At 61.1% G+C, this 57,671-nt stretch carries 50 protein-coding genes (2 of these 50 only partly in view); 32 read left to right on the top strand and 18 right to left on the bottom strand.

All coding sequences use genetic code 11. From position 1 onward, the window contains the following. From BUB78_RS01655 to BUB78_RS01635, 5 genes are all read right to left on the bottom strand, one after another. Positions 1-1,599: the 5' portion of an autotransporter assembly complex protein TamA gene (locus BUB78_RS01655; protein ID WP_073194626.1), read on the bottom strand. It extends 210 nt beyond the left edge of the window; the window shows 1,599 of its 1,809 coding nt (coding positions 1-1,599); it begins with the start codon at positions 1,597-1,599; its stop codon lies beyond the left edge, outside the window. A 90-nt stretch (positions 1,600-1,689) separates the two neighbouring features. Then, complete coding sequence (locus tag BUB78_RS01650) at positions 1,690-4,788, bottom strand: efflux RND transporter permease subunit (RefSeq protein ID WP_073194258.1); 3,099 nt, start codon at positions 4,786-4,788, stop codon at positions 1,690-1,692. Then, positions 4,785-5,897 (bottom strand): efflux RND transporter periplasmic adaptor subunit, encoded by a 1,113-nt coding sequence (locus BUB78_RS01645; protein WP_073194623.1) that lies wholly within the window; start codon positions 5,895-5,897, stop codon positions 4,785-4,787. Before BUB78_RS01645 ends, BUB78_RS01650 begins: the two co-directional genes overlap by 4 nt. A gap of 133 nt (positions 5,898-6,030) precedes the next feature. Further along, entirely contained in the window at positions 6,031-8,577 is a 2,547-nt protein-coding gene (locus BUB78_RS01640; protein ID WP_073194256.1) for an ATP-binding protein, read from the bottom strand. A 50-nt stretch (positions 8,578-8,627) separates the two neighbouring features. Then, positions 8,628-9,137, bottom strand: coding sequence for a putative pterin-binding protein (locus tag BUB78_RS01635; protein WP_084732717.1), 510 nt, complete (start codon positions 9,135-9,137; stop codon positions 8,628-8,630). Between the two features lie 195 nt (positions 9,138-9,332). Between BUB78_RS01635 and BUB78_RS01630 the strand changes: the two genes are divergently transcribed. Next, complete coding sequence (locus BUB78_RS01630; protein ID WP_073194255.1) at positions 9,333-9,938, top strand: response regulator transcription factor; 606 nt, start codon at positions 9,333-9,335, stop codon at positions 9,936-9,938. 183 nt (positions 9,939-10,121) lie between these two features. Here BUB78_RS01630 and guaA read toward each other — a convergent pair whose 3' ends face one another. Both guaA and BUB78_RS01620 read right to left on the bottom strand, forming a co-directional pair. After that, a complete protein-coding gene (guaA, locus tag BUB78_RS01625; protein ID WP_073194253.1) occupies positions 10,122-11,684 on the bottom strand; it encodes a glutamine-hydrolyzing GMP synthase in 1,563 nt (520 codons plus the stop codon). 49 nt (positions 11,685-11,733) lie between these two features. Further along, positions 11,734-12,999: an OmpP1/FadL family transporter gene (locus BUB78_RS01620; RefSeq protein WP_220083970.1), complete on the bottom strand. Its 1,266-nt coding sequence runs from the start codon at positions 12,997-12,999 to the stop codon at positions 11,734-11,736. A 289-nt stretch (positions 13,000-13,288) separates the two neighbouring features. On the opposite strand from BUB78_RS01620, the gene BUB78_RS01615 reads away from it, so the two are divergent. Continuing rightward, complete coding sequence (locus BUB78_RS01615; protein ID WP_073194251.1) at positions 13,289-14,836, top strand: trimethylamine methyltransferase family protein; 1,548 nt, start codon at positions 13,289-13,291, stop codon at positions 14,834-14,836. Here BUB78_RS01615 and BUB78_RS01610 read toward each other — a convergent pair. Beyond that, positions 14,833-15,132 carry a DUF6477 family protein gene (locus BUB78_RS01610; RefSeq protein ID WP_073194249.1) on the bottom strand — a complete coding sequence of 100 codons (300 nt, stop codon included), beginning with the start codon at positions 15,130-15,132 and terminating at the stop codon, positions 14,833-14,835. The genes BUB78_RS01615 and BUB78_RS01610 overlap by 4 nt on opposite strands. A 241-nt stretch (positions 15,133-15,373) precedes the next feature. On the opposite strand from BUB78_RS01610, the gene BUB78_RS01605 reads away from it, so the two are divergent. Beyond that, positions 15,374-16,489, top strand: coding sequence for a DUF6456 domain-containing protein (locus BUB78_RS01605; RefSeq protein ID WP_073194247.1), 1,116 nt, complete (start codon positions 15,374-15,376; stop codon positions 16,487-16,489). Here the strand turns inward: BUB78_RS01605 and BUB78_RS01600 are convergent. Next, positions 16,486-17,211, bottom strand: coding sequence for a VIT1/CCC1 transporter family protein (locus BUB78_RS01600; RefSeq protein WP_073194615.1), 726 nt, complete (start codon positions 17,209-17,211; stop codon positions 16,486-16,488). The two genes, BUB78_RS01605 and BUB78_RS01600, sit on opposite strands and share 4 nt — an antisense overlap. A gap of 156 nt (positions 17,212-17,367) precedes the next feature. On the opposite strand from BUB78_RS01600, the gene BUB78_RS01595 reads away from it, so the two are divergent. Both BUB78_RS01595 and lipA read left to right on the top strand, forming a co-directional pair. Further along, positions 17,368-18,294: a hydrogen peroxide-inducible genes activator gene (locus BUB78_RS01595; protein WP_073194245.1), complete on the top strand. Its 927-nt coding sequence runs from the start codon at positions 17,368-17,370 to the stop codon at positions 18,292-18,294. A gap of 199 nt (positions 18,295-18,493) precedes the next feature. Next, complete coding sequence (gene lipA / locus BUB78_RS01590; RefSeq protein WP_073194244.1) at positions 18,494-19,441, top strand: lipoyl synthase; 948 nt, start codon at positions 18,494-18,496, stop codon at positions 19,439-19,441. Positions 19,442-19,522: 81 nt separating this feature from the next. Here the strand turns inward: lipA and mepK are convergent, their stop codons facing one another. After that, positions 19,523-20,083, bottom strand: a complete 561-nt coding sequence (gene mepK, locus BUB78_RS01585) for a peptidoglycan L,D-endopeptidase MepK (RefSeq protein ID WP_245813324.1) — start codon at positions 20,081-20,083, stop codon at positions 19,523-19,525. A gap of 341 nt (positions 20,084-20,424) precedes the next feature. Between mepK and BUB78_RS01580 the strand changes: the two genes are divergently transcribed. The 5 genes from BUB78_RS01580 to BUB78_RS01560 are packed head-to-tail and all read left to right on the top strand — an operon-like array spanning position 20,425 to position 25,054. Next, positions 20,425-22,038 (top strand): L,D-transpeptidase family protein, encoded by a 1,614-nt coding sequence (locus BUB78_RS01580; protein WP_073194241.1) that lies wholly within the window; start codon positions 20,425-20,427, stop codon positions 22,036-22,038. Between the two features lie 27 nt (positions 22,039-22,065). Continuing rightward, positions 22,066-23,157 carry a UDP-3-O-(3-hydroxymyristoyl)glucosamine N-acyltransferase gene (gene lpxD / locus BUB78_RS01575; protein ID WP_073194240.1) on the top strand — a complete coding sequence of 364 codons (1,092 nt, stop codon included), beginning with the start codon at positions 22,066-22,068 and terminating at the stop codon, positions 23,155-23,157. 41 nt (positions 23,158-23,198) lie between these two features. Continuing rightward, the gene (locus BUB78_RS01570; RefSeq protein WP_073194239.1) at positions 23,199-23,456 is read left to right on the top strand and encodes an acyl carrier protein; all 258 of its coding nucleotides are present in this window, start codon (positions 23,199-23,201) and stop codon (positions 23,454-23,456) included. Further along, positions 23,453-24,664 carry a beta-ketoacyl-[acyl-carrier-protein] synthase family protein gene (locus BUB78_RS01565; protein ID WP_073194238.1) on the top strand — a complete coding sequence of 404 codons (1,212 nt, stop codon included), beginning with the start codon at positions 23,453-23,455 and terminating at the stop codon, positions 24,662-24,664. Before BUB78_RS01570 ends, BUB78_RS01565 begins: the two co-directional genes overlap by 4 nt. Before the next feature lie 18 nt (positions 24,665-24,682). Then, on the top strand, positions 24,683-25,054 hold the full coding sequence (locus BUB78_RS01560; RefSeq protein ID WP_084732715.1) for a cupin domain-containing protein: 372 nt from the start codon (positions 24,683-24,685) through the stop codon (positions 25,052-25,054). Positions 25,055-25,326: 272 nt separating this feature from the next. Here the strand turns inward: BUB78_RS01560 and BUB78_RS01555 are convergent, their stop codons facing one another. Then, entirely contained in the window at positions 25,327-25,971 is a 645-nt protein-coding gene (locus tag BUB78_RS01555) for an invasion associated locus B family protein (protein WP_073194612.1), read from the bottom strand. A 402-nt stretch (positions 25,972-26,373) separates the two neighbouring features. On the opposite strand from BUB78_RS01555, the gene BUB78_RS01550 reads away from it, so the two are divergent. Next, the gene (locus BUB78_RS01550; RefSeq protein WP_073194236.1) at positions 26,374-27,942 is read left to right on the top strand and encodes a helicase HerA-like domain-containing protein; all 1,569 of its coding nucleotides are present in this window, start codon (positions 26,374-26,376) and stop codon (positions 27,940-27,942) included. Here BUB78_RS01550 and BUB78_RS01545 read toward each other — a convergent pair. Beyond that, complete coding sequence (locus tag BUB78_RS01545) at positions 27,929-28,915, bottom strand: phosphotransferase family protein (RefSeq protein WP_073194235.1); 987 nt, start codon at positions 28,913-28,915, stop codon at positions 27,929-27,931. The genes BUB78_RS01550 and BUB78_RS01545 overlap by 14 nt on opposite strands. Positions 28,916-29,017: 102 nt before the next feature. On the opposite strand from BUB78_RS01545, the gene BUB78_RS01540 reads away from it, so the two are divergent. The 4 genes from BUB78_RS01540 to BUB78_RS01525 are packed head-to-tail and all read left to right on the top strand — an operon-like array spanning position 29,018 to position 33,235. After that, a complete protein-coding gene (locus BUB78_RS01540) occupies positions 29,018-29,260 on the top strand; it encodes an exodeoxyribonuclease VII small subunit (RefSeq protein ID WP_073194609.1) in 243 nt (80 codons plus the stop codon). 5 nt (positions 29,261-29,265) lie between these two features. Then, entirely contained in the window at positions 29,266-30,132 is an 867-nt protein-coding gene (locus tag BUB78_RS01535) for a polyprenyl synthetase family protein (RefSeq protein WP_073194233.1), read from the top strand. A gap of 26 nt (positions 30,133-30,158) precedes the next feature. Then, positions 30,159-32,087: a 1-deoxy-D-xylulose-5-phosphate synthase gene (gene dxs / locus BUB78_RS01530; RefSeq protein ID WP_073194231.1), complete on the top strand. Its 1,929-nt coding sequence runs from the start codon at positions 30,159-30,161 to the stop codon at positions 32,085-32,087. Between the two features lie 56 nt (positions 32,088-32,143). Then, positions 32,144-33,235 carry a PQQ-dependent sugar dehydrogenase gene (locus BUB78_RS01525; protein ID WP_073194229.1) on the top strand — a complete coding sequence of 364 codons (1,092 nt, stop codon included), beginning with the start codon at positions 32,144-32,146 and terminating at the stop codon, positions 33,233-33,235. A 78-nt stretch (positions 33,236-33,313) separates the two neighbouring features. Here BUB78_RS01525 and BUB78_RS01520 read toward each other — a convergent pair whose 3' ends face one another. Beyond that, complete coding sequence (locus tag BUB78_RS01520) at positions 33,314-34,333, bottom strand: GlxA family transcriptional regulator (RefSeq protein ID WP_073194227.1); 1,020 nt, start codon at positions 34,331-34,333, stop codon at positions 33,314-33,316. A gap of 171 nt (positions 34,334-34,504) precedes the next feature. On the opposite strand from BUB78_RS01520, the gene BUB78_RS01515 reads away from it, so the two are divergent. Then, positions 34,505-35,875 (top strand): class II 3-deoxy-7-phosphoheptulonate synthase, encoded by a 1,371-nt coding sequence (locus tag BUB78_RS01515; RefSeq protein WP_073194224.1) that lies wholly within the window; start codon positions 34,505-34,507, stop codon positions 35,873-35,875. A gap of 102 nt (positions 35,876-35,977) precedes the next feature. Here the strand turns inward: BUB78_RS01515 and BUB78_RS01510 are convergent, their stop codons facing one another. After that, a complete protein-coding gene (locus BUB78_RS01510) occupies positions 35,978-36,637 on the bottom strand; it encodes a PAS domain-containing protein (RefSeq protein ID WP_073194222.1) in 660 nt (219 codons plus the stop codon). Between the two features lie 237 nt (positions 36,638-36,874). Here BUB78_RS01510 and BUB78_RS01505 point away from each other — a divergent pair, with 237 nt between their 5' ends. The 10 genes from BUB78_RS01505 (at position 36,875) to phoB (ending at position 46,262) form a co-directional block, all read left to right on the top strand. Beyond that, positions 36,875-37,765 carry a YicC/YloC family endoribonuclease gene (locus BUB78_RS01505; protein ID WP_073194221.1) on the top strand — a complete coding sequence of 297 codons (891 nt, stop codon included), beginning with the start codon at positions 36,875-36,877 and terminating at the stop codon, positions 37,763-37,765. 102 nt (positions 37,766-37,867) lie between these two features. Continuing rightward, positions 37,868-38,509 (top strand): guanylate kinase, encoded by a 642-nt coding sequence (gmk, locus tag BUB78_RS01500; RefSeq protein WP_073194219.1) that lies wholly within the window; start codon positions 37,868-37,870, stop codon positions 38,507-38,509. Beyond that, complete coding sequence (locus BUB78_RS01495; RefSeq protein WP_073194217.1) at positions 38,506-39,033, top strand: gamma carbonic anhydrase family protein; 528 nt, start codon at positions 38,506-38,508, stop codon at positions 39,031-39,033. Before gmk ends, BUB78_RS01495 begins: the two co-directional genes overlap by 4 nt. A gap of 5 nt (positions 39,034-39,038) precedes the next feature. Further along, positions 39,039-40,088, top strand: a complete 1,050-nt coding sequence (locus BUB78_RS01490; protein ID WP_073194606.1) for a sensor histidine kinase — start codon at positions 39,039-39,041, stop codon at positions 40,086-40,088. A gap of 155 nt (positions 40,089-40,243) precedes the next feature. After that, complete coding sequence (locus tag BUB78_RS01485; protein WP_073194214.1) at positions 40,244-41,296, top strand: substrate-binding domain-containing protein; 1,053 nt, start codon at positions 40,244-40,246, stop codon at positions 41,294-41,296. 69 nt (positions 41,297-41,365) lie between these two features. Next, positions 41,366-42,739 carry a phosphate ABC transporter permease subunit PstC gene (pstC, locus tag BUB78_RS01480; RefSeq protein ID WP_073194212.1) on the top strand — a complete coding sequence of 458 codons (1,374 nt, stop codon included), beginning with the start codon at positions 41,366-41,368 and terminating at the stop codon, positions 42,737-42,739. 10 nt (positions 42,740-42,749) lie between these two features. Continuing rightward, positions 42,750-44,012, top strand: coding sequence for a phosphate ABC transporter permease PstA (gene pstA / locus BUB78_RS01475; RefSeq protein ID WP_084732713.1), 1,263 nt, complete (start codon positions 42,750-42,752; stop codon positions 44,010-44,012). 14 nt (positions 44,013-44,026) lie between these two features. Continuing rightward, positions 44,027-44,824, top strand: a complete 798-nt coding sequence (pstB, locus tag BUB78_RS01470; protein WP_073194603.1) for a phosphate ABC transporter ATP-binding protein PstB — start codon at positions 44,027-44,029, stop codon at positions 44,822-44,824. An 11-nt stretch (positions 44,825-44,835) separates the two neighbouring features. Next, the gene (gene phoU / locus BUB78_RS01465; RefSeq protein ID WP_073194208.1) at positions 44,836-45,555 is read left to right on the top strand and encodes a phosphate signaling complex protein PhoU; all 720 of its coding nucleotides are present in this window, start codon (positions 44,836-44,838) and stop codon (positions 45,553-45,555) included. Between the two features lie 17 nt (positions 45,556-45,572). Beyond that, positions 45,573-46,262 (top strand): phosphate regulon transcriptional regulator PhoB, encoded by a 690-nt coding sequence (gene phoB, locus BUB78_RS01460; protein ID WP_073194207.1) that lies wholly within the window; start codon positions 45,573-45,575, stop codon positions 46,260-46,262. Positions 46,263-46,271: 9 nt separating this feature from the next. On the opposite strand, the gene BUB78_RS01455 is transcribed toward phoB, so the two are convergent. Further along, a complete protein-coding gene (locus tag BUB78_RS01455) occupies positions 46,272-47,183 on the bottom strand; it encodes a LysR substrate-binding domain-containing protein (protein ID WP_073194205.1) in 912 nt (303 codons plus the stop codon). A 103-nt stretch (positions 47,184-47,286) separates the two neighbouring features. On the opposite strand from BUB78_RS01455, the gene BUB78_RS01450 reads away from it, so the two are divergent. From BUB78_RS01450 to BUB78_RS01435, 4 genes are all read left to right on the top strand, one after another. Beyond that, entirely contained in the window at positions 47,287-48,510 is a 1,224-nt protein-coding gene (locus tag BUB78_RS01450) for an acyl-CoA dehydrogenase (RefSeq protein WP_073194203.1), read from the top strand. A 39-nt stretch (positions 48,511-48,549) separates the two neighbouring features. After that, entirely contained in the window at positions 48,550-50,736 is a 2,187-nt protein-coding gene (locus BUB78_RS01445; protein WP_073194202.1) for a dehydrogenase E1 component subunit alpha/beta, read from the top strand. Continuing rightward, a complete protein-coding gene (locus BUB78_RS01440; protein WP_073194200.1) occupies positions 50,733-51,992 on the top strand; it encodes an NAD(P)/FAD-dependent oxidoreductase in 1,260 nt (419 codons plus the stop codon). Before BUB78_RS01445 ends, BUB78_RS01440 begins: the two co-directional genes overlap by 4 nt. Positions 51,993-52,089: 97 nt before the next feature. Then, positions 52,090-53,493 carry an MATE family efflux transporter gene (locus tag BUB78_RS01435; RefSeq protein WP_073194198.1) on the top strand — a complete coding sequence of 468 codons (1,404 nt, stop codon included), beginning with the start codon at positions 52,090-52,092 and terminating at the stop codon, positions 53,491-53,493. Positions 53,494-53,570: 77 nt separating this feature from the next. Here BUB78_RS01435 and BUB78_RS01430 read toward each other — a convergent pair whose 3' ends face one another. Continuing rightward, positions 53,571-54,269, bottom strand: coding sequence for a DUF502 domain-containing protein (locus BUB78_RS01430; RefSeq protein ID WP_073194197.1), 699 nt, complete (start codon positions 54,267-54,269; stop codon positions 53,571-53,573). Positions 54,270-54,528: 259 nt separating this feature from the next. On the opposite strand from BUB78_RS01430, the gene rpsB reads away from it, so the two are divergent. Both rpsB and tsf read left to right on the top strand, forming a co-directional pair. Next, positions 54,529-55,317, top strand: a complete 789-nt coding sequence (gene rpsB / locus BUB78_RS01425) for a 30S ribosomal protein S2 (protein ID WP_073194195.1) — start codon at positions 54,529-54,531, stop codon at positions 55,315-55,317. Between the two features lie 75 nt (positions 55,318-55,392). After that, on the top strand, positions 55,393-56,265 hold the full coding sequence (tsf, locus tag BUB78_RS01420; protein WP_073194194.1) for a translation elongation factor Ts: 873 nt from the start codon (positions 55,393-55,395) through the stop codon (positions 56,263-56,265). A 365-nt stretch (positions 56,266-56,630) separates the two neighbouring features. On the opposite strand, the gene BUB78_RS01415 is transcribed toward tsf, so the two are convergent. Both BUB78_RS01415 and aroQ read right to left on the bottom strand, forming a co-directional pair. Beyond that, a complete protein-coding gene (locus tag BUB78_RS01415; RefSeq protein ID WP_073194191.1) occupies positions 56,631-57,386 on the bottom strand; it encodes a LuxR family transcriptional regulator in 756 nt (251 codons plus the stop codon). Further along, positions 57,383-57,671, bottom strand: the 3' portion of a protein-coding gene (gene aroQ / locus BUB78_RS01410; RefSeq protein ID WP_073194189.1) for a type II 3-dehydroquinate dehydratase. It continues 155 nt past the right edge of the window; the window shows 289 of its 444 coding nt (coding positions 156-444); its start codon lies beyond the right edge, outside the window; its stop codon occupies positions 57,383-57,385. The genes BUB78_RS01415 and aroQ overlap by 4 nt, the downstream gene beginning before the upstream one ends.

Below are 57,671 nucleotides of genomic sequence, written 5' to 3'. Positions count from 1 at the left end.
CGTCACATCCGTGCGCAGCTCGCCGGAAAATGCCATGAAGGCACGCCCCCCGACGGTCACGCCGGGTGACAGGTCCACACCAAGGGATTGATAGGCTTGCCCGCGCACCGTGCCTGCGCCCCCGGAATAAAACAGCATATCGGCGGGCACATCGCTTATCGTTGCCCCGGCTACCGAGCCTAGTTGAGCGCGCGCGGCCACGGTCACGCCATCCGCCGCGCCAAAGCTGTGGTAGGTGCGCGCATCAGCGAACAGGCGTGTGCCGGTTCCGCTGTCCTCTTCCAGCCCAACGAAAGGCGTCAGCGTAAGGTCGATGAACTGGCCGGATTTGGCATCCAGAGCATTGTCGCGGCGATCCAATGTGGCGCGCAGCGGCAAGAGCAGATGTTGCAGGCTGCGCGCGCCAAGATCGTCGTCAATCTCGGAATAGCGATAGGTGATGCCGGCCTCGGCGGTGAGCTGCTTGGAGAAAATATGACGAAAGCCACCGCCGATTTCGACGCTGCGCTCGCGATAATCGGGTTCGTTTCTGTCCTCGATACTGGCCAGCAAGAACAGGCTTGTGTCGGGAGTAATGGTGGCAGGGCGTTCAAAGCGGCCAGACAGGCGAACATCCTCGCCGCCCGAATTGCCGCCGAGGCCACCGATCATCGCGTCAAAACGCAACCGTTCGGCCCCGCCCAGAAGGTTGCGATGCATCCAGAATCCACTCAATGTCAGCCCTTCAAGCGAAGACAGCTCGGCGCCGGCCCCCAGACGGCGGGGTTTGGCATCTACCACGCGGGTGCTGATATCAAGCGTGCCGTCGGGATTTGGTGTCTCGGCCTCGGTTACCACCACCGAGCGAAACGCACCGGTGCGCCGCAAACGCGTGGCCGATTGGGCAAGCGCCTCTGGCGAAAAGGTTTTTCCTGTGGGCAGGCCGGCAATGGCGCGAATACGCGACGCGCGAACCCGGCTTGGCGGGTCAGAGGCGGCAACCTCAAACGTGCCGAAGCGCAGGCGCGGGCCGGGCGTAAGCGAGATATCGGCATCAAGGGTCTTGCGGGCATGATCGGCGGTAATCGACTCGCGCGAGATATCTGCCTTGGCATGGCCCGCATCGCGCCAGGCATTCACACCGCTGCGCGCGGCCTCGCCAATCAGGTCACCGCGGGCCCGCTTGCCGGTGGCAAACCCTTCGGGCAGGTCCGCATTGGCCGGCACGGGCGCCACACGGGCGATGCCAAAGGCAAATCTGCTACGCCGCTCCACAGTGATATCAATCCGGTGAATGTCGCCGGGCGCGCGCAGCGGCGGGATGCTTGCGGCTTCTTTGCCATCGACGCGAATGGTGATCACGCCGCCATAATAGCCTTCGGCGTAAAGCACCCCGATCAGGCGGGCATAATCCGATTGCGCGGCGGCCAGAAGATCCTGCGCGGTGGCATCCTCGCGTGCGGCGGTGGTCAGGCTGAGCGATGCGCTGCGCAATTTGTCGGTAAACTTTTCCGACGCTTGGGGGGCGTTGAATGTGACCTCTGCAGCCTGCGCGCCAAAGGTCAGCAGGGTACCGAAGAGAGCGGCGAAAAGCGAGTGTTTCAAATATGATTCTGCCACGTCAAAGGATCCGCTGAACATAAGGAATGATCGCATCTTGCACAGGAGAATACCACCCGGCGCAACCAACTAAGGCGAATAGGCGGAAAGTCACTCAGCTGGTTGATAACTGGCGGCAAGCTCGGCCTCAAGCGACTTTTCCACGGCGCCGCGCGGCTTGGTGAACCGCGCCAGAAGGTCATAAAGCACCGGCGTGACGAACAGCATGAGCACCGTCGCCATGCTCAGGCCCGCAACGATCACCGTGCCCACGGCAATCCGGCTTTCAGCGCCCGCACCGCTGGCCAGCACCAGCGGAAGCGCGCCCAGAACCGTTGAAATCGCCGTCATCACGATCGGGCGCAGCCGCAGGACCGAGGCCTCGATCACCGCGTCGCGCACAGCGTAGCCTTCATCGCGCAATTGATTTGCAAACTCGACAATCAGGATGCCGTTCTTGGATATCAGCCCGATCAGCAGGATGATCCCGATCTGGCTATAGACGTTGAGCGACAGCCCCCCAAGGGCCATGGCATAAATCGCGCCGGCCACGCCCACCGGCACGGTGAGCATGATCACCAGCGGGTGAATGAAGCTTTCAAATTGCGCTGCCAGCACAAGGTAAACGATCAACAGGGCCAAGAGAAACACCACGCCAACCCCGCCAGAGGTGTCCTTGTAGGTGCGCGATTGCCCGTCATAGCCAAGCTTGGCCTCGGGCGGCAGGATTTCGGCGGCAATGGTTTCAAGCTGGGTCAGAACCCCGCCAAGATCGGCGCCCGGCGCAAGCGCGCCCGACAATTGGATCGAGGGCAGGCGGTCAAACCGGCGAAGCGACGGCGCGGCGGCGTTTTCATTGAGCGTCACAAGCGCGCCAAGCGGCACAAGGGTTTCGCCGTCGCCCGCGCGCAGGAAGATGTTCGAGATATCCGAAGGCGTGCGCCGGTCGGCCTCTTCGGCCTGCACCAGCACCGGGTACTCGCGGCCCCGGCTGACGAAAGTGGTCACCTCGCGCGAGGCCAGCATGGTCTGGAGCGTGGCGGCGATCACATCGGCCGAAATGCCAAGGTCATCGGCGCGCGCGCGATCAATGCTGACGTCCAGTTGCGGCAGGTTCTGTTCAAAGTTGATCTCGGGGTTGACCAGCCCCTCGACGTTTTCGGCGCGCGCCAGAAGCTCGATGGCCCAGTCCTTGACGCTGTCAAAATCCGGGCCGCCAATCACCACCCGCACCGGGGTGGAATTGCCGCGCAAGCCAAGCCCGGCCGGCGTGACCGGAAAGCCGCGCGCAACCGTGACGTTGCCCATTTGCGGGGCAATCTCGCCGACGAGGGCCGAAATCGGGCGATCCCGCTCTTCCCAGGGGGCAAGGCGATAGACCACAAACGACCGCCAGGCGCGACCGCCCCAGCCGGTGAAGGTAAAGACGGTTTCGATCTCGCCCGATTGGCGCATCGGTTCAAGGATTTCCTCGACCTGACGCGCGGCCATGTCGGAATGGGCGACGGTGCTGCCTTGCGGCGCGGTAAGCGGCACAAAGCCAACGCCGCGATCTTCGCGCGGTGCCAATTCGCGGGGCAAGCCGTCATAAAACAATGCCGCCCCGGCGGTCAGCACAAAGGTCACCGCCAGCACCACCAGCGGCATGCCGATGGCCCGCACCAACAGCCCGCGATAGATGCGAAGCACGACAGGCGCACGCTCTGGCGTGTCGGCGGCCGCCTTGCGGATCTTGCGCGCGCTCAGAATCCTGGCGGCAAGGGCGGGGCAGGCGGTCAGCGCCACAAAGGTCGAAATCCCCACCGTGCCCGCCATGACCCAGCCGAATTCGACGAAAAGCCGCCCGACCTGTCCGGGCATGAACGACAGCGGCACAAACACCGCCACCAGCGTCAGAGAGGTGGCGATCACCGCAAAGGTCACCTGTCGCGCGCCCTTGAGGCTTGCCACAAGAGGGGATTCCCCAAGCTCGATCCGGCGCTGGATGTTCTCCAACACAACGATCGCGTCATCGACCACCAATCCGATCGCCAGCAGCAAGGCCAGAAGCGTCAGCGTGTTGAGTGAAAACCCCCAGAGACCGATCAGCATAAAGCACCCGATCAACGAAACCGGAATGGTGATCGCCGGGATGAGCGTGGCGCGAATACTGCGCAGAAACAAGAGGATCACCGCAATCACCAGGGACAGCGAGATGAACAAAGCGATCACCACCTCGCGGATCGAGGCCCCGACAAAAAGCGCATCATCCGAGCCGACGATGATCTCCATGCCCTCGGGCAGGCTCGCGTTCAGCAATTTGATCTCGGCGCGCACGGCCTTGGAAATGGCCAGCGTGTTCGACTGGCTCTGGCGCAGAACGGCAACGCCGACGGCATCCTTGCCGTTGGTGCGCACGATGGTGCTGTCATCGGCGACGCCGGGCGCGATGCGCGCCACATCGCCAAGGCGCACCGGGTATCCGGCGACGCGATCAAGCACGATATCGCGGAAATCCTCAATGCTGCTCATCCGGCTGTTGAGGCGCACGGAAAGCTGGCGATTATAGGATTCGACCTCGCCGGCGGGCAGCTCGATATTGTTGCGCCTGAGCGCGGCCTCGACATCCGACACCGCCAGATTGCGCGCGGCAAGGGCGCGCCGGTCGATCCAGATCCGCACCGCAAAGGGACGCGCGCCGTAAATGTCGACATTGGCCACACCTTCAAGCGTGGCAATGCGATCGACTACGAAACGGTCGATGTAATCGGTGATCTCGGCGGTGGTCATCCGGTCAGAGGTGATGGCAAGGCGCATCACCGGGTCGGCATCGGCGTCGCTTTTGACGACCTGCGGCTCGTCGGCCTCTTCGGGGATATCGCCGCGCACCCGGCCAACCGCATCGCGCACATCATTGGCGGCCACGTCGATATCGGTGCCGCTGTCAAATTCGATGGTAACGCGCGAGCGGCCCTGACGGCTCTCGGAGCTGATCGAGCGGATGCCCGAGATCGAGGCAATCGCGCCCTCGATGGTTTCGGTCAGGTCGGTGTCGATCACCTCGGGTGCGGCGCCGCGATAGGTGGTGGTGACGGTGACAACCGCATTGTCCACATCCGGCAATTCGCGCACCGGCACCGAGCGCAGCGCGGCAAGGCCGAAAATCACGATCAAAAGGCTGACGACAGCGGCCAGAACCGGGCGGCGGATCGAGATGTCCGAGAGGGTCATGTCGCTTTTTCCGGCGTTCCGGCGCTGGATTTGGCGGTGGCGCCTTCATCCTCGCCCTTGATTTTAAGGTCGCTGCCGGGGCGCACCCGTTGCAAGCCGCGCGTGATCACCTCTTCGCCGGGACCAAGCCCCGAGGTGATCGCGATCATGCCGTCAAGCCGCTGGCCGGTGACCACAACACGGCGCGCTGCCTTGCCACCCTCGTTGACGAAAACATAGGTTTCGGCCGCCTGAAAGATGATCGCCTCTTCGGGCACGACCAGTTCTTCGCTTTGTGACAGGATCAGCTTGAGCGACAGGAACATGCCCGCAGGCAGGGTGCTGTCGGGGTTGGGAATAAGGGCGCGGGTGCGAAAGGCGCGGCTGACCGGATCGATCCGGTTGTCGACCGCATCAATCGTGCCGGTAAACTCACGGCCCGGAAAGGCGGCGCTTACCGCGCTCAGGGGTTGACCGCGCGACACCTGCGCAAAGAGTGTTTCCGGCAGTGAAAATTCAACCTCGATTTCACTCAGGTCGTCCAGCCGGGTCAGAACCTGCCCTTCCGAGACCCTCGCGCCGACATCGTAATTTGTCAGACCGACAACACCGGCAAAGGGGGCCGTGATCACACGGTCTTTGAGGCGGCGGCGGGCGCGTTCGACCTCGGCGGTGGCCTCGGCAAGGCGGGCGGTCGCCTCTTCCTGGCTGGCTTGGGACACGGCATTGGTCAGGCGCAATTGGCGGATACGCTCGACGCTCTGGCGCTGTTCGGTCAGCACGGCCTCGGCCTCGGCCAGATCGGCGCGCTCGATGGTATCGTCAAGCCGGGCGAGGATATCGCCCTTCTCCACACGCGCTCCGGGGGTGATCGCAAGTTCGACCAGGCGGCCATCGACCTCGGGCACAATATCAATGGATTGCAACGCGCGGGTGGTGCCGACCGCCTCGATGGTTTGCTGCAAAAGCCGGGTTTTGGCGGTGGCCAGCTCTACGGTCACCGGGCGCGGGCCGCCGGATGAGGCCTCGGCCACGGCATCGGGGGCAAGGTAGGTCTTATAGGCTTTGAACCCGCCATAGGCGGTTGCCCCGAGCAGACAAAGGAGCAAGAGTTGTTTCCAGATTGACATGGATATCGCGGCCCCGTTCAGGAAAAACAGGCCCAATTACCATGGGGCGCTGTTGAAACAGTATAATTTAACAGGAATCTAAAGTAAGTCCGGCGAAAGGCAACTCTTTGTGATCGGCTTCGCCCGACTGCGATCAGGCGGCCCGGTGACGCGCAGACAGATGCGCCATCGTGTCGGTCCAAATCTTTGGCAATTCTTTCAACAGATGCGCTGCCGTATCTTTGTCGCCCTGCCGAAGCGCGGTTTCGGCCTGTTCCAGAATCGCCTGCAACGCAACGGCGCCGGTGGTGGCGGCAGAGCCGGAAAAGCCATGCAAGCGGTCGGCAAGCACCTCGGGGGGCATGGCGTGCAGGGTGTCGAGATCCGCGATGATCTGCGTGCCTTCGGCCTGAAACCTGTCGAGCAGGCCGATGATGCTTGCCATTGAAAGAGAGGTGCCAAGTTGCGACAGCATGCTGTTATCGACGACAATCGAAGGATTGTGGGCCTGCATCGTCGTGGCAATGCCCGCCAGAATATCCCGCAAGGTCGCGCGCCGCAGGGGCTTGGTTTCCACCGCATCCATCCCCGCCGCGCGCAGTTCGGTGGCCTTGTCCGAGCTGAAATGCGCGGTGAGGGCCACGATCCGGGTGCTTGACGAGGCGCCATTGTCGGCGCGAATGCGGCGCGTGGCCTCAATTCCGTCCATGCGGGGCATGTTGATGTCCATCAGGATCAGGTCATATAGCGTCTCAGCAGCAAATGCGACACCCTCAACGCCGTCACAGGCCAGCGTGACGCGGTGGCCGTCGTTCTTCAGCATCGCCTCGATCACCAGCCGGTTATTGGCATTGTCCTCAACCACCAGCACATCAAGCGGCGCGATGACGGCCGGGGCCGTTTCGGCGCGCGGGGCAGGGGGGGCGCGGTTTTTCACCGGCAGTGGAATGCGGGTCCAGAACAGGCTGCCTTCGCCGGGCAGGCTTTCGGCCCCGATTTCACCGCCCATCAGGGTCACGAGATGGCGCGCGATGCCAAGGCCAAGGCCGGTGCCCTCGGGCTGATTGGCATCAGACGACCCGACGCGCACGAAATCATCGAAAACGCGGGCCAGGTTCTCTTCGCTGATCCCGACGCCGGTATCGCTGATCTGGAATTCTACGATCGGGTCCACATCGGGCGAGGATGCGGCGCGCGCCGCCTCGATGGTGATCTGGCCGTTTTGGGTGTATTTGATTGCGTTTGACACCACATTGAGCAAGACCTGATAGATCCGGCCACGGTCACCCTCGACGCGGCCAAGGCCATCTTTTGCGATCAAAAGCTCAAGCTTGTTGTTTTGAGCCCGCGCAAGGGCCTGTTGGTTTTCGACCAGCTCCTGAAGCATCCCGTCAAGATCGAACACGTCCCTCCGCAGAACCATCTTGCCGGCGCCGACCTGGGTCATGTCAAGCGCGTCGCTGATCTGGGTTAACAACATCTGCCCCGAGGATTTCATCACCTTGGCATAGCGTTCCTGTTCACTTGTGAGACCCGTGTCATGCAACAGATCAAGCGCGCCCAGAATGCCGTGCAGCGGCGTGCGCATCTCGTGGCTGATCATTCCCAGAAAGCGCGCCTTTGCCCGTTCGCCCGACAGGGCGCGATCGCGCGCTGACACAATCTCGGCCTCGGCGGCAAGGCGTTCGGAGAGATCGCGCACAAAGCAGATGCAAACCGACATTTCACCGCGACGGGCGATATCTGCCGAAATCTCCGCCGGAAATTCGCGGCCATCCAGACTTCGCACGACAAGGTCGTCAAAGCGTTTCGAACCCTGTTCGCACTCCGCCAGAAGCCTCCGCCCGGTCAGCGGTGTGAGGCCGCCATCGGGGTCGGTGCGAAACAGAAAATTACTGATCGGAACAGACGATTTGTCAGCCTGAGGCAGCGCGAACATACGATCGGCCGCGCCGTTGGTGTCCTGCACTTCGCCAGAGGGGCCCACCACCAAAATGCCGTCTTGCGAGGTGTTGAGAATTGTCGTGAGGCGGTTGGTGGTGTTGCGGCTTTGTTCGGCCTGCCGCTGCGAATCTTCATAAAGCCGCCATACAAGCAGAAGCGCAAGGAAGAGGGCGCTCAACATCATGATCGTCAGCACGGTCAGAGTTATGATCTGCTGGGTGAGCACATTGCGCTCGCCATCAGCACGCGCCGCGCCGACGCTGATTCCGGCAATCGCGATGTCGCGGATCGGCGTGGTCATGCTGGTCACCAGCGACAGAATCCTGTCGCGCGACCCGAGCAAGCTTTGGTCATCGCCATCGATCATCACCACCATCTCATCCAACCGGGTGAATATGGCCTGAACATCTGCCGCGACATCCGTTCCGTCCAGAATACTGCGGTAAACCGCGGCATTTCTCAGCGTCATCACACGGCTGTAAAACAAATCAAACCGTTGGCGCAGCTGGGCGAAATCCGGGTTTTGGGCGACCTTCATGCGTTCAAGCTCGACGATCAGCTTGAGTTGGTCGACTTCGATCTGGGACATCGTCCAATAAACGCCGTCCTGACTTGCGGTGCTGTATCGATCAAGCTTTTCAAAAACTGCATTGATGAGGACCGAGGCGGCAAGCAGGCACAGCGCGACAACCGCACTTAGCGCGGCCAATTGCAAGCGACGGCTTGCGACGAAGCTCAGCACCTTATCGGTCGGCATTGCGATTTTCCCCTCCGGGTGTCGGGCCCTCTCGGGTGTCAGGGAGATTACTACCGGACCGCGGTCATCCGGTCGAGTTGCCAGATGCTGCGTGAATAGATTGTTTCCGTGCGGTAATCGGGATTGGCATCATAGTTATAGAGCACCCACAATGGCCCGTTATCGCGCAATTTCATAGGCTTTCCATTCCGCTCGTAGGCAATGATAGGGGCATCTTCGGTCAGCTCCGCTACAGGCAAGGTGATCGCATAGTCATTCACGGCTTTCAGTTCGAGGTCTTTTGCCTCAATGCCAAAATGCTCAATCAGGACCAGGAGTGGCACGCCGGTGAAACGCTGCTCGCCGCTGGTCCAGATTGTCGTGGTCTGATAGGTCATTGCAGGAAGTGCGCGCAAATCCTGTTCGCTCAGGGTTATTTGATGCGGGTCACCATCCTGCGCCTGAGGCACCGAAATTGTCAGGATCACAGGTGATTTTTCTCCGGCAAACGCAAAGTTTTGCACGGCGATAAGTCCGATGCAAACTGCGGCCAGGCCGGATAAGAATAAACGCATTTTCATGTCACCCCTCTTTGCGTAAGCCTACCCAAGTTTGTTGGCTATTGATTTCAAATCCATGCCCCTATGCACTTGGGTAGGGTGAGTATATAACCATGAAAGTATTTCTGGGGTTAACGCCAAAAACATTTTGGGCGATTATCCTTTTTCGTGTCTTGACGGAGTTCAATAATGCCGAAGCTTTCTAGGGTTGAATAAATGAAGAAACTGTTGCTGGCCGATGATCATGATCTGGTCCGTGAAACCATTGCGGAATTTCTGCGCGGTCAGAACAAGTTCGACGTCTGTGTTGCGGATTCGCTTGGTGCAGCGCTTGATAGGTGTGGCACGGATGGGCCGTTTGACCTTGTGCTGCTCGATTTCATGATGCCGGGTATGGATGCGCTTTCGGGGCTTGCCCGGATGAAGGCACGGGCAAGCTGTCCGGTGGCTATTATATCGGGAACAGCCCCGCCGGATGTGGCGCGGCGTGCCTTACGGTCGGGGGCGGCGGGGTTTCTGCCCAAAACGCTTGATCCGCAATCTCTGGTTGCGGCAGTGCACCATATGCTTTTGGGCGAAACCTATAAGCCGATGGATTTTCTGAGCCTTGAGGACAGTGACCTTAATCAAATCAATCTGACTCCGCGTGAAACGGATGTTCTGGTGGGGGTCTCCAAGGGTAAGTCCAACAAGGAAATCGCCCGCGATCTGGATATTCAGGAGGTGACGGTCAAGCTCCACCTCAAGACGATGTCACGTAAACTGAACGCCAGGAATCGCACCCACGCGGCAATGCTGGGACGGGATATGGGTCTGGCTTGACTTGCAGCGATGCATTAAGTTCGCATTATATAGCATTGTTTTAAAACCACAAAAACACTCAATAGCTGGCGCTAAACTAACGCGTGACAGGCCCAGTCCAGTGGGGTCAATCTCTGCTTCGGGCACTCCAACCGGGAGGTGAAGTGATTGAGTGGCAATTTTATAACGGTGGCGTCGGGGAAATCATTCCCATTCTATTGTGCCCGGCGGCTTGCTGGTCACGTCATAGGTGACGCGGTTGATGCCCTTGACCTCGTTGATGATCCGGGTGGCGGTCTCACCGAGGAACTCGTGGCTGAATGGATAGTAATCCGCCGTCATGCCATCGACCGAATTCACCGCACGCAGCGCGCAGGCAAAATCATAGGTCCGCCCGTCGCCCATCACGCCGACGGTGCGCACCGGCAAGATGGCGACAAAGGCCTGCCAGATGTCATCATAAAGCCCATGCCTGCGGATCTGGTCGATATAGACCGCATCCGCCTTGCGCAGGATTTCAAGCTTTTCGCGGGTGATTTCACCGGGACAGCGAATGGCAAGACCCGGCCCCGGAAAGGGATGGCGGCCGATAAAGCTGGCGGGCAGGCCAAGCTCGTGGCCAAGCGCGCGCACCTCGTCCTTGAACAGCTCGCGCAGCGGCTCGACAAGCTTGAGGCCCATCTTTTCCGGCAGGCCGCCGACATTATGGTGCGACTTGATGGTGACGCTCGGACCGCCCGAAAAGCTGACCGATTCGATCACGTCGGGGTAAAGCGTGCCCTGAGCCAGAAACTCTGCGCCCTCGATCTGATTGGCGTATCTCTGGAACACGTCAATGAACAGGCGGCCAATGATTTTTCTCTTGGTTTCCGGGTCACTTACGCCGTCAAGCTCACCCAGGAAAAGCTCTGACTCATCGGCATGGATCAGCGGGATATTATAGTTGTCGCGGAACATCGTGACGACTTCGTCGGCCTCGTTGAGGCGTAGCAAGCCGTGATCGACAAAGACGCAGGTGAGCTGATCACCGATCGCCTCGTGGATCAGAACCGCCGCCACAGAGCTATCGACACCACCGGACAGGCCACAGATCACCTGTTTGTCGCCAACCTGTTCGCGGATGATGCGAATGGCCTCTTCCTTATAGGCGCCCATGGTCCAGTCGCCGGTAAACCCGGCCAGACGGATAAAGTTCTCATAAAGCGTCTTGCCGTTCGGGGTGTGATGCACCTCGGGGTGGAACTGGACAGCAAAGAAATTGCGATTGAGATCGGCGGTGACGGCAAAGGGCGCATTCGGCGAGGTGCCATAGACGGCAAAGCCGGGGGCGATCTTGCTCACGTGGTCGCCGTGGCTCATCCAGACCTGTTCGCGGGTCTCAAGGAACCAGCCGTTGAGCAACGGGATACGATCTTCGGTCGGGGTGACATAGGCGCGACCGAATTCCGCGGTGCCATCGCCACGCTCGACCTTGCCGCCCAGCATCTGCATCATCACCTGTTGGCCATAGCAGATCCCGAGGATCGGCACGCCAAGGTCGAACACGCTTGCGGGCGGGCGGGGCGAGCCCTCGTCGATCACGCTGCACGGACCACCCGACAGGATCACGGCCTTGGGCGCAAACTCTGTCAGGAACGCATCGGTGACGTTCTGATAGGGGTGGATTTCACAATAAACGTTCAGCTCTCGCAGGCGACGCGCGATCAGCTGCGTTACCTGGCTGCCAAAGTCTATAATCAAAAGGCGGTCATGGGATATCTGGCTCATGACCGCCTCGTATATTGCACCTGCGTTTTGCGCAAGAGAAAGCCGCGTCTTACCAGCTATAGCTGAGGCCGGTCGCGATCTCGTGCTGGTGCATTCTGAGGCGCACGGGCTGTGCCACGCCGGTCAGCGCCGGGTTGGAACCGGTAATGCTGTTGGAAAACGCATGGGTGTAGGCAAAGGTAAAACCCCAGCGGTCGTTGATCTTGTAGCTGCCGCCAAAAGAGGCATGCCATTGCGGGGTGGCGGGGGCGAGGGTGTTGATCACCGCCTCGGGGCTAGTGGTGAATTTGGTCGAATAGCTGATCCCGCTGCGCAGGGTCAGACGCTCGCTCTGGCGATAGATCGCGGCGAGGCGCACGACATCGACATCCTTCCAGCCAAAGCCGACGCCATTGCTTGCGCCAAGCGGGCCGCCCGGAGGGGCGCTTGTATTGGCGATGGCGTTCACATCTCCATAATGAATCCGCTGGAATTCGCCAGTGATCGTCAATTTCGGCTGATATGCGGGCGTATAGGCCGCCCCGAGCGTCAGCATGGCCGGCACGTCGAAATCACCGCCGCCCGCAAACAGCCCGCTGTATTTGTCAAACGAGGACATCTGGATGCGGCTTCGATAGGCCGCGCCAAAGGTCCATTGCGGGCTTGCCTCGTACAAAAGACCAAGGTTGAAGCCGAGGCCCGTGGACCAGTCATGGCCGCGATTGGTGACATTGCCGGGCGAAAGTGAAAGGCCTGAAAACGCCTCAAGCCCGGTGGCCTTGAACCGTTGCACCGCAAGGATCGGCGAGACCCCGAAGGTCAGCCGGTCACTGACCTTGCGGGCATAGTTCACCGTGACAAAGGCCTGTTCAAGATTGACACCCAAGGGCGCCGACCCGGCGCCCAGACCGGAAAAGAAGTTGGTCTTGTATTCGGTATTCATCCCGCCGTTGGCAAAGACGAACACCCCAAGCGAGGAGCGATCATCAAGCGTCCAGTTGGCCCCGCCGCAGGGAATGAAAAAGACGTCGTTTTCGCTTTTGTGGGTGCCCGGCGTCAGCGGCCCGCCGGGGGCAACGCGCACGCTGCGATCGGGGGCAAATGTGGTCAGGCAGAACCCTGCCGCATTGCCGACCTTGACCCCGGTTGCGGGGTTCTGCGCCATGCCGAGAACGCCGGTGGAGACCGCGACACCGGCCCCGGCCATGCTCTTGGACTGGCCGCCATAGCCATTGGCAAAATATCCGTTGGTCGCAAATGCAGGGATCGCAGACAGGCAAAGCCCGAGCAAAGCGCAGGCTTTTGCCCCCTTGTTGATCATCGCCTTCATCGTCATTTTTCCCTTGGCCGAGTTATTTTGTTGCGCATAGCGCAAATTATTGGTCCGCCAACCAGCCCCTTTCGACATAAAGCGGCAAAGAAACCCACATAGCTGCGTAAACAGCACATTGCGGGGCGGGACTTGGGGCAGATTACCTGTGATCAAGGCCGCAGGAATGTCGCTTTTCCCCCGCATTCGCCGGAATCCTCTCGTACCACGGCAAAGCGGCGCGGTATTACCATGAAAACCCCGCCGATCCGGCGGGCGACTGGCGACAGCAATTGATCATATAAAGGGTGCAATCATGGCAGAAGCAGAAGCACGTGGCAGACGAGCACGCGGCGGCGGCGGGGCCGCGCGTCGTGCGGAACGCACCGCCGTAAGCGTCGAGACCGCGCGCTATATCGAGCGCAACATTCCCAACTTCGAGGTTCTGACCGAAGAGGCGCTCGAGATCATCGAGGCCAACGCCGATACCATCCTTGAAGAGGTCGGCGTCAATTTCGTCGACAATCCGGCCGCTCTTGAACGCTGGCGCAATGCCGGCGCGGATGTCACCGGCGAGCGTGTCCGTATCCCGCGTGGCCTTGCCCGCAAGCTCTGCGCGACCGCGCCGTCGCGCATCATCCAGCGCGCCCGCAACCCCGAGCGCACCGTCGAAATCGGTGGCAAGTCGCTTGTGCTGGCGCCGGTCTATGGCCCGCCGTTCGTGCGCGACATGGAAGGTGGCCGCCGCTATGCCACGATGGACGATTTCCGCAAATTCGTGAAACTCGGCTATATGTCGAAGTGGCTTCACCATTCCGGCGGCACCGTCTGCGAGCCGACCGATGTGCCGGTGAACAAGCGCCACCTTGATATGCTGCATGCGCATATGACCCTGTCGGACAAGCCGTTCATGGGCTCGGTCACCGAACCAAGCCGCGCGCAGGACAGCGTCGACATGTGCGGCATCCTGTTCGGCAAGGACTTCGTGCAGGACAACACGGTCATGACCAGCCTGATCAACGTCAACTCGCCGATGACCTTTGACGACGTGATGATGGGCTCGCTCGAGGTTTACGCGCAGAACAACCAGGCCTGCATTCTGTCGCCCTTTATCGTCGGCGGCGCAATGGCGCCGGTCTCGGTGATGGGCACGCTGACGCAGGTTCTGGCCGAGGCCCTGGCCGGTATCGCCTATAGCCAGCTTGTGCGCCCCGGTGCGCCGATGATCATGGGTGCCTTTGTGACCTCGATCGACATGAACTCGGGCGCGCCGACCTTTGGCACCCCCGAGGCCGCGCATATCACCTATGGCGCCGGTCAGCTTGCACGCCGCCTTGGCTTGCCGTTCCGTTCGTCGGGATCGTTCAACGGCTCGAAACTGCCGGATGCGCAGGCCGCCTATGAAACCTCCAACAGCCTGAATGTCGGGCTGCTGGCGGGCGTCAACTTCATGCTGCATGCCTGTGGCTGGCTTGAGGGCGGGCTTGTGTCCAGCTTTGAAAAATTCGTCATGGACGCCGATCAGCTTGGCACCCTGCACCACCTGGCGCGCGGCATCGAGATTGATGAAAACGCCCAGGCGATGGATGCAATCCGCGAAGTCGGCCCCGGCGGGCATTATCTTGGTTGCGCCCATACCCAGGCGAACTTCAAGAATGCCTTCTGGCGCAGCGATCTGTTTGACTACAAACCCTTCGAAACCTGGTCCGAAGAGGGCGAGCGAGACACGATGGTTCTGGCCAATGCGCGGGTCAAGAAAATGCTCGGGGATTACACGCAACCGCCGCTTGATCCGGCGATCACCGAAGCTCTGGAGGCCTTTGTGGCCACCAGAAAAGAATCGATGCCCGACGCCTTTAGCTAACCTACGCTTTCAAGACGGGTGGCGCGCAACAGGCGCGCTTCGCCCATCATCGCGATCAGAACATCCACATGGCGCGCGGCAGAATACCCTGCCGCGCGCTTTTTTCTGTCGTGCTCAAGCTCTGCCTCGACCTCGACAAGCTGTACAAGCGCCTGAGCATTGCGCGGCAGGGCGCCATAACCGAGATGGCGGCGCAGATGCGGCGCGCGGCGATACTCGGACGCCCCGATTCTGGCGGCACGGATCAAAAGGGGCGGGCGGCGCAGGCGGTCAAGCGTGGTGAGAATATCGTTCATGTGGCAGACTCCCAAAGGTTGAATTCACCCTTAGTGGCACGACATGACCTGCTGTTGCGTGTTGCCCCCTGAGTCCGCTCGGAGGGCTTTGAGATTGTTTACGATTTATAAACAATGGTTGATTTTCTGGAAACAATTAACGAACCGGTAATCTTTTGCACGTTTAAGTTGTGGATAAATCTGTGGATAAATCCCGGGCGTTTACCCGGGCATGTCGTGACTGACGATTAGGGGTACGAATATGCGCGAGGGATGTGCACCAAAACCAAGTTTGCAACAGATCCCAACCTGGGTGCCTGAGGCAGCATTGCACTATCTTGCGCATACAGAAACCGGCACCCCGATCCGTGCACTTGCGCGGCGGGCGGGGCGTCATGCCTCGACCGTGTTGCGCCAGATCCGGATGTTCGAAACCCGTCGCGACGATTTATTGGTCGATGAGGCGCTGCGCCGACTTGGTCAACAGGTTCTGCACTTAAAGACTGCCGGTTCTCCTGCCAAGGAGGCCAAAATGACAAGCCATATCAGGGAATTGCCCGAAGACGACACCGCGCTGAGCGAGACTCGCCTCAAATCCGAAGCGCGCCGTGTCCTGCGCCGACTCTGCGAGGCCGGTGCGGTTCTTGCGGTCTCGGTGGGGATGGATAAGGCCGTGGTGGTGCGCGACACCGGCACTGGCCACCCCTCGCGCACGGCGGTGGTTGACCGTGAGGTCGCCGAGGCGATGGCCCTCAAGCATTGGATCACCTGCGAAAGCCCCGGGCGAATCGCGCGCTATCATGTCACCGCCGCCGGGCGCACCGCCCTTGGGACTATGCTGGCCGAGGCGGAAAACCAGGCCTCTGGCTTTGGCGAGGCAAAGGGCGAGCCGGAACCCGACGAGGCGAATGACGGCACCGGACAGACCAGCAAGCGCATACGCTATGGGATGTCGGAAACGCCGCTTCTTGCCCTTGCGCGGCGGCGCGACAAGGACGGAAGCCCGTTTCTGAGCGATGATCTTGTGCGCACGGGAGAGCGGCTGCGCGAGGATTTCGAGCTGTCGCATATGGCGCCGCGAACGACCCAGAACTGGGATCGTTTTCTGACCTGCGTCGATGATCAGGGCGGCGGCCCGGCCCCTTCGGGCTATGGCGCGGATGCGGCGCGTGCCCGTATTGCCAGTGCGCTGAGCGATCTTGGGCCGGGGCTTGGCGATGTGGTGCTGCGCTGCTGTTGCTACCTGGAAGGGCTGGAACGGGCCGAAAAGAAAATGGGCTGGTCGGCGCGCTCGGGCAAAATCGTGCTGCGGATCGCCTTGCAGCGGCTCAAACGCCATTACGCCAGCCTTGGCGATGCGGGCGGGATGATCGGCTAACCGCCGACCAGGGCCCCCACCACAAAGGCCACAAGCGCGCAGACCGTGCCCACAAGAACGGTCTCGCCAAGGGTGCGCAACAGGCGCTCGCCGGTCGCAGTCCAGCGCAGAAAGCCAAGCAGCAAAAGTGACACGAGCGTCGCCGCCACCGACCATCGCGTGGTCTGCGCCGTGGCATCGAACAGAAGATAGGGCACCAGCGGCACGACACCAAAGGTCACAAAAGCCGAAAACGTGAAAAGCCCGTTCAACACAGGGCTTTCCACCTCGGGGTCACGCAGGCCCATCTCGTAGTTCAGGATCAGCTCGGCCATCGCCCCGGGATGGCGCGACAGGATCGTGGCGGTGGTCTGCGCCTCGCTTTGCGACAGGCCTCGCGCACTCAGAAGGTCGGTCATCACGGCGGTCTGGCCATCGGGGTTTTGCACCAGGGCGCGCAGGCTCGCGGCGTGGCGCGAGCGGTAAAGATCGTGTTGCGCGCGCAGCGACAGGAATTCTCCCAACCCCATGCTGACCGCATCGGCAAAAAGATTGGCCAAGCCGAACACCAGAACCGCCAACCCGCCGATCTGGGCCACGCCCTCGGCCTGCGCCCCGGCAAAGCCCGCCACGATCGCGAAGGTGGTGACAATGCCGTCGGTGCCGCCGAAAACGATCTGCTTGAGATATTCCTGTGTGCGCCCAAGGGTCTGGCCGTCGCGCCCGTCTGCCTGCCTGTCCATGATCACGCCTTAGCCTGTGTGTGGTAACCGGTGTCGGTCAAGCATAGGCCGCCGCTCGCGGCCCGCAAGCGGTAAGGCGGAGCCAAAGGCCCGGGCAGAGGGCGGAGTGCGATAATCCGGACTTGTGGTTTTGCGTGATTTGCATAACTTCAGCATATGAACATCACCCTGCGCCAACTCAGCTATTTCAAAGCCCTCTCAGAACAGCGCAATTTCGGCCGCGCCGCCGAGGTGGTCAGCATTTCGCAACCCGCCCTTTCAGTGCAGATTCGCGAGATGGAGGCGGCGCTTGGTGAAAAACTTGTCGAGCGGCGCGCGCGCGATGTGGTGCTGACGCCCTTTGGCCGCCTGATTCTCACCCATGCCACGAGGGTTCTGGGCGAGATGCAGGCCCTGACAGAGGCCGCCCGCTGGCAAGGTGGGCTCACGGGGCGGCTGTCGCTGGGGATCATCCCGACCATCGCGCCCTATATCCTGCCCGCCGCGCTTGAGGCGCTGCGCAGTCGCGACATCTCGCTTGATGTGCAGGTGCGCGAGGCGAAGACAGACCAGCTTATCCAGGAGGTGCAGACCGGCCAGCTTGACGCGGCCATCGTCGCCCTTCCGGTCGCCGCCGAGGGGTTGAACGAATGGCTCTTGTTTGAGGATCGCTTTCTTTTGGCCGGCAGCGCGGCGCGCCTTGCCGCCCTTGGTCCCACCGCCGAAACCCTGCGCCCCGCGGCGCTTGATCAAAGCCCGCTTCTGCTCCTGGAGGATGGCCATTGCCTGACTGATCAGGCGCTGGAGGTCTGCGGGCGCGGACGTGGACATGCACAGATCGACATGGGCGCCTCGTCGCTGGCCACGCTGTCGCGGCTGGTCGAGGCCGGGTTTGGTCTTACCTTGATGCCGGAAATAGCGGCCAGTATCGAACAAAGGGCGGCGCCTGGCATGCATCTGCGGCGGTTTTGTGCGCCCGAACCGGCCCGCCGGATTGCCCTTGTGCGGCGGCAAAGCTCGCAGAATGAGGCGTGGTTTGCCAAGCTTGCCGAGGTCCTGCAATCGGTGGGTCAATCGCTGATCGACACGGCGCGCGCTGCCTGAAACCCCCGGCCGGTCCAACGCAAAACGCGGCCCGCACCCAATCGGGCACGGGCCGGTAACACTTGAATCACTCGGTAAGTGCGATGGACACTCTTTACGCATATGCGGCCACCGGGTAACGGCGTTGCATCACTGGCACTTCCCATCGCCATGTTTTATAGTAGGTGAGTGTTACCAAACTATTCGCGGGGAAAATTTCGTGCGTGATCTCAAAGTACCCGGACAACGCCACCCCGAAAAGGCGCATCGTCCCGACAATGTTCAGCCCAAAAAGCCGGATTGGATTCGCGTCAAGGCGCCGACCAGCAAGGGCTATTTCGAAACCCACAAGATCATGCGCGAGCACAAACTTGTGACGGTCTGCGAAGAGGCCGGATGCCCCAATGCGGGCGAATGCTGGAGCCAGGGCCACGCCACCATGATGATCATGGGCGAGGTCTGTACCCGTGCCTGTAGCTTTTGCAACATCGCCACCGGCAAGCCGCCCGAAGATCTTGATGCCTTCGAGCCGGGCCGCGTCGCCGATGCGGTACAGAAACTTGGCCTTAAGCATGTGGTCATCACCAGCGTCGACCGCGACGACATCAAGGATGGAGGGGCCGAGCATTTTGCCCAGACCATCCGCGCCATCCGCCATCGCAGCCCCGGCACCACGATCGAAATCCTGACGCCGGATTTCCTGCATTGCGACCCCGAGGTTCTAGAGGTCGTGGTCAAGGCCAAGCCGGATGTGTTCAACCACAACCTTGAAACCGTGCCCGGCCTTTACCCCGAGGTACGCGCCGGTGCCCGCTATTTCCACAGTCTGCGGCTGTTGCAGCGGGTCAAGGACCTTGACCCGAGCATGTTCACCAAATCGGGAATCATGGTCGGCTTGGGCGAAGATCGCCAGGCGGTGCACCAGGTGATGGATGACATGCGCGCAGCGGGAATCGACTTTCTGACCATCGGTCAGTACCTGCAACCGACGCCGAAACACCATGCTGTGGATCGCTTTGTTCACCCCGATGAGTTTGCCGCTTATGAACGCGCGGCCTATGGCAAGGGGTTCCTGATGGTATCGGCCTCGCCGCTGACCCGCTCAAGCTATCATGCGGGCGATGATTTTGCCCGGCTTCAGGCGGCGCGCAACGCCAAGTTTGCCTGAACAAAGGGCCCTGCGGTACAAAATACATAGGCCGGTCAAAAAGACCGGCCTTTTGTGTATTTCATATTTGAAAAGAGGGGCTTACCGGCCCCAGCTGCGCACCGGACCGCAATCCATATGCACGAAATTGCTGCTGGAATAGCGACCGACGCCACCACCGCCACAGGCAACGCCTGCGCGATAAATCTGGCTGACTGATCGGCTTCCAAGACGCAGATCCGCCGCCTGACCGATCATGTGGCGCGAATTCTTGGCAACCCCGCGCGAGCGGCTGCGGAGCATGGCGTTGGTCTTTGGGCTGCGATAGCCACTCAAAAGGGTATAGGGTTCGCTTGCGTCCAGAAGATTGTGACTTGCGGCGAGGATATCAATCGTGCGGGTGTCGATATCCTTGACGCCATCGGTGCGCCAGTCGCGCATGAAAAGCGAGATTTCGCGGACCGCTTCGGGGATATATTCGCCCTCGATCCAATAGATCGTATCCATCTTTTCCCCGGTGCGCGGCGATGTCATGCGGATGCGGCGTACATCGCCAGCGCCTCGCAGAAAGCCTGCTGCATTGGAAAAGGTCGGTGCGGCCACAAGGGCGGTTGCTGCGAATGCACCCAGTATCCCACGCCGCGTCATGCTCTGAGAGCTCATAAGCTTCGTCATTGTGTTAAACGCCTGTCCCGTCGCCTACCTAAAGTGCCACTGTGCCGTGGCTTTGCCGTATCATCCCCAGATGTGCAGACTTTATTGCATATGAAGAATCATCCACCAAGTCCTGATTTGGCGGCCGGCGCCAGCATCAAGGGTTTTCGGCAGGTTTTCGCGCAAAATTTCGACGCTGTGTCCGAATTGCGCAAGCCACGCTGTATTTTGGCCGCAGTCACGACCCTGCGCATAAAGTTGACAGCAAAGTGTTAGGAAAAAATTGAGAGGCCCTTAAGTGGAGGGTTATAATATCAACATTGTGTAACGCGCGACTTAAGGGGAATTCTATGACGTTGGCAAAGACGCGCCGTGATTTTGGCCTGCTGATGGCCGCCGCCGCTGTAACCTTGACCACTGTATTTACCAGCCATCCCGCCGTGGCACAGGTCACCGCCTTCCGCCAAGCTCTGGCGGAATCCGTGGCAAGCGACCGGGATCTTGCGGCATTTTACCGCGAGACCGGCTTTGCTCCGATCTGGACCGGCGATGGCGCCGAGGATCGCGCCCGGCGCAAGGCGCTTGTGCGCACGCTGAGCGAGGTTGACCTGCATGGATTGCCGAACGCGCGCTATGATCTGGCCGATCTAATGAAGCGGATGGCCGCCGCGCGCTCAAGCCGTGATCTGGGCCTGATCGAGGGCGAGCTGAGCCGCACATTCCTGCGGCTTGCGCGCGACATGCAAAGCGGTGTTCTGGTGCCCTCAAAGGTAGACGATGGCATCAAACGCGAGGTGCTTTATGTCGACCCGATCACCAATCTGACCGGACTTACAACCACAGAGCCGCGCGCGTTCTTCCGCTCGCTTGCGCCGCAGGGCAATGATTACGCCCGCCTGATGAAGGAAAAGCTGCGGCTTGAGCATCTGATGGCGCAGGGCGGATGGGGCGCGACCGTGCCCGCGAGCGCCCTCAGGCCCGGCGAGGCGGGGGCGCCGGTTGTGGCGCTGCGCAATCGGCTGGTCAGCATGGGATATTTGCCGCGCAGCGCGAGCCAGACCTATGACGCCGCGCTTCAATCCGCCGTGCAGGCCTTTCAGGGCGATCACGGGCTCGAACAGGACGGTGTGGCCGGGGGAAGCACGATTGCCGCGCTCAATGTGCCGGTGGAACAGCGCCTGAAATCCGTGATCGTCGCGATGGAGCGGGAACGCTGGCTGACACCCGAGCGGGGCAAGCGGCATATTCTGGTCAATCTCACCGATTTCAGCGCCCGCATCATGGATGATGACCACCTCACTTTCGAGACACGCGCGGTGGTCGGCAAGAACGAAAGCGACCGGCGCAGCCCCGAGTTTTCTGACATGATGGAGCATATGGTGATCAACCCCACCTGGCATGTGCCACGCTCGATCGCCGTCAACGAATACCTGCCGCAGATGAAGCGCAATCCCAACGCGGCCTCGCATTTGCGTCTCTATGACAGCCGTGGACGCGAGGTAAGCCGCGGCGCGGTAAATTTTGGCGCCTATAACGCGCGCAACTTCCCGTTTGCGATCAAACAGCCGCCCTCGACACGCAATGCGCTTGGCCTGGTCAAGTTCATTTTCCCCAATAAATACAACATCTACCTGCATGATACGCCGCAAAAGGCGCTGTTTGGCCGGGAAAGACGCGACTTCAGCCATGGCTGCATTCGCCTTCAGCAGCCGTTTGAATTTGCCTATGCGCTTTTGGCCAGGCAAGAGGACGATCCCAAGGCCTATTTCCACTCGGTCCTGAACACCGGGCGCGAGTCAATTGTCCCGCTCAAGACCCAGGTGCCGGTGCACATCATCTATCGCACCGCCTTTACCAAGGCACAGGGGCGCACCCAATATCGCGGCGATGTCTATGGGCGGGACGCGAAAGTGTGGGACGCGCTTGAAAAGGCAGGGGTTTCACTGGGCGCGGTTCAGGGCTAAATACTCCTTCAGGCGAAGGGGGCATTTATGGCCTATACCATTCAACAGATTGCAACGGCGCTTGGGGCACAGGCCCTGGGCGCCGCTGATTTGGAGGTGGATAGCGTTGCCGAGCCCGCCGAGGCCGGCCCGCGCCACCTGGCGCTTGCGATGACGCCGGACTATGCCGAGACCCTGGGGCAGGGGCGCGCGCTTGCGGCTGTGATCTGGCCGGGGGCCGACTGGCAGGCACTTGGCCTGAGGGCGGCGATCGTCGCGCCGCGCCCGCGCTATGTGATGTCGGGCCTGACCGCGCTGCTCGATCCCGGTCAGGGCTGGGACACGGGGCGTCACCCCTCTGCGGTGATTGATCCCGATGCCGAGCTTGGTGAGGGCGTGAGTGTCGGTCCGCTGGCGGTGATCGGCAAGGGCGCAAAGATCGGCAAGGACTCGATCATCGGCCCGCAAACCTATGTCGGCAATGACGCAGAAATCGGCGCCGGTGCCTATCTGCGCGAGGGCGTGCGGATCGGCGCGCGCGTCGTGATTGGCGCGCGCTTTATCGCACAGCCGGGCGCGGTGATCGGTGGCGACGGGTTTTCCTTTGTCACGCCCGAACTCTCGACAGTTGAAACAGCCCGCGCCACGCTTGGCGATCCGGGCACTGGCGGCGCGCAAAGCTGGGCCCGCATCCATAGTCTTGGTGGCGTCACCATCGGCGATGATGTCGAGATCGGCGCCAACAGCACGATTGATCGCGGCACCATCCGCAACACCACCATCGGCAATGGCACAAAGATCGACAACCTCGTGATGATCGGCCACAACGTAAGCATCGGCAATGATTGCCTGCTCTGTGGTCACGTCGGCATCGCCGGCTCGACCCGGATTGGCAATAACGTGGTGCTGGCAGGCAAAACCGGCGTCAGCGACAATGTCTTTATCGGCGACAATGTGATCACCGGCGGCGGCACGATTGTTCTGGCCAATATTCCTGCGGGCCAGGTGATGCTTGGCTATCCGGCGATGAAGATGGAGACCACGATGGAGGTGTTCAAAGGACTTCGCCGGTTGCGGCGGTTGTTCGATGATGTATCGCACCTTAAGAAAACTGTTTCAAAGCCGCCCCATAATACCTAAATCCGGGGTCAGCCACCGGGTCACAGCGGAAAGACATAACCATGAGCATCAAAGATCGCGTCATCGCCATCATCGCCGAACAAGCAGTTCTGGAGCCCTCCGATATTGCCCTTGAGAACACGCTTGAGGATCTTGGCATTGACAGCCTTGGACTTGTCGAAAGCATTTTCGCCATCGAGGAAGAATTCGATATTTCCGTGCCCTTCAACGCCAATGAACCAAGCGAAAGCGATTTTGATATCTCATCGGTCCGCACGATCATCGCGGGCATCGAGCGGCTGGTGAAAGAGCAGTCTTGAAACGCGTTGTCATCACCGGCGCGGGCACGATCAACGCCCTTGGCGCGACGGTGCCGCAAACCCTCGAGGCCATGCGCGAGGGTCGTTGCGGGATTTCCGAGCTTGAGTTTCGCGATGTCGAGCGCCTGTCGATCCGCATCGGCGGGCAGGTCAAGAATTACGACCCCGAGACCCGGTTCAACCGCCAGCAGCTTGCCCTGTTTGACCGCTTTACCCAGTTCACCATGATCGCCGCGCGCGAGGCGATCGCGCAGGCCGGCCTTACGTTTACGGGCGAGCTGGCGGCGCGCGCCGGGGTGATCCTTGGCAATTCGGGGGGCGGCATGACCACCCTCGACGAGAATTACCGCTCGGTCTACGAGGACGGCAAGAACCGGGTGCATCCTTTCGTTGTGCCCAAGCTGATGAACAACGCCGCCGCCAGCCACCTGTCGATGGAATATAACCTGAAGGGGCCAAGTTTTACCGTCTCGACCGCGTGCGCCTCGTCCAATCACGCCATGGCACAGGCGTTTCAGATGGTGCATGGCGGCATCACCCCGGTGATGGTCACCGGCGGGTCGGAATCGATGCTGTGCTTTGGCGGGGTCAAGGCCTGGGAAGGTCTGCGCGTCATGAGCCGTGACGCCTGCCGCCCGTTTTCGGCCAATCGCAACGGCATGGTGCAGGGCGAGGGCGCGGCGATTTTTGTGTTCGAGGAATACGAGCACGCGCGCAAACGCGGCGCTGAAATCCTGGCCGAGGTGGCGGGTTTTGCCATGACCTCGGATGCCTCGGATATCGTGATGCCCTCAAAGCAAGGCGCGGCGCGCGCCATTCAGGGCGCCCTTCGAGATGCGCGGGTCAATCGCGACGAGGTCGGTTATATCAACGCCCATGGCACCGGCACCGCCGCCAATGACAAGACCGAAAGCGCCGCCGTGGCGGATGTGTTCGGGGGCCATGCCGACAAGCTTATGATTTCCTCGACGAAATCCATGCACGCCCATCTTATCGGCGGCACCGGGGCGGTCGAACTCTTGGCCTGTATCATGGCTCTGCGCGACGGGATCATTGCGCCCACCATCGGCTATGAAGAGCCGGACCCGGAATGCGCGCTTGATGTGGTGCCCAATATCGCGCGCGACGCCCGGGTCGATGTGGCGCTGAGCAATGCCTTTGCCTTTGGCGGGCTGAACGCTGTTCTGGCGCTGCGCCGGTTCAGCTAGGGAAATCGGAGCCCGCCGATGCAGATGTACACACCCGGCGATGATGTCGGTCCGCTTGAAGACTGGCCGTTTGACAATCCCGCCAGCGATTACCGTATCCTTGAGGGCGCGCCGCGCGCCTCTGGCCGGCTTGATGCGGGCGGGCCGGGGCAGGACACCCGGCTTGGCATCTGGCGCTGTACTGTGGGCACGTTTGAATGCACCGAGCAGGGCGACGAACTTATGACGATCCTCGCAGGGGCGTGCCGCGTGACGGATCATGCCAGCGGCGAGACGCGGGTGCTTGGGGTGAATGACACTATGGTCATGCGCGACGGCGCGCGGGTCACCTGGCATATCACGCAAGATGTGACCAAGGTGTTTTTCGGCCACAAGCCCGGCGGCTTCTAACCCTGTTCAGCGTCGTCCAATAGGTGGCGCCGCCAAGGAGGATCAGCCCCAGACCAAGCAATAGTTCCTTCATCATGCATCCTCTTTGCCACGACACCCGTCGCGGCAAGGGTGACCGCCCATCGTCAGACGTGCAACGATAGCCTGCCGGAATGCGGGAGGCCTCACCGGGATGTGATGGACAAAGGGTAGGGGCATCTAAAAAGGCCGCCGGATGTGACACCGGCGGCCTTTCAGATTCCCTTGACAAGGGCAGGCAGCCCGGCGTGGGCTTATTGCTCAAGCACCGAGGCGTTGTCAAAGGCGGCCGTAAAGCCATTGAGCGAAACGCTGATTTTGACCTTCTGGTCGGGCGCCTGTGCAGGCACGATTTCCAGCGTGGCCATCACGCCGCGCTTGAGCGCATCAACATCCGCCTGCGCAAGACCGATCCGCGCGAAACAGCCCCCCATGGTGCAGAACGAATAGGCATAGCTCTTGGCTTTGCCACCGTCGATCGCAATCTTGATTTCCTCGTTCAGAAGTGTGCCAAGCGGCACGGCAATCGTCGCGCCCGCCACGACCGGCGCGCTCTTGGGAAGGCGATAAAGGCTGAATTCGGCAACCGGATTTCCGGCCTCTTCGGTCAGAAGCTGGTACATCTGGCAGAGGTCTTCCGCGGTCCCGGTGCGAAAACACTTCATCTGCCAGTCGCCATAGGTGGCCTTGATGTAGGACGGATCCTCATCGACCTCGCGGCCCTGATCCAGGCCTTGGGCGGCTGTTGCCGCATCCGCCGGGGCCGCGCCTTCGACGGCCTCTGTCGGGGTTTCGACGGCCTGTGCGGCTTCGGCTTCGGTGGTCGCCTCTTGCGCGCTCAGCGATGTCCCCATTGCCAGAATGGCGATCAGTGAAAGGTTCGAAAGAATTCTAGGCATCATTTCCCCATAAAAAACTGGACTGTTTTATGCGCAGTATCATGACCGGGACCAAGAGTCAGGATCAAATTGCAGGAATTCAGGCGCTCTCTGGCAGGTTTCTGCTGGCTGTTTTGGCACCAAAAATAAAGAAAGAGGCCTTGCGGCCTCTTTCCTGTCTCTCCCCGTCGGACTGGCCGACTTAGTTATTGATGCGGACGCTAGGACAGATGGCCGCACCCGTCAACAGGGGAGTTCGCAAATTGGCAAAAAAAGGCCGCACCCGAAGGCGCGGCCAGTCTGACAGGGAGGAAGTCACCCGGATCCAGAGGACAATCGGGTCCGGGAATGAATTCATACTGGCATGAAAACCTTAACTTTGTATGTTCAGACCGTGACCATTTTGGGACGAGGGGTATCAGGGTGCAGAAAACGCTTTTCGTGGGCGGCGGCGGGCCGGACTATTCAGAGCCGCAGGATCTGCTGCTGAAATACGGCAACCGGCACGGGCTTATCGCGGGGGCCACGGGCACCGGCAAGACCGTCACCCTGCAAATCCTCGCCGAGGGGTTTTCCGATGCCGGGGTGCCGGTAATCCTGTCGGATATCAAGGGCGATGTCTCGGGCATGGCGGTGGCCGGTGATCCGGCGGGCAAGCTTCACACCCCCTTTACCGAACGCGCCGAAAAGATCGGCTTTGTCGATTTCCGCTATGACAGCTATCCGGTGATTTTCTGGGATCTCTTCGGCGAACAGGGCCACCCGGTGCGCACCACCATGTCAGAGATGGGGCCGCTTTTGCTGTCGCGGCTGATGGGGCTTTCGGATGCTCAGGAAGGCGTATTGAACATCGCCTTTCGGGTGGCGGATGAGGAAGGCATGCCGCTTCTGGATATGAAGGACCTTCAGGCGCTGCTGACCTGGGTCGGACAGAACGCCGATGATCTGTCGCTGCGTTATGGCAATGTCGGCGCCTCATCTGTCGGGGCGATTCAACGCTCGCTTCTGGTGCTTGAAAATCAGGGCGGGACGCATTTCTTTGGCGAACCGGCGCTCGCGCTGGAAGACCTGATGCGGGTCACGCCGGATGGGCGCGGCTATATCAACATCCTTGCGGCGGACAAATTGATCGCCTCGCCAAGGCTTTACGCGACCTTCCTGCTCTGGCTTCTGAGCGAGCTGTTCGAGACCCTGCCCGAGGTGGGGGATGTCGACAAACCCAAGCTGGTGTTCTTCTTTGACGAGGCGCACCTTTTGTTCGATGACGCCCCCAAGGCGCTTGTCGACAAGGTTGAACAGGTGGCGCGGCTGATCCGCTCCAAGGGGGTGGGGATTTATTTCATCACCCAGAACCCCGACGATGTGCCCGAGGATATTCTCGGGCAGCTTGGCAACCGCTTTCAGCATGCCCTGCGCGCCTTTACCGCGCGCGATCAAAAGGCGCTCAGGCGGGCGGCGGAAACCTATCGCCCCAATCCGCGCTTTGACACGGTCGAGGCCATTCGCGATGTCGGCGTCGGCGAGGCGGTGACCTCGATGTTGCAAAACAAGGGCGTGCCGGGCGTGGTGGAGCGCACCCTGATCCGCCCGCCAGCCACCCAGCTTGGCCCCTGTGATGCAGCCACCCGGCGACGGGTGATCGAGACATCGCCGGTGATGGGCAGATATGAAACCGTCTTTGACCGCCACTCGGCGCATGAGATGTTGCTGGCGCGGGCCGAGGCCGCCGCGAAAGAGGCGGAAGAGGCCGAGGCCCGTGAGGCCGCCGAAGAGGCGCGCGAGGCGCAGGCCGCCGAGAAAGAGCGCGAGTTCAAGACGGCGCGGCGCTATTCCGGCGGCGAAAGCGAAAGCCGCACGAGCCGGTCGCGCAAATCCACCTCTTCGGGCGGCTTTGGCAAGGCGCTGACCGATGTCGTACTCAAAGAGCTCAAGGGCACAACCGGTCGCCGCCTTGTGCGCGGCATCCTCGGCAGCCTGTTCAAGGGGCGTTAAATCCAGCATGGCGCGCGGCGATCAGATCATCGCGCAGCACCGCATACATCTCTTCGGCGCGCGTAATCCGGCCCTTTTTCAGGCTCTTGCTTTCAACCCGGATCAGCGCCTCGCAGCCGATGAAAAACGGCAGCCAAAGCCCACGCTCGACACTGGTCAGTGCAAAGGCCTCTGCGAAGGCCGCTAGACCCTGTTGATCAACCCCAAGACGGCGCGCGCCCGACGGGATCATGCCCCGCCGTCCCATATGGACCAGAAAGCGCGCGATATCCTTGCAGACCGGCATGCGGGCAGAGCCGCCGATATCAATGCCCGTCAGACGATCCTCGTTTGAAATCAGATTGTTGGGGTGGAAATCCCCATGGCAGATGGCAACCCGCCATTCTTGCGTGGCAAGCGTGGCCGCCATCCGGCGCAGCTCGTCCAGAATCCCGGTCTCGATCTTGCGCAGGCTGGCAAAGGGCTGTGTTGCCGCCGCCCGCTCGGTGCGCGCCAGCCACCCCGCCGCATTGCCCGCCCGCCAGCTTTCGCTGCCTTCGGTATAGTGGCGCAACCACTCGGCTGCCGGGCGCAGGTGATGGTCGCGGGTCTCGGGCGCGCTCTGCCAGAAATGTTCGAGCAGAGGCTGGCCGCTCACATGCTCGATCACCAGAAGACCATGCTCGGGCACGTGCAAAAGCGGCTCGGGCACGCGATAGGCCCCGCTGTTCATGAAAGGCCAGATTCGTGTCATCTCGCGCCATTCGCGCGTTGTCATATCGCCCTGATTGGGCTCAAACATGCGAAACACCGCCCCGCGTCCGTCAAGCGTTCCGGCCATGATCGCGCGTTTGCCCGGCACGACACGCAGCACCTCGTTCACCTCCGCGCCCGCAAGCTCGGGACAGGCGGCGCGCGCGGCTTCAAAGCGCTCTTGCAAGGCCAAAAGCGTCTCGGGATCAGGCAGAGGGGCAGGGGGTGGATGGTCGTTCATGCCGCCACTGTCCCGCAGCCGCAAAGGGCCGTCAACCGAATTGCACCCCCGCGCCGACACGGCTATGGTGCTGCGTGAAAAACAAGCAACAGGATGCCCGCAATGCCCGATACTGCCGTATCAGAAATGTCGTTTGAACAGGCGATGAAAGAGCTGGAACAGGTTGTCGGGCGGCTGGAGCGTGGCGATGTGGCGCTTGAGGAATCGATCGCGCTTTACGGGCGCGGCGCAGAGCTCAAGAAGCGCTGCGAGGCCAAGTTGAAAGAGGCCGAAGAAAAAGTCGCCGCGATCACGCTTGACGGCGACGGCCAGCCGACCGGCACCACTCCGGTCGAGGGCCTTTGAAGGCGATGAAAACCGGCCTTTCCCAGGATGCAGCCCGCATTCAGGCGCATTTGGATCAGGTGCTACACGCGTTCGGAACCGGCCCCGTGGCGCAGGCCATGGGCTATGCCACGCGCGGCGGCAAACGGATTCGCGGCTTTATGGTGATGGAAACCGCGCGCCTGCACGATGTTGACGGCGCGCGCGCGCTCTGGCCCGCCTGTGGCATCGAGGCGCTGCATGCCTATAGCCTTGTGCATGACGACCTGCCGGCGATGGATGACGACGATCTGCGCCGGGGCCAGCCGACGGTGCATGTGAAATGGGACGAGGCGACGGCGGTTCTTGTCGGCGATGCGCTGCATTCGCTGGCGTTCGAGCTTGTCACTCACCCCGAGGGCGCAGAGGCCGCCGAGATCCGCGCCGATCTTGCACTTAGCCTTGCGCGTGCGGCTGGTGGTCAGGGGATGGTGCTTGGCCAGGCGCTTGATATTGCGGCAGAAACTGCGCCAATCCCGCTATCGCTTGAGGAGATCACCACCCTTCAGGCGGGCAAGACCGGCGCTCTTATCACCTGGGCCGCCACCGCTGGCGTGCGCATGGGCGCGGGCGATCTTGAGCCGCTGACGCGCTATTCAAAGGCGCTTGGGCTGGCCTTTCAAATCCAGGACGATGTGATCGACGTCACCGGCGATGCCGCCAAGGTGGGCAAGGCGGTGGGCAAGGATGCCGCGGCCGGCAAGGCCACCTTTGTGTCGCTTCTCGGGCTTGATGGCGCGCGCGCCGAGGCACGCTCGCTTGTTGACGCGGCCTGTGATGCGCTATCTTGCTATGGTGACAAGGCCGACACCTTGCAGCAGCTTGCGCGCTTCGTTATCTCGCGCCAGACTTGATCTTTACCCCGCCAGGAGGGGCCGCAATGCCGAACCGCCCAGACACACCGCTGCTTGATCAGGTCTCCACGCCGGCCGATCTCAAGCGGTTCTCCGATGCCCAGCTGACGCAGGTTGCGCATGAGTTGCGCAGCGAGACGATTTCGGCGGTCTCGGAAACCGGCGGCCATCTTGGCGCGGGGCTTGGCGTAGTTGAGTTGACCGTGGCGCTGCATGCGGTGTTTGATGCGCCGCGCGACAAGATCATCTGGGACGTCAGCCACCAGTGTTACCCCCACAAAATCCTGACCGGGCGACGCGACCGCATTCGCACCATTCGCCAAAAGGACGGCCTAAGCGGCTTTACCAAGCGCAGCGAGAGCCCCTATGACCCGTTTGGCGCCGCCCATAGCTCGACCTCGATCAGTGCCGCGCTCGGCTTTGCCGTGGCGCGCGATCTTGGCGGCAATTGCCCCACCGGGCATGGCGACGCGATTGCGGTTATCGGCGATGGCGCGATGAGTGCGGGCATGGCATTTGAGGCGATGAACAATGCCGGCCACCTCAAGAAGCGGCTGATTGTCATTCTCAACGACAACGAAATGTCGATTGCCCCGCCGGTTGGCGCGCTGTCCTCATATCTCTCGCGGCTTTATGCCGGCGAGCCGTTTCAGGAATTCAAGGCCGCCGCCAAGGGCGCCGTGTCGCTCTTGCCGCCGCCGTTTCAGGAAGGCGCGCGGCGCGCCAAGGAAATGCTCAAGGGGCTTGCCGTGGGCGGCACACTTTTTGAAGAGCTTGGCTTTTCCTACGTCGGCCCGATTGACGGCCATGACATGCAACAGCTTTTGCCGGTGCTGCGCACGGTGCGCCAACGCGCCACCGGGCCGATCCTCATTCATGTGCTGACCAAAAAGGGCAAGGGCTATGGACCTGCCGAAAGCGCAAGGGACGGTGGTCATGCAACGGCGAAATTCGATGTACTGACCGGCAAGCAGGCCAAGGCGCCCTCGAATGCGCCAAGCTATACCCGCGTCTTTGCCGACGCTCTTCTGGCCGAGGCCGCGCGCGACGACAAGATTTGCGCGGTGACGGCGGCGATGCCCGACGGCACCGGTCTTGATCTCTTCGCAAGCCGTCATCCCTCGCGCTGTTTCGACGTTGGCATCGCCGAACAGCACGCGGTGACCTTTTGTGCCGGGCTTGCGGCCGGCGGGCTCAAGCCGTTTTGCGCGCTTTACTCGACGTTTCTTCAACGCGGCTATGATCAGGTCGTGCATGATGTGGCAATCCAACGCCTGCCGGTGCGCTTTGCGATTGATCGCGCAGGGTTGGTCGGGGCTGATGGCGCGACCCATGCGGGCGCGTTCGACACCGCCTTTCTGGCCAACCTGCCGGGCATTGTGGTGATGGCCGCCTCTGACGAGGCCGAGCTTGTGCATATGGTCGCCACCGCCGCCGCGCATGACGAGGGGCCGATTGCATTCCGTTATCCGCGCGGCGAAGGCATGGGCGTCGAGATGCCCGAACGTGGCGAGGTGCTTGAGATCGGCAAAGGCCGGATGATCGCAGAAGGCAGCCGCGTCGCGATCCTGTCCTTTGGCACCCGCCTTGGCGAGGTTCTAAAGGCCGCCGAGGCCCTGCGCGCGCGCGGCATCACGCCCACAATCGCCGATGCGCGCTTTGCCAAGCCGCTGGACGAGGCGATGATCCTTGATCTGGTCGCCAATCACGAGGCGCTGATCACCGTTGAGGAAGGCGCCATCGGCGGCTTTGGCAGCCATGTCGCGCAATTGCTGGCTGAACACGGCGTATTTGACCGGGGCTTCAAGTTCCGTTCGATGGTGCTGCCGGATATCTTCATTGATCAGGCAAGCCCGGCGGATATGTACGCGGTTGCCGGTCTTGGCGCGGCCGAGATCGAGGCCAAGGTGCTTGATGTGCTGGATATTGCCCAAATCGGTGGAAAACGCGCCTGACGTCCCCATATCAAGGTAACCTGATGGTTGCATGATATCCCTCTGGAGGCGATCCGATGATCCGTTTCACCGCATTTATTCTCGCTCTCGGCCTTGCGCTTGGCCCGGCACGGGCCATGGACAGCAGCGCCGGACCGCTCAACGTGACGCGGATGGCTGATCGGCTTGATGAACCGTGGTCCATCGGGTTTTTGCCCGAGGGCGGCGTGCTGATCACCGAACGCGGCGGGCGGCTTTTGCGGGTGGACGACACCGGGCGCAAGGCGCTCAAGGGGGTGCCCAAGGTGGCAACGCGCGGGCAGGGCGGCTTGCTTGACGTTCTCGTGCCACGCGATTTTGCTCAATCCCGACAGCTTTATTTCACCTACGCCAAGCCGCAACAGGGCGGCGAGGGCACGGCGATTGCCCATGCCCGCCTTGCCCCCGGCGCGGACCGCCTGACAGACTGGACCGTGATTTTCGAACTGACACCGGGATCATCGGGCGGGCGCCACTTCGGAAGCCGCCTTGTGGAAGGGCGCGACGGCTTGCTTTACGCCAGCATCGGCGAGCGCGGTGATCGCCCCTCGGCCCAAGACCTCTCGCGCGAAAACGGCAGCATCATCCGAATCGCCCGCGACGGCGGCATTCCCGCCGACAACCCCTTTGCCAACACCCCCGGCGCACAACCTGAAATCTGGTCTTACGGCCATCGCAACCCGCAGGGCGCGGCGCTTGATCTGGCGGGCAATCTTTGGGCGGTCGAGCACGGCGCGCGCGGCGGCGATGAGGTAAACCGCATCAAACCCGGCGCAAATTATGGCTGGCCGGTGATTTCCTATGGCCGCCACTACTCGGGTCTCAAGATCGGCGAGGGCACGGCCAAACCCGGCATGGAACAGCCCGCGCATTACTGGGATCCCTCAATCGCGCCCTCCGGCCTGATGATCTATTCCGGGGCGCTCTGGCCCGAATGGCGCGGGGATTTCTTTGTTGGCAGCCTCAAGTTCGGCTATATCTCGCGCCTCTCCGGCAGGCCGCTTAGCGAGGTTGAGCAGTTGGAATCGGATGAGACGACACGCGTCCGCGACATCCGCGAGGCCCCCGATGGCAGCATCTGGTTCCTAAGTGTCGCCGAGGGCGCGGCCTATCGGATCATCCCGAACTAGTGCAAGGAACCGCCATTTCTTCTTGCCTGAAATATCCCGGGGGCGTGGGGGCTGGCCCCCACCGATGCCCGACTGTCTTCAGACCGAAAGCCGCGAGGCCTGTGCGCCGCGTTCGCGGTAAGGAGTGGTGTTATAATGCGCCCGATAGCATTTCGAGAAATGCGAGGGCGAGGCAAAGCCACAGGCAAGTGCCACGTTGATCACCGTCATATCGGTCTGCATCAACAGGTTTCGCGCCTTTTGCAGGCGCAGTTCCATGTAGTACCGTTTTGGACTGCGGCTTAGATAACGGCGAAACAGGCGCTCAAGCTGGCGGGTCGACATGCCGACATCGCGCGCCAGAACCGACGGGCTGATCGGCTCTTCGATATTGCTCTCCATCATCTGGATGACCTGGCTCAGCTTGGGATGGCGCACGCCGATCCGGGTCGGCACCGAAAGGCGCTGCGTGTCCTGATCGGTGCGGATCGAGGAATAGATCAACTGATCCGCCACCGCATTGGCAAGCTTTTCACCGTGATCATCGGCGATGATATTGAGCATCAGGTCAATCGAAGAGGTGCCCCCCGCCGTGGTCATCCGGTTGCCATCCACGACGAAGACCGATTTGGTCAGATTCACATCCTCGAACTCTTCGAGAAAGCTGTCGTGATTTTCCCAATGGATCGTGGCGCGCTTGCCATCCAGAAGACCGGCCTTGGCCAGAACATAGGCCGCCGTGCACAGCCCGCCTATCTTGATGCCGCGCCGCGCTTCGCGCCGGACCCAGTTCAGGATACGCTTGGTCGTGGCGGCCTGGACATCCATGCCGCTGCACAACATCACGACATCTTCGCGGTTAAGTTCAGTAAGCGCGAAATCCACGTGAAAGCGCGCCCCGGCCGAACATTTCACCGTATCATCGCTCTCGCCGAGATCGCCCGTATCACCAGTGATAGCCCAGTCATAAAGCTTGGCCCCCGACATCCGGTTGGCAATGCGCAGACATTCCACCGCAGACGCAAAGCTCAGCAGGGAGAAATTATCCAACAACACAAAAACAAAGCGCTTTGCTGTCTTGGGCGCGCTGACTTCGATTTTGGCGGTGTTGGATTTCATGGTCTTCGAATCCCTACGGAACTAGGCTGTTTATCGGGTCTGTCACGAAAACAGCGTTATTGACAAGACATACGGGCGCGAATTGCATGAAATCCTTCAATACCTATATGGTCACTTGGGGGTCGCCTTAGTATAGACGAAACCTAGAATTCGACAAAGCGGAGAAAGACAATGACGCAATGGCACAAATCGGACTGGCGCGCGAAACCGCGGATACAGATGCCAGATTATACCGATGCCGCCGCACTTTCGGCGGCTGAGGCCCGGCTGGCGCAGTATCCTCCGCTGGTTTTTGCAGGCGAGGCGCGCCGCCTTAAACAGCAGTTGGGCGCGGCATCGCGCGGCGAGGCGTTTCTGCTTCAGGGCGGCGATTGCGCCGAAAGCTTTGAACAGTTCAGCGCCGATGCGATCCGCGACACCTTCAAGGTTATGCTGCAAATGGCGATGGTTCTGACCTATGGCGCCAAGGTGCCGGTGGTCAAGGTTGGCCGTATGGCCGGGCAATTTGCCAAACCGCGCTCGGCCCCGACCGAAGTGGTGAACGGCGTCGAGCTTCCGAGCTATCGCGGCGACATCATCAACGACCTGGCCTTTACGCCGGAGTCGCGCATTCCCAATCCTGACAAGATGCTGCAGGCCTACACACAGGCGGCGGCGACGCTCAACCTGCTGCGCGCCTTTTCGACGGGCGGCTATGCGGATGTGCATCAGGTGCACGCCTGGACCCTCGGGTTCACCGAATCCGAGAAGGCCGCCAAGTATCGCGAAATGGCCAATCACATCAGTGATGCCTTGGATTTCATGAAGGCTGCCGGCATCGACAGCGATCGCGCGCATACGCTCAAGACCGTCGATTTCTACACCAGCCACGAATCTCTTTTGCTGGAATATGAAGAGGCGTTGACGCGGCTTGATTCGACCTCGGGCAAATGGTTGGCGGGATCTGGTCACATGCTCTGGATCGGGGATCGCACCCGCCAGCCGGATGGCGCGCATGTGGATTTCCTGAGTGGCGTTCTGAACCCGATTGGCCTCAAGTGTGGGCCGACGATGACAAGCGAAGACCTCAAGCTGCTTCTGGCCAAGCTCAACCCCAACAACGAGGCCGGGCGTCTCACCCTGATCGCGCGGTTTGGGGCGGGCAAGGTGGGGGATAACCTGCCGCGTCTGATCAAGACCGTCGAGGAAGAGGGCGCGAATGTGGTCTGGGTCTGTGATCCGATGCACGGCAACACGATCAAATCGGCCACCGGATATAAAACCCGGCCGTTTGAATCGGTGCTGCGCGAGGTGCGTGAATTCTTTGGCATCCACAAGGCCGAGGGCACCATTCCGGGCGGTGTGCATTTCGAAATGACCGGTCAGGACGTGACCGAATGCACCGGTGGCATGCGCGCGTTGAGCGACGAGAACCTGAGTGATCGCTATCACACCGCCTGCGATCCGCGCCTGAATGCAAGCCAGTCGCTTGAGCTGGCGTTTCTGGTCGCCGAAGAGCTTTCGGCGCTTCGGGTCGAGCGCCAACAGGCCGAGGCAGGTTAAGACCGCAGGGCAACACCCTGTTTTACATTAAAAAAAGGCGGCGCAGAGATTGCCCTTGCGCCGCCTTTTTCCGTTTGATCCTTGGATTGGAGGGTCCCCGGATTATTTGATCACCCGAAGGTAGTCGCGCGCTGATCGGTGGACCGGCTGTTCAGAAGGCGCGCGGGGCGCCTCATCCCGATCACCGGGCAGGGCGCGCATGCCGTTGGATTCAATCCCGGCGACAAGCGGCTCGACATGGCTGTTCACGATCTCAAAGCGGCGCGAGGCGCGGCCAATCTGGCCCTTGCTGACAAAACAGCCGAGCGCGCGCGACACATCGCCCAGATCGCTGCGCAGCGGCAGCATGATCAGCGTACCGCTCAACTCCGGGCGCCCGACACCGGCCTTGCTGCGAAGATCAAGGCGGATGGCCGCCGGGCGATCAAACAGATCGACCAGTTTAAGCGCGAAGTCATCACGGTCGGCGGGGGTGATGAAGCTGCTGAGCGGCATGCCGCGCACTTCCATGCCCATGAGATCGCTAAGATGCATGCCCGCGATCCGCAGCCGGGTGACACCCGGCGCGATCCGCTCGGCGATAAAGGCGTTGGACAACAGCGGCTCGATCCGGCGCGGGTCGATATCCGAACGTCGCGGCACATCATGGCCCTTGCGCATGCTGTTCCAATAGGCGCGGAAGTCACGCATATGTTCGGCCTGCCGGTCGTTTGCACTGCCGGGGCGCGGGGTGACCACTGAACTGATCACGTCGTCCTGCATCTTTCAAAACCTTCTTTCAACGTCATTGTCCGTCTGGCGCGACGGTCACCGGTTTGCCTTAATTCGCATATGACTCACCGTACTGTGACTTTAATTTGACACATTTGTGCCCCGATTTGTCTAAAAATCGTCGTGATTGGTTAACTTCCCCGAAAGGGTTTGGCGCTGCCGGGCGCTTGCCAGCCGCCAGACCAGTGGCTAGGACAGGGAAACACCCAAAAAAGGAACCCCGTGCCGATGCTATATTCCATGACAGCCTTTGCCGCAGCAAAAGGAGAGTTTGAGGGTCAGAACTGGACCTGGGAATTGCGCAGTGTGAATGGCAAGGGCCTTGATCTGCGTCTGCGGGTGCCCGATTGGATCGAAGGGCTAGAGGCGGGCCTGCGCGCGCGTCTGAGCAAGGCCGTGACGCGGGGCAATGTCTCGCTGACCCTGCGGGTGCAGAGCGAAGACCGAAGCGGCGCCCTGACCCTTAACGAGGCGGCGCTTGAAGATGTGCTGACGGCGATGGCCGGGATCGAGGCCCGCGCGATGGACCGTGGTCTGTCTCTGGCGCCCGCCAATGCCGCCGATATTGTCGGGCTGCGCAATGTGCTTGAAACCGGCAGCGGCGCGCAGGAGACCGGCGCGCTTTGCAAGGCGCTCCTGGCGGATTTCGAGGGCGTTCTGGAGAGTTTCCTTGACATGCGCCGCGCCGAAGGCACCGCCCTGGCGCTGGTTCTTGGCGCGCAGCTTGACGAGATAGAGGCACTGACCACTCAGGGCGCAGAGGTTGCCGTGGCGCGCAAGGACGAGTTGGAGCAGGGCTTTCGCACGGCCCTTGCGCGGATCATGGAGGCGGCCAGCGGCGCCGATGAGGCACGCGTGGCGCAGGAGCTTGCGATCATGGCCGTCAAGCTTGACGTGACCGAAGAGATCGACCGCCTGCACGCCCATGTCGGCGCCGCGCGCGACCTGCTTGCCCAAGGATCGCCGATGGGGCGCAAGCTCGATTTTCTAAGCCAGGAATTCAACCGCGAGGCCAATACGCTTTGCTCCAAGGCGCAGAACACCGGGTTGACGCGCATTGGTCTTGGCCTCAAAACCGTGATCGACCAGATGCGCGAACAGGTGCAGAATGTGGAATGACCGCAAGCCGCTGTGATGTAGGGTGGCGTTGGATTTGAGTATTTTTGGAAAGATGAAAGGCAGGGGGTGTTCTCTGTCACGCCAAAGCGGAAAGAGAGTGCAATGAGTGATCGCCGGGGCCTTTTGATTATTCTGTCATCGCCGTCGGGCGCGGGCAAGTCGACGCTGTCGCGCAGGCTTCGGGCCTGGGATCCGACGATTTCGTTTTCGGTTTCGGCCACCACGCGCACACCGCGAGAGGGCGAGGTTGAGGGGCAGGATTACTTTTTCCTGAGCCAGGATCAGTTCAAGCGTGACGTGGCAGCCGGCGAAATGCTTGAGCATGCGCATGTGTTTGGCAATTTTTATGGCTCGCCTAAGGGCGCGGTTCAAAATGCCATCGAGAGCGGGCGCGATGTGTTGTTTGACATCGACTGGCAAGGCGCGCAGCAAATCCGCAATTCGGCGCTCGGGGCGCATACGCTGTCGATCTTTCTGTTGCCGCCTTCGATCGGCGAGTTGCACCGCCGTCTTGAAACCCGCGGCCAGGACAGCGCCGAGGTGATTGCCAAGCGGATGGAGAAGAGCTGGGACGAGATCAGCCACTGGGATGGCTATGATTTCGTGCTGATCAATGACGACCTGGACGCCACCGAGCGCAAACTGATCACGATCATCGAGGCCACCCGTCTGCGCCGCAGTCAGCAACCGGGGCTGACCGCGCATGTGCGCCAATTACAGACTGAATTCGAGGAGACACGATGACCCTTTACGCCCTGGACGGCCGCGCGCCGCAGACCCCTGAGGATGGTGATTTTTGGGTTGCGCCCGATGCCAATGTGATCGGAGATGTGGTGCTCGAAGCCGCAACGTCGATCTGGTTTGGCGTCACCCTGCGCGGTGATAATGAGGTGATCCATATCGGCGCGGGCAGCAATCTGCAGGAAAACACCGTCGCGCATACCGATCCTGGTTTTCCGCTGACAATCGGGGCGGGGTGTACGATTGGGCACAAGGCGATGCTGCATGGCTGCACCATTGGCGAGAACACCCTGATCGGGATGGGGGCGACCATTTTGAACGGCGCGAAAATCGGCAAGAACTGTCTGATCGGGGCAGGGGCCCTGATCACCGAGGGCAAGGAGATTCCCGATGGCAGCCTTGTGATGGGGGCGCCGGGCAAGGTGATCCGCACATTGGATGCGGCAGCAATCGACGCGCTCCGGGCCAGTGCGCTGCATTATCAGAACAATATGCGCCGCTTTCGCGCCGGATTGACGGCGCTTTGAGCAAAATGCCGGAACAGGGCATCGCCTCGGTTCTGGCCGCCCTTCCGCTGGCGGCGATTCTGGTGGCGCCGGATGCGCGCATCATCGGGGCCAACAGGACGGCAGGCGATCTTCTGGGCCCGACACTTGAGGGGCGGCATTTCATGACCGCGCTGCGCCAGCCCGATGTGCTTGACGCGGTTGAGGCCACGATGGCCGACCGCGCCCCTCGACAGACCACCTATCACAAGAGCGAGGCCGGGCGCACTCATACCTATGCGGTGAGCGTTGGGTTTATCGACATGGCACCGGCGCAGGGGGTTCTGCTGTGTTTTGAGGACATGTCGGAGAAAGAGCAGGCGAGCCAGATGCGTCGCGATTTCGTCGCCAATGTGAGCCATGAGTTGCGCACGCCGCTGACCGCGCTGATGGGGTTTATCGAAACCTTGCAGGGCCCCGCGCGGCGCGATGACACGGCGATCGACCGCTTTCTTGGCATCATGCAATCCGAAGCCGCACGGATGGAGCGGCTGGTCCGCGATCTGCTGTCGCTGAGCCGGGTGGAAAGCGAAGAGCGTGTGCGCGCCGCCGATCCGGTTGACCTTGGCCGCATCATCGGCTCGGTGTTGCACACGCTGCGCCCGCTGGCCAAGGCGTGCGGATGTGAGATCGTGTTTGATCCGCCCGAAGGCGTGCTTGTTCCGGGCAATTCCGATCAGCTTCAGCAGGTTTTTACAAACCTGATCGAGAATGCGATCAAATATGGCGGCAAGGGCAACACGATCACCATCACGCTTGACGGATCGGCGCCCGAAACAAGCCTGCGGGTGCCTGCGGTGATCGTGTGGGTCGCCGATCAGGGGCCGGGAATTGATCCGCTGCATATTCCGCGCCTGACGGAACGATTCTATCGTGTCGATGCGCACCGCTCGCGCGAGATGGGCGGCACCGGGCTTGGGCTTGCGATTGTGAAACACATCATCAATCGCCATCGCGGGCGGCTGCGAATCGAATCGACACCGGGGCAGGGCAGCGTGTTTACGGTGATTTTGCCGCGTCTGACCAGGGACGCCTGACGTCTTTCGCGAGGTTAACCATCAAAAATCCTGAGAAAGCGGCGGCTGTCATATAACCGTTACAAAAGTGTAACAAAAGCGTTGTTGCAACCGCATAGCAGGGCCGCAGAGGTCGCCAATACGGGCGCCCCGACACCCGAACTCAGGAGCAATCCATGTCGCTTTTCAAACTTACCGTTTCCACTCTGGCGCTGTCTGCCATGGCCGTTGGCGCCGCGCAGGCGCGTGACGAGATCCGCATTGTCGGCTCGTCCACCGTGTTTCCCTATACCCAGGCTGTTGCCGAGCAATTTGCCAATGTGACCGGCGCGCCCTCGCCGATCGTCGAATCGACCGGCACCGGCGGCGGGATGAAGATTTTCTGCGCGGGCATCGGCGAAGCGCACCCCGACCTGACCGGGGCCTCGCGCGCCATGAAGGCCTCGGAATACAAGCTTTGCCAGGACAACGGCGTGACCGACATCACCGAGGCGATGATCGGCTATGATGGCCTGTCGATTGCCATTTCGCGCGATGCGACAAACGACTGGGATCTGAGCCTTGAGCAGGTGTTCCTTGCGCTTGCCGCAGAAATCCCCGGCGAGGGCGGCTGGATCGCGAACCCCAACAAGACCTGGGCCGATGTTGACGCAAGCCTGCCGGCCGTTGAAATCCTGGCCTATGGCCCGCCGCCCACATCGGGCACTCGCGACGCCTTTGTCGAGCTGGCGATGCATGCCGGGTGCGAGGCGACTCCCTTCATGAAAGCCCTGAAAGACGCCGACAAGGACGCCTATAAGGCGACCGTCAAGGACAACTGCTCGCGGATGCGTCAGGACGGGCCGTTCGTGGAAGCAGGCGAGAACGACAACCTGATCGTTCAGCGCCTGAATGCCGACGAACATGCCATGGGCATCTTTGGCTATTCGTTCCTCTATGAGAACATGGATACGCTCAAACCCGTCAAGATCGCCGGTGTGTCGCCGAGTGCCGAGACCATCGGTGATTTCTCCTACCCGATCTCGCGCCCGCTGTTCTTTTACACGAAGAACGCCCACCGCGGCGTGATCCCGAACTTTCAGGAGTTTATCGAAGAGTATATGTCCGATGACGCGATGGAGCCGGGCGGCTATCTGAGCGAGCGTGGCATGGTGGCCCTTCCCGACGATCTGCGTGCCGAAACACAGGACGCTGTGATCGAAGGCAAGACAATGGCGCCGAAAGAATAAGCGCCTAGACTGTCGCCGCCCGGCCAGGTGTCGGGCGGCGTTGCATTTTTTCCAAATCCCGAGAGTATCATGACTACAGCCGCATTTGCCTGCCTCCTTGTGTTTTCCGTGATCGGCTATGTCTGGAACCGTCAGGCTGCCACCGCGATCCGGCGTGACGGGGCGCGGCTTCACTCTCTGGTCGGATTTCATGGCGCCTATTCTCTTTTGGTGTTGCTGGTCCCGGTGCTTGTGCTGATCCTGCTCTGGCTTTTGCTTCAGGGACCGGTGATTGACATGCTGTTGAAATCCGGAATTGGCGCGCAATTGGAAGGGCTTGGGACCGGCGAGGTGCAGCTGATCGTCGCCGAGATCAAATCCATCGCGCGCGACGTTGTCTTTGGCACCCCCGATCCCTGGAAAATCGAAGCGGCCGAGCAATTGACCGCCCTGCAGGCGCGCTCCGGTCAGCTTTTGCTGGTGGTTGTTGCAGGGATGTCGCTGGTGCTTGTGGCGCTGAGCCGTCGCAAGGTCAGCGCCGAGTTCCGCGCCCGTCACGGGGTCGAACGGATTATCTCGGGTCTGATGATCTTTTGCTCGGTTGTAGCGGTCTTTGTCACCATCGGCATTGTCGCCTCGCTGATGTTCGAGACCTCTAAGTTCTTTGCCAAGGTGTCTGTCGTCGAGTTCCTCTTTGGCACCAATTGGGAGCCGCAGATTCCGCTGCGCGAAGATCAGGTCGCCGCCGAGGGCGCGTTCGGGTGGTTGCCGGTGATGCTTGGCACGCTGGTGATCACGGTCATCGCGCTTGTTATTGCCGTGCCTGTGGGCCTCATGTCGGCGATTTACCTTAATGAGTTCGCGCCGCGCAAGTTTCGCGCCGTGGCCAAGCCGCTTCTGGAAATCCTCGCCGGCGTGCCGACGGTCGTCTACGGATTTTTCGCCATCCTCGTGGTCGCCCCGGCGATCCGCAGTTTTGGCCAGTCGCTTGGGCTTGATGTCTCGCCCAACACCGCATTGGCGGCGGGCGGGGTGATGGGGATCATGCTAATTCCGTTCATTTCGTCGTTTGCCGATGATGCGCTCTCGGCGGTGCCGCAGAGCTTGCGCGACGGGGCGCTTGGCCTTGGCGCGACGCGGGCCGAGATGATGACCGGCGTGCTTTTCCCGGCCGCCATTCCCGGCATTGTCGGGGGGGTGCTGCTTGCCGTGAGCCGGGCGATTGGCGAGACGATGATCGTGGTCATGGCCGCCGGCCTGATCGCCAAGATGACGATGAACCCCCTTGATAGCGTGACCACCGTCACCGTGCAGATCGTGACCCTGCTGATTGGCGATACCTCGTTTGACAACCCCAAGACGCTGGCCGCCTTCGCGCTTGGGATGATGCTTTTCATCGTCACGCTGATCATCAATATTTTCGCGCTGCGCATCGTGCGCAAGTACCGCGAAGCCTATGACTAAGGACCCCGCGATGACCGATCTCTCATCACAGAGCGTGCGCAGCCACCTCAACCGGCGCAACCGCCATCAGACGATGATCAAGGGCTTTGGCATGGCCGCCATCGGCTTTGCGGCGCTGATGCTGTTCATTCTGGTCTCGTCTCTAGTCAGCTCTGGCTACAAGGCGTTTACCCAGACCCATGTCACGGTGGAGGTGTTTGTAGACCCCGCCGAGATCAAGCCCGAGCGCCTGCCGCGTGGCGGCTTTGACGATGTGCTTTTGGCCAGTCTCAAGACCTATTTTCCGGACGTCAGCGGGAGGGCCGATGAGAAGGCGCTTGAGGGGATTTTCTCCAATGGTGCGCAGTTTACGCTGCGCGACCGCATCGTCGCCGACCCAGGCCTGATCGGGCAGAGCATCACCATGACGGTGCCGACCTCTGATCCCTTCGATCAGCTGGCCAAGGATCTGGTCAAGCGCGACACCCCCGAGACACAGCGCCGCGTCAGCGACCGCGAAATCGGCTGGTTCGACACGCTGGATCAGGCCGGGGCGATTTCGCAACCCCTGAACTGGGGGTTGATCAGCAATACCGATAGCCGCTTTCCCGAACTGGCCGGCCTCAAGGGCGCGCTTATGGGAAGCTTCTGGGCGCTTCTGGTCTGTTTCGTGATCTCGTTTCCGCTTGGCATAGGGGCCGCGATCTATCTTGAGGAATTTGCCCCGCGCAACCGGCTGAGCGATTTCATCGAGGTCAATATCAACAACCTCGCGGCGGTGCCCTCGGTGGTGTTTGGCCTGCTGGCCCTGGCGGTGTTCATCGGCTGGATGGGCATGCCGCGCTCGGCGCCGCTTGTGGGCGGGATGACGCTGGCGCTCATGACGCTGCCGACGATCATCATCGCGACGCGCGCCGCTCTCAAGGCGGTGCCGCCCTCGATCCGCGAGGCGGCACTTGGGGTAGGGGCCTCAAAGCATCAGGTGGTGTTTGGCCATGTTTTGCCGCTGGCGATGCCCGGTATCCTGACCGGCACCATCATCGGCCTTGCACAAGCGCTTGGCGAAACCGCGCCGCTTTTGCTGATCGGGATGAACGCCTTTATCACCTCGGCGCCGGATTCGCCGCTCGATAGCGCGACCGCCTTGCCGACCCAGATCTTTATCTGGGCCGACAGCCCCGAACGCGGCTTTGTAAGCCGCACCTCCGCCGCCATTCTGGTGCTCTTGACCTTTCTCATCACCATGAACGCCATCGCCATTTATCTGCGCAGCAAGTTCGAGCGAAAATGGTAAAGAAGGACAGACAGATGTTTGATACGCAAACGCCGGAGAAGACCGTGACCAGTGACACCCTCAAATTTACCGCCCGCGATGTGCATGTGTATTATGATGACGCCGAGGCGATCAAAGGCGTCAATGTCGATATCCTCGACAAGACCGTGACCGCCTTTATCGGGCCGTCGGGCTGTGGCAAATCCACCTTCCTGCGCTGTCTCAACCGCATGAACGACACCATTCCGATCTGTCGCGTGACCGGCGAGATCCGCCTTGACGGGCAGGACATCTATGACCGCTCGATCGACCCGGTGCAATTGCGCGCCAAGGTCGGCATGGTGTTTCAGAAACCCAATCCGTTTCCCAAGTCGATCTATGACAATGTCGCCTATGGGCCGCGCATTCACGGGCTTGCCAACACCCGCGCCGATCTTGACGTGATCGTCGAAAAATCCCTGCGCCGCGCCGCGCTATGGGACGAGGCCAAGGACCGGCTCGACTCACCCGGCACCGGCCTTTCAGGTGGCCAGCAACAGCGGCTTTGCATCGCCCGCGCCGTGGCGACCGCCCCCGAAGTTCTGTTGATGGACGAGCCCTGTTCGGCGCTTGACCCGATTGCCACCGCTCAGGTCGAAGAGCTGATTGACGAGCTGCGCCAGGACTATTCCGTGGTCATCGTCACCCATTCGATGCAACAGGCCGCCCGCGTCAGCCAGAGAACCGCCTTTTTCCACCTTGGTCATCTGGTCGAGTTCGGCGAGACCAGCCATATTTTCACAAACCCCAGCGATGAACGCACCGAAAGCTACATCACCGGGCGCATCGGCTAAGGACGAAATCCATGTCAAATCAACATATTGCCTCGGCTTTTGACCGCGATCTTGAAACCATTCAGGCCCGGATCATGAAGATGGGTGGGCTGGTGGAACGCGCCATCAGCGACGCCGCCCGCTCGCTCGAAACCCGCGACGAAGAGCTTGCCGAAGAGGTGCGCGGTCGCGACAAGGCGATCGACATCCTCGAAGAAGAGATCAACGAAGAGGCGGCCCGCGTGATCGCCCTGCGCGCGCCCACGGCCGGTGACCTGCGCCTTGTGCTGTCGGTGATGAAGATCTCGGCCAACCTTGAGCGGATCGGCGATTATGCCAAGAACATGGCCAAGCGGACCTCGATCCTGGCCCAGATGTCGCCGGTCAGCGGCTCGCCTGCGGCGCTGCGCCGGATGGCGCGCGAGGTCGAAGCGATGCTCAAGGACGCGCTTGACGCCTATATTCAGCGCGACATCAACCTCGCCCATGAGGTGATGCAGCGCGATCAGGACGTCGATCAGATGTACAACGCGATTTTCCGGGAATTCCTGACCTTCATGATGGAAGACCCGCGCAATATCACCGCCTGCATGCACCTGCATTTCATCGCCAAGAACACCGAACGGATGGGCGATCATGTGACCTCGATTGCCGAACAGGTGATTTATCTGGTCTCTGGCGCGATGCCCGATGACCCACGCCCCAAAGGCGATCAGACCTCGACAAATGCGTCAATTTCCCCCACGTCCTGAACTGGAGAGCCAGCCCCATGGCCGCCGATCAGCCCACCGTTCTTTTGGTCGAAGACGAACCCGCACAGCGCGAGGTTCTGAGCTATAACCTTGAGGCCGACGGATTTCGCGTACTCACCGCCAGCAATGGCGAAGAGGCGCTCTTGATCGTCGCCGAAACCCCGCCTGACATCATCGTTCTCGACTGGATGATGCCGAATGTGTCGGGGATCGAGGTCTGCCGCCAGCTCAAGACCCGATCTGAGACCCGCGCCATTCCGATCATCATGCTCTCGGCGCGCTCGGAAGAGGTTGATCTTGTGCGCGGCCTGGAAACCGGGGCCGATGATTACATGGTCAAACCCTATTCGGTGGTCGAGCTTTTGGCACGGGTGCGCGCGCAACTGCGCCGCACGCGCCCGGCGACCGTGGGCGAACGGCTTGAATACCAGGATATCGTGCTTGATGCCGAAACCCACCGGGTGACGCGAGGCGATCACGCGCTCAAATTGGGGCCGACCGAGTTTCGCCTTTTGTCGACCTTCATGGAAAAGCCGGGGCGGGTCTGGTCGCGCGACCAGCTTCTGGATCGGGTCTGGGGGCGCGATATCTATGTGGATACGCGCACCGTCGACGTGCATATCGGGCGGCTGCGCAAGGCGCTCTGCCAATATGGCGGCGATGATCCGTTGCGCACGGTGCGCGGCGCGGGCTATGCCCTTGGCTAGGCGATTGGCCTATCGGGGCAGGGGGTCTTCATCCTCGGCCTGACCGGCGAGCCAGTCGCGAAACTTCAACAAGGCCGGATCGCGCGCGTTGCGCAGGGGCCAGACAAGGTAATAGGCCCCCGGCGTCTGCGCCGCCCCGCCCCAGGCACAGACCAGCCGACCCGTCGCAAGATCCTGTTCGGCCAGATAATCGGGCAAGAGTGCCACACCAAGGCCATGCAATGCCGCCTGGGTAATGGTTGCGAATTGGTCATAGATCGTGCCGGTGACCTGTTGGTTGGTCACCCCATGCGCCGCCAGCCATGCCGCCCAGGCCTGTGGCCGGGTCTCGATATGCAAAAGCGGCAGGTTCAAAAGATCAGCGGCCCCCGTGATCGGCGCCCGCCCGGCCAGAAACTCGGGCGTGCAGACCGGCAAAACCGCCTCGGTCTTGAGCCGCAGCGCCTGCGTATCGGACCAATCCGGTTCCCCGAAATGTATAGCTGCATCAAAAGGTTCGCTGGCAAAGTTAAACGGTTTGAGACGGGTCGAGAGGTTGATCGTCACCTCGGGGTGCAGGCGCGCAAAATCTGCCAGACGCGGCACCAGCCACCGCATGCCGAAGGTGGGCAAGATGGCAAGGGTCAGGCTTCCACCGACCGGGTTGACCGTAAGCTTGAGCGAGGCTTGGGTGATCTGCTGCAAGGCCCCCCGGATTTTATCGGCGTAATCCGCCGCCTCGGGCGTCAAAATAAGGCTGCGCCCCTCGCGGATAACAAGGGTCACGCCAAGCTGTTCTTCCAATGTTTTCAACTGCCTGCTGACCGCACTTTGCGTTTGCGCCAGCTCTTGGGCGACCGCGGTTGCACTGCCAAGGCGATCAAGCGCCTCAAGCGCGCGCAGCGAGGCGATCGAGGGCAGAAAACGGCGGGGCGGGTTCATACTTGCTCTTTACTCATGGGTTCATGTGTAAATATCGATATTATATGCGGTTTTACCAGTGTAGTCTGCCCGCAACCTGAAAAAAACTCATAAGGATATCCCCATGAACGCCAACACGCGCGTCTTGCGCGCCAAGGATGCACCGGATCTCAACAGCTTTGACTGGGCCGACCCGTTCCGCCTCGCCGATCAGCTAAGTGAAGAAGAGCGGATGATCGCCGAAAGCGCGCGCAGCTTTGCCCAGGAAACGTTGCAACCACGGGTGATCGACGCCTATCGCGAAGAACGGGTCGACCCCGGTATTTTCCGCGAGATGGGCGATATGGGCCTTTTGGGCACGACCATCCCCGAAGAATACGGCGGGCTTGGCGCGAATTATGTCACCTATGGCCTTGTTGCGCGTGAAATCGAGCGGGTCGATTCCGGCTATCGCAGCATGATGAGCGTTCAATCCAGCCTTGTGATGTATCCGATCTATGCCTATGGCAGCGAAGAACAGCGACGTAAGTACCTGCCGGGGCTGGCAAAAGGTGAATTGATCGGTTGTTTCGGCCTGACCGAACCCGATGCCGGGTCGGACCCCGCTGGTATGAAGACCCGCGCCGAGAAAACCGCGACCGGATACCGCATCACCGGCACCAAGATGTGGATTTCCAATAGCCCGATCGCCGATGTGTTCGTCATCTGGGCGAAATCCGAGGCGCATGACGGCAAGATTCGCGGCTTTGTCCTCGAAAAGGGCATGATGGGGCTGAGCGCGCCGAAAGTGGGCGGCAAGCTGTCGTTGCGTGCTTCTGTCACAGGCGAAATCGTGATGGAGGGCGTCGAGGTTGGCGAAGAGGCTCTTTTGCCGAATGTTCAAGGGCTTAAAGGGCCCTTTGGATGTTTGAACCGGGCGCGTTACGGCATCGCCTGGGGCGTGATGGGCGCGGCAGAGTTCTGCTGGCATGCCTCGCGGCAATACGGGCTGGACCGGCGTCAATTCAACCGGCCGCTGGCGCAAACCCAGCTGTTCCAGCTCAAGCTTGCCAATATGCAGACCGAAATCACGCTTGGCCTTCAGGCCGCCCTGCGGGTTGGCCGTTTGATGGACGAGGCCAATGCCGCGCCCGAGATGATCTCGATGATCAAGCGCAACAACTGCGGCAAGGCGCTTGAAATTGCGCGTCACGCCCGCGACATGCATGGCGGCAATGGCATTTCCGAAGAATTCCAGGTGATCCGGCATATGGTGAACCTTGAAACCGTGAACACCTACGAGGGCACGCATGATGTTCACGCCCTCATCCTCGGACGGGCGCAAACCGGCTTGCAGGCGTTCTTTTAAGCATGCACAGTCGGCGAAAACCTTTGGCATAGGGCTTTCATGGATCGCGCAGAAATCGTTCACGAAAATTTCCTGAAACGCGTTGGCGCGGGCGATCTGCCCGCGCTTTCTGCGCTCACGGCGAGGCAGGCCGGGCTTGATCACGCGGCGCTGTTAACCTTGTTTCGCGCGCAGGTCATCAGCCGCCAGCTTGACCGCGTCGCGCGCCGCCTTCAGGCCGAGGGGCAGGGGTTTTATACCATCGGATCAAGCGGGCATGAGGGCGTGGCCGCAGTGGCAAGCGCCCTGCGCCCCACCGATCCGGCGTTTTTGCATTACCGCGACGGCGCGTTTCAGGTGGCGCGCGCGCAGCAGGTGCCGGGGGAGGACCCGATATGGGACATGCTGCTGAGCTTTACCGCCTCTGCCGACGACCCGATCAGCGGCGGGCGGCACAAGGTTCTGGGCAGCAAGGCCCTGAGCATTCCGCCGCAAACCTCGACCATCGCCAGCCACCTGCCCAAGGCAGTTGGGGCGGCCTATTCCATCGGCCTTATGCGCCGCTCACCGCCGCCCGCGCCGGAATATGCGCCCGATGCGATTGCGTTCTGTAGCTTCGGCGACGCCTCGATGAACCACTCGACGGCGCAAGGCGCGCTGAATTGCGCCGGCTGGACAAGCTGGCAGGGCGCGCCGCTGCCTTTGCTTTTTCTGTGCGAAGACAATGGCATAGGGATCTCAGTTAAATCACCAGAGGGCTGGGTTTCGGCGGTCCTGCAATCGCGCCCCGGCCTGCGGTATTTCTCCTGCAACGGGCTTGATCCGGCCGAGACATATGCAACCGCCCGCGAGGCCGCCGACTGGGTCCGCCGCATGCGCAAACCGGCGGTTCTGCATATGTCCTGCGTGCGGCTTTATGGGCATGCGGGGCCGGATGTCGAGGCCGCCTATCGCCCGATGGCCGAGATCGAGGCCGGTGAGGCGCATGATCCGTTGCTTTACACTGCGGCGCGGCTGATCGCCGAAGGGTGCGCTACGAAAACGGATATTCTTGAGCTTTATCAGTCTGTTTTCGATGAAACCTCATCCAAGGGTCAAGAGGCTATCAAGCGCCCCAAGCTGAGCAGCGCCGCGGATGTCATGGCCTCAATCATCCCGCCCAAGCGAGAGTTGGCGCGCGTCAATGGCCCCGACCCGGAGGCGCGTGCCGCATCGTTCGGCCCGTCGGACATGCGTGCGCTTGAGGCGCCACAGCCGATGAACAAGCTGATCAACCTCGGCCTGAGCGACCTTATGCTGCATTATCCCGAAATCGTCATGGCGGGCGAAGATATTGGCCGCAAAGGCGGGGTTTACGGCATCACCAAGGGGTTGCAATCCCGCTTTGGCGCGCATCGGATGATCGACAGCCTGCTGGACGAGCAAAGCATTCTGGGTCTGTCGCTGGGGCTGGCGCAGAACGGCTATATCCCGATGCCGGAAATTCAGTTTCTGGCCTATCTGCACAATGCAGAGGATCAGTTGCGCGGCGAGGCGGCGACGCTTTCGTTTTTCTCGAACGGGCAATTTACCAATCCGATGGTGCTAAGAATCGCGGGCCTTGGCTATCAAAAGGGCTTTGGCGGGCATTTTCACAACGACAACTCTCTGGCGGTTCTGCGCGACATCCCTGGCATCGTTATTGGTTGCCCTTCAAATGGTTATGACGCGGTCCTCATGTACCGAGAGGCGGTCCGGCTGGCCCGCGAAGAGGCCCGCGTCGTGGTGATGGTCGAGCCGATCGCGCTTTATCCGATGCGCGATTTGAATACGCCGGGCGATGGCGGCTGGATGCGGGCCTATCCGGGGCCCGACGCAAGCGCGCCGCTCGGGCAGGTGGGCATCACCGGCACAGGCACCGAACTTGCAATCGTGACCTATGGCAATGGCTGTTACCTGAGCCATCAGGCGATGGCAGAGCTTGGCGAAGGGGTGCGGGTCATTGATCTGCGCTGGATCGCGCCGCTGGCCGAAGAGGCGCTTTTCACAGCGGTTGAGGGCTGTGATCGCATCCTGATCGTTGATGAATGTCGCCGCACCGGCGGGCAGGCCGAGGCGCTTGCCGCGCTCTTTGGCGAACGCCTTGACGTGCCCGTGGCGCGCGAGGTGGCCGAGGACAGCTTTATCGCCACAGGCCCGGCTTATGGCGTCACGATGCCGTCAAAGGCGTCGATCATCGCCGCCGCAGAGCGGATGTTGCGCAAATGAGCCGGCTTGGCAATCTTTGGCGGCAGAGCGCCAGGGAAAGCTTTGAAGCGCCGGGATTTCAGGGCGACCTTGGCGTTGACCTTGTGATTATCGGCGCCGGGTTTACGGGCCTTTCGGCGGCGCTTGCGGCTGCGGGGCAGGGCGCCACGGTGGCCGTGCTTGAGGCCAACACCGTCGGCCACGGCGGATCGGGGCGCAACGTGGGGCTGGTCAATGCCGGCCTGTGGCTGCCGCCCGATGACGTGTGCCGCGCTCTCGGCGCGGCGGCAGGAGAGCATCTCAATACCGTTCTGGGCGGCGCGCCGGATGTGGTGTTTGATGTGATCACGCGCCACGCGATTGACTGCGAACCAAGGCGCGCGGGCACCTTGCATCTGGCGCATGCCCCGAAGGGCGAGGCCCAACTCAAGGCGCGCCTGGCGCAGGTGCAGGCGCGCGGCGCGCCGGTGCAATACCTTGCGGCGGATGAGGTGGCCAAACGCACCGCGAGCGCGGCTTTTGGCGGCGCACTCTTTGATGCGCGTGCGGGTACGATTCAGCCATTGGCCTATGCGCGCGGCCTTGCGCGGGCCGCCGCAGAGCAGGGCGCGCGGATTTACGAGAACAGCCCCGTCACCGGTGCCGCGCGGCACGGCGGTCAATGGGTGGTCACAAGCCGCTCTGGCAAGATCCGGGCGCGCCGACTTTTGGTGGCAACCAATGCCTATCACCAGCCGCTGGCGCATATGTCGATGCCAACTGTGCCGGTTGTGCAGTATTTTCAACTGGCCACCAAGCCGCTTGGCACGAACCTTGCCGGTGATATTCTGGCGGGCGGCGAAGGGGCGTGGGATACCGGGCTTATCATGACCTCGATCCGCCGCGACGAGGCCGGGCGCGTCATCATTGGCGGCATGGGAAGCGAGGCCGTGACCCATACCAATTGGGCCGAGCGCAAGCTGTCCATGCTCTTTCCCCGGCTTGCCGGCTCCGAGATCGAGCACGCCTGGAGCGGCAAGATCGCCATGACCCAAGACCATTTGCCGCGTATCTTGCGGCTTGGGCGCGAGGGGCTTGCGGTTTTTGGCTATTCGGGGCGGGGTATCGGGCCGGGCACGGTATTTGGTCGCGCGGCGGCCCTGGCCTTGCTGAGCGACGACGAAAGCGGACTGCCGGTGCCGGGCGTTGATATGTATAATGAAAGGTTCTGCACCCTGAAGACGCTGTTTTACGAAACCGGCGCGCGGCTTGTCCATTTGGGGGCGGCGCGCAGCTAGCCATTGGCGCACAGTCACTGTTTGTTGTCCCGCTCCCCATTGCGTCGGCGCGCATTGGCTATATGTGCACCCTCCAGATCAGATTTCGGAGCAGGACATGGCCCTTCAGGATACCGGTGCGAGTTTCACCCAAGGCAGCCTCATGCGGCATGTATCGGTCATGTCGTTCACCTCAAGCATCGGCTTGATGGCGATCTTCGCGGTCGACCTTCTGGATATCGTTTTCATCTCGATGCTGGGGCGCGATGAACTGGCGGCTGCCGCGGGCTATGCCAGCACGATCATGTTCTTTTTCAGCGCCGTTAATATCGGCCTGTCGATTGCCGCAGGCGCCCTTGTCGGGCGCGCGACCGGCGCAGACGAGCCGCTTGACGCCCGTGAATATGCCAGCAGCGTGGCGGTCATTTCGGTGGTGGTGGGCATTCTCCTTCCGGCCCTGGCCCTGCCCAACATCATGGCTTTGCTGGCCCTCGTCGGGGCGACAGGACAGGTGGCGGAGCTGGCGGCAGGCTATCTCTGGGTCATCCTGCCCACGACCATGGTGTCGGGCCTTTCGATGGTCGCAGTGGCGGTATTGCGCGCCTATGGCGATGCGCGCGGCGCGATGTATCCGGCGCTTTTGGGCGGCGGGGTCAATGCGGTGCTTGACCCGCTTTTGATCTTTACGCTCGGCATGGGCCTGAACGGGGCGGCGCTGGCCACCGTGGCGGCGCGGGGTGCGACAATGGCGATGGCCATGGGGTTGGCGGTGTTTCGCTACCGGGCCTTTGTAGTGCCGCGCCCGCAATGCGTGGCGCGCGATTTCCGCGAGGCGGCGGGGATTGCCTTGCCGGCGGTGCTTGGCACCGTCGCGACGCCCGTGGGCACCGCGATTGTCACCCGCGAGATGGCAAAATACGGCCATGACGCGGTCGCCGGTCTGGCAGTGATCAACCGGATGGTGCCGGTGGTGTTTTCGGTGGTTCTTGCGCTGTCAGGGGCAATCGGGCCAATTTTCGGTCAGAACTTTGGGGCAGGGCGTCTGGACCGGGTGCAGGAAACGTTTTTTGAAGGGCTCAAGTTCCTGGCGATTTACGTGCTGGTGATGTCGGCGCTTTTGTTCGTGCTGCGCGCCCCGATTGCCGGGCTTTTCGACGCCACCGGCACCATGCGCTCGCTGCTGTATCTCTACTGCGGACCGCTGGCGCTTGCATCGTTTTTCAACGGGGCGATTTTCGTCTCGAACGCGTCATTCAACAACCTTGGGCATCCGGGCTATTCCACCGGCGTGAACTGGGCGCGCCAGACGCTTGGCACCATGCCCTTTGTTCTGGCGTTCGGGGCAATCTGGGGGGCGCATGGCGTGCTCATCGGTCAGGCCTTTGGCGGGGCCGTTTTCGCGACGGTCGCGATCTGGCTTGGGCTCAGGGTGATTCAGGCGCCCTGCCGTGATCCGCTTCGGGGACAGTATACCTGCCCGGAAATGCGGATGCAGGTGATGTCGAACCGCTCTTACCGTTAGGTGAATGTGCCAGAGTTTGATGCGCAGGATTTGGGTTGGCCCGCTTTATTTTGAGTAATTCGGGACCGATGAAAGGCTCAGGTTGCCCTTGATTTGGTGCGGTCCTCGGCGGGCTTGCCTTGACCGGGGTAAACGAGGCCCGCCGAGATCACCAGTTTCGCCGCATCCTCGATACTCATGTCGAGCTCGATCACATCCTCGCGCGGAAAGAACAGCAGGAAGCCCGAGGTCGGGTTTGGCGTTGTCGGCACGAAGACACTGACCAGATTGCTGCCGGTCTGGGCCTTTTGGTTGATCTCGCCCTTGGCCTCGATCGAGATAAAGCCGATCGCCCAGATATCCTTGCGCGGGTATTGGATAAGGCAGGCTTTCTCGAAGCTGCTTTCGGATTGGGCAAAAACGGTTTCGGCGATCTGTTTGACGCCCGAATAGATCGAGCGGACCACCGGCATCCGGTTCACAAGCGATTCGGCAAAGAGGATCAGCGAACGCCCGATCAGCCCCTTGGCAATCCAGCCGACAACTACGGTGAAAATCAGGAAGATGATCAGACCGACGCCGCGCAGGTTGATGCCGAAATATTCTTCGGGCTGGTATTGGTGCGGAATGAGCGGCAGGACGAAGCCGTCGACCCAGCCGACGATCGTCCACATCAGCCAGAGCGTCAGGCCGACCGGAGCAATCACCACAAGGCCGGTCAGGAAACTGGCGCGCAACCCGGCAAAGCGGCGCGGTTTCTTGGCGGGGACTTGCAGTTCGTCAAAGGGGGTGGTCATCGGGTATCCAAATGCTGAGCCTTGCAGGTATCTAAGGGCAATGGCGCCCTGCGACAATGGCCCAATGTACGCGGCCCCGCGCGGGCGCGTGAAAATCCGGGGGCAGGGGTTGCGCGTTCGTGCATCGGGCGGTATACGCGCGGCATTGTAATCCGCAGGTATGGGCGGGCCAATGGGGGAGACATCCCTGTTTGTCCACCGGTTGAAGCATCCCGCTTCTCACCCCGTACCGAGGCGAAAACCGGAAAAGGAAACGACCATGGCTCTTCCCGAGTTCACCATGCGTCAGCTGCTTGAAGCTGGCGTTCACTTTGGCCACCAAACGCAACGCTGGAACCCCCGTATGGGCGAGTTCATCTATGGCGCGCGCAATGGCATCCACATCATGGACCTCACGCAAACCGTTCCCATGCTGGACGCGGCGCTGAATGTGATCCGTGAAACCGTTGCCAAGAACGGCCGCATCCTGTTTGTCGGCACCAAGCGCCAGGCCGCAACGCCGATCGCCGAAGCCGCAGACAAATGCGCACAGTATTACATGAACCACCGCTGGCTTGGTGGCACGCTGACCAACTGGCAGACCGTGTCGAAATCAATCCAGCGCCTCAAGCAGATCGACGAAGCCCTTGAAGGCGGCGCCGAAGGCCTGACCAAGAAAGAGCGTCTTGGCATGGAACGTGACCAGGGCAAGCTTCAGGCTTCGCTTGGCGGGATCCGTGAAATGGGCGGCGTGCCGGACCTTCTGTTCGTCATCGACGTGAAAAAAGAAGCCCTGGCCGTTGCCGAAGCCAACAAGCTTGGCATTCCGGTTGTGGCGATTGTCGACACCAACTGCTCGCCCGACGGCATCGATTATATCATCCCCGGCAACGACGATGCGGCCCGCGCCATCGCGCTTTACTGTGATCTGGTGAGCCGCGCGGCACTTGACGGCATGACCGCGCAGATGGGCGCCGCCGGCGTTGATCTTGGCGCCATGGAAGAGGCCCCGATGGAAGAGGTGCTCGCCGAGGCCGCACCCGCCGAGACCGCCGCAGCCGAAGGCTAAGCGACGTCACGACATTGACATGAGGGCAGGGGATCAGCCTGCCCTCAATCCCTGACTGATTTGAGGAGAGCCAAGATGGCGATCACAGCTGCAATGGTAAAAGAACTGCGCGATTCGACGGGCGCAGGCATGATGGACGCGAAAAAAGCGCTGACCGAAACCGATGGCGACATGGAAGCCGCGGTTGACTGGCTGCGCACCAAGGGCCTTGCGAAAGCGGCGAAGAAATCGGGCCGTACCGCGGCCGAAGGTCTTGTTGCGGTTCAGGTCGAGGGTGGCCGCGGGGTTGCCGTTGAAGTGAACTCGGAAACCGACTTTGTTGCGAAAAACGCCGAGTTTCAGGGCATGGTTGCCGGGATCGCCAAGGCGGCCCTTGGCGCGGCTGACCTTGAGTCGCTTCTGGCGGCCGACATGGGTGGCAAGAACGTTGCCGACACCGTGAACGCCAAGATCGCCACCATCGGCGAGAACATGTCGGTCCGCCGCATGGCCGCGCTTGAGGGCGACACGGTTGTGTCCTATGTCCACAACGCCGCTGCTGATGGCATGGGCAAGATCGGCGTTCTGGTTGCTCTGAAGGGCGACGCGGGCTTTGGTCGTCAGGTTGCGATGCATATCGCCGCCACCAACCCCGCCTCGCTCGATGAGGCCTCGCTTGACCCGGCAGTTGTCGAGAAGGAAAAGCAGGTTCAGATCGAGATCGCCCGCGAATCCGGCAAGCCCGATGCGGTGATCGAAAAGATGATCGTTGGTCGCATGGCCAAGTTCATGTCCGAAGTGACCCTTCTGGGCCAGGCCTTTGTGATGAACCCCGACCTTACCGTCGCGGCCGCCGCCAAGGAAGCGGGCGCAGAGATCACCGGCTTCATTCGCCTTGAAGTAGGTGAAGGCATCGAGAAAAAAGAAGAAGATTTCGCCGCAGAAGTGGCCAAGGTTGCGCAGGGCTAAGGCCCGGCAACAGAAGTCCTTTTCAAAGGGCGTCCTCTCGCGGGGGCGCCCTTTTTGGTTGCGTGCGCTGGAAAGCAAAAGCGGCGCTGCCCGTGAGGGCAACGCCGCTAATGCAACCGGTCGTCTATTGGGGATGAAACGACGGTCAAGGTGCGTCGACCGCCCACCTTGAAAAATAAAGGCAGACGGCCGACATCCGGTAGGACCGGAAGGACGGTTTTTCCCATAATAAAAAGGTAGAACCATCCCCATGTTCCCGGGCTATAAAGCCACCACTCACGGAACGGTGCCATCATGCTATTTTACGTAGGGTCATGAAAGTATGGAATTCCATACCATCTTATAACTTGTTGTTATCGAAAAATTTATTTTTCCAGAAAAAATATTTGATTCTGAAATGCAGCTTTCAAAACCGCTTGCGCCGTCGTTTCGACATTTAATGCCGCACGTGCCAGCCGCAAATGTTTTTCCACGGTGGCCGGTGTCAGACCGATCAAAAGGGCGATGTCCTGAACGGTCTTTCCATCGCCGACCCAACCCAGAACCTCGCGTTGGCGCGCCGTCAGCCCACGGCCCGGCGCGGTATAGGGCAGGGACAGGATACGCAGATGCGCCAGGTTGTTCAGCGCCATGATGCTCTCGCCATCCCGCTGCCACATCTCATCGACTTTGCACTGGCTCAGACCGGGGCGCGCGGTCAGCGCAATCGCGCCCTTGGTGCGCGGTGAAAGCGACTTGAAGCTTATCGAATAGCCCGCCGCAAGATTCTGCGCCCGGTTGAAATCGTAAACCTTTTGTTCCTCTGGTGACATCGTGCCGTCTTCGGTCATTTCCCTAAGGCGCGACCACGAACAGGCGCCTTCGTTTTCAAGCGCCCAACGGACCATAGGCGCCTGAAAATACAGACCTTCGCCAATGAAGACATCGGTATATTCGTTGCTGTGATTGGTCAGAACCACGAAGTCGTCGGGATTGCCCAAAGAGGTCGCCGTGCGATAGCGCGTATAGCCGTAAATCAATCTGTCGAACCCATATTCGGCCATATACTGAGTATGGATGCTCCACAGCTCTTCGATGCTTGACGCATTCAGCAGCGCATTGACCTTTTTGGCTTCGATCATCCAGCAGTCTCCAGATGACCAACCATCGCCTCTAGCGCCAGACCATAGCCTTTGGCCCCAAAGCCGCAGATAACGCCCACCGCTATGGCCGAGAGGAAAGACGTATGACGAAACTCTTCGCGGGCATGCACGTTGGACAGGTGCAGTTCGATCATCGGCAGTTCGACCGAACTTATCGCGTCGCGCAGCGCGACCGAGGTATGGGTATAGGCACCGGCATTCAGGATGATGCCGTTATAAAGTCCGCGGGCGGCGTGGATCTCATCCACCAACGTGCCTTCATGG

The organism is Roseovarius marisflavi (genome assembly GCF_900142625.1).
Lineage (GTDB): Bacteria > Pseudomonadota > Alphaproteobacteria > Rhodobacterales > Rhodobacteraceae > Roseovarius > Roseovarius marisflavi.
The sequence above is the reverse complement of the archived record's forward strand: the minus strand, read 5'-3'. Positions and strand labels throughout refer to the sequence as shown.

Coding starts and splice junctions, on each gene's coding strand:
- BUB78_RS01635 (WP_084732717.1), bottom strand. CDS start 9,137: ATGAAAATGCGTTTATTCTTATCCGGCCTGGCCGCAGTTTGCATCGGA.
- BUB78_RS01510 (WP_073194222.1), bottom strand. CDS start 36,637: ATGCAGGACGACGTGATCAGTTCAGTGGTCACCCCGCGCCCCGGCAGT.
- BUB78_RS01600 (WP_073194615.1), bottom strand. CDS start 17,211: ATGGACAGGCAGGCAGACGGGCGCGACGGCCAGACCCTTGGGCGCACA.
- BUB78_RS01580 (WP_073194241.1), top strand. CDS start 20,425: ATGACGTTGGCAAAGACGCGCCGTGATTTTGGCCTGCTGATGGCCGCC.
- BUB78_RS01540 (WP_073194609.1), top strand. CDS start 29,018: ATGCCCGATACTGCCGTATCAGAAATGTCGTTTGAACAGGCGATGAAA.
- BUB78_RS01535 (WP_073194233.1), top strand. CDS start 29,266: ATGAAAACCGGCCTTTCCCAGGATGCAGCCCGCATTCAGGCGCATTTG.
- BUB78_RS01640 (WP_073194256.1), bottom strand. CDS start 8,577: ATGCCGACCGATAAGGTGCTGAGCTTCGTCGCAAGCCGTCGCTTGCAA.
- BUB78_RS01650 (WP_073194258.1), bottom strand. CDS start 4,788: ATGACCCTCTCGGACATCTCGATCCGCCGCCCGGTTCTGGCCGCTGTC.
- BUB78_RS01415 (WP_073194191.1), bottom strand. CDS start 57,386: ATGATCGAAGCCAAAAAGGTCAATGCGCTGCTGAATGCGTCAAGCATC.
- BUB78_RS01485 (WP_073194214.1), top strand. CDS start 40,244: ATGTCGCTTTTCAAACTTACCGTTTCCACTCTGGCGCTGTCTGCCATG.
- BUB78_RS01515 (WP_073194224.1), top strand. CDS start 34,505: ATGACGCAATGGCACAAATCGGACTGGCGCGCGAAACCGCGGATACAG.
- tsf (WP_073194194.1), top strand. CDS start 55,393: ATGGCGATCACAGCTGCAATGGTAAAAGAACTGCGCGATTCGACGGGC.
- BUB78_RS01555 (WP_073194612.1), bottom strand. CDS start 25,971: ATGCCTAGAATTCTTTCGAACCTTTCACTGATCGCCATTCTGGCAATG.
- BUB78_RS01445 (WP_073194202.1), top strand. CDS start 48,550: ATGGATCGCGCAGAAATCGTTCACGAAAATTTCCTGAAACGCGTTGGC.
- BUB78_RS01545 (WP_073194235.1), bottom strand. CDS start 28,915: ATGAACGACCATCCACCCCCTGCCCCTCTGCCTGATCCCGAGACGCTT.
- rpsB (WP_073194195.1), top strand. CDS start 54,529: ATGGCTCTTCCCGAGTTCACCATGCGTCAGCTGCTTGAAGCTGGCGTT.
- BUB78_RS01610 (WP_073194249.1), bottom strand. CDS start 15,132: ATGAACGATATTCTCACCACGCTTGACCGCCTGCGCCGCCCGCCCCTT.
- BUB78_RS01570 (WP_073194239.1), top strand. CDS start 23,199: ATGAGCATCAAAGATCGCGTCATCGCCATCATCGCCGAACAAGCAGTT.
- BUB78_RS01520 (WP_073194227.1), bottom strand. CDS start 34,333: ATGAAATCCAACACCGCCAAAATCGAAGTCAGCGCGCCCAAGACAGCA.
- BUB78_RS01455 (WP_073194205.1), bottom strand. CDS start 47,183: ATGAACCCGCCCCGCCGTTTTCTGCCCTCGATCGCCTCGCTGCGCGCG.
- lpxD (WP_073194240.1), top strand. CDS start 22,066: ATGGCCTATACCATTCAACAGATTGCAACGGCGCTTGGGGCACAGGCC.
- BUB78_RS01450 (WP_073194203.1), top strand. CDS start 47,287: ATGAACGCCAACACGCGCGTCTTGCGCGCCAAGGATGCACCGGATCTC.
- BUB78_RS01595 (WP_073194245.1), top strand. CDS start 17,368: ATGAACATCACCCTGCGCCAACTCAGCTATTTCAAAGCCCTCTCAGAA.
- BUB78_RS01615 (WP_073194251.1), top strand. CDS start 13,289: ATGGCAGAAGCAGAAGCACGTGGCAGACGAGCACGCGGCGGCGGCGGG.
- BUB78_RS01490 (WP_073194606.1), top strand. CDS start 39,039: ATGCCGGAACAGGGCATCGCCTCGGTTCTGGCCGCCCTTCCGCTGGCG.
- phoU (WP_073194208.1), top strand. CDS start 44,836: ATGTCAAATCAACATATTGCCTCGGCTTTTGACCGCGATCTTGAAACC.
- pstA (WP_084732713.1), top strand. CDS start 42,750: ATGACCGATCTCTCATCACAGAGCGTGCGCAGCCACCTCAACCGGCGC.
- mepK (WP_245813324.1), bottom strand. CDS start 20,083: ATGAGCTCTCAGAGCATGACGCGGCGTGGGATACTGGGTGCATTCGCA.
- BUB78_RS01430 (WP_073194197.1), bottom strand. CDS start 54,269: ATGACCACCCCCTTTGACGAACTGCAAGTCCCCGCCAAGAAACCGCGC.
- BUB78_RS01505 (WP_073194221.1), top strand. CDS start 36,875: ATGCTATATTCCATGACAGCCTTTGCCGCAGCAAAAGGAGAGTTTGAG.
- phoB (WP_073194207.1), top strand. CDS start 45,573: ATGGCCGCCGATCAGCCCACCGTTCTTTTGGTCGAAGACGAACCCGCA.
- pstB (WP_073194603.1), top strand. CDS start 44,027: ATGTTTGATACGCAAACGCCGGAGAAGACCGTGACCAGTGACACCCTC.
- gmk (WP_073194219.1), top strand. CDS start 37,868: ATGAGTGATCGCCGGGGCCTTTTGATTATTCTGTCATCGCCGTCGGGC.
- dxs (WP_073194231.1), top strand. CDS start 30,159: ATGCCGAACCGCCCAGACACACCGCTGCTTGATCAGGTCTCCACGCCG.
- BUB78_RS01645 (WP_073194623.1), bottom strand. CDS start 5,897: ATGTCAATCTGGAAACAACTCTTGCTCCTTTGTCTGCTCGGGGCAACC.
- guaA (WP_073194253.1), bottom strand. CDS start 11,684: ATGAGCCAGATATCCCATGACCGCCTTTTGATTATAGACTTTGGCAGC.
- BUB78_RS01435 (WP_073194198.1), top strand. CDS start 52,090: ATGGCCCTTCAGGATACCGGTGCGAGTTTCACCCAAGGCAGCCTCATG.
- BUB78_RS01620 (WP_220083970.1), bottom strand. CDS start 12,999: ATGACGATGAAGGCGATGATCAACAAGGGGGCAAAAGCCTGCGCTTTG.
- BUB78_RS01630 (WP_073194255.1), top strand. CDS start 9,333: ATGAAGAAACTGTTGCTGGCCGATGATCATGATCTGGTCCGTGAAACC.
- BUB78_RS01495 (WP_073194217.1), top strand. CDS start 38,506: ATGACCCTTTACGCCCTGGACGGCCGCGCGCCGCAGACCCCTGAGGAT.
- BUB78_RS01525 (WP_073194229.1), top strand. CDS start 32,144: ATGATCCGTTTCACCGCATTTATTCTCGCTCTCGGCCTTGCGCTTGGC.
- BUB78_RS01440 (WP_073194200.1), top strand. CDS start 50,733: ATGAGCCGGCTTGGCAATCTTTGGCGGCAGAGCGCCAGGGAAAGCTTT.
- BUB78_RS01605 (WP_073194247.1), top strand. CDS start 15,374: ATGCGCGAGGGATGTGCACCAAAACCAAGTTTGCAACAGATCCCAACC.
- pstC (WP_073194212.1), top strand. CDS start 41,366: ATGACTACAGCCGCATTTGCCTGCCTCCTTGTGTTTTCCGTGATCGGC.
- BUB78_RS01560 (WP_084732715.1), top strand. CDS start 24,683: ATGCAGATGTACACACCCGGCGATGATGTCGGTCCGCTTGAAGACTGG.